The sequence below is a fragment of the Ruegeria sp. CH8 genome (genome assembly GCF_056536985.1).
The window spans coordinates 1-57,671 of sequence record NZ_JBQFQR010000019.1 but is presented as its reverse complement, the minus strand read 5'-3'; the positions used below and the strand labels follow the sequence as shown (position 1 = coordinate 57,671).

General features: G+C 56.7%; 56 protein-coding genes and 1 tRNA gene (1 of these 57 running past the window's edge). 35 read left to right on the top strand and 22 right to left on the bottom strand.

The features are described from left to right. The 4 genes from rplF to rpmD all read left to right on the top strand — a co-directional run. On the top strand, positions 1–171 hold the final stretch of the coding sequence (gene rplF / locus ACR0ER_RS19445) for a 50S ribosomal protein L6 (RefSeq protein WP_170334096.1). It extends 363 nt beyond the left edge of the window; the window shows 171 of its 534 coding nt (coding positions 364–534); the start codon falls outside the window, past its left edge; its stop codon occupies positions 169–171. A gap of 11 nt (positions 172–182) precedes the next feature. Then, positions 183–542, top strand: a complete 360-nt coding sequence (gene rplR, locus ACR0ER_RS19440; RefSeq protein ID WP_170334094.1) for a 50S ribosomal protein L18 — start codon at positions 183–185, stop codon at positions 540–542. A gap of 116 nt (positions 543–658) precedes the next feature. Further along, entirely contained in the window at positions 659–1,228 is a 570-nt protein-coding gene (gene rpsE, locus ACR0ER_RS19435; protein WP_155148691.1) for a 30S ribosomal protein S5, read from the top strand. Positions 1,229–1,240: 12 nt separating this feature from the next. Next, positions 1,241–1,429, top strand: coding sequence for a 50S ribosomal protein L30 (rpmD, locus tag ACR0ER_RS19430; protein WP_170328767.1), 189 nt, complete (start codon positions 1,241–1,243; stop codon positions 1,427–1,429). Positions 1,430–1,579: 150 nt separating this feature from the next. On the opposite strand, the gene ACR0ER_RS19425 is transcribed toward rpmD, so the two are convergent. After that, entirely contained in the window at positions 1,580–2,566 is a 987-nt protein-coding gene (locus tag ACR0ER_RS19425) for a sulfotransferase (protein ID WP_480770360.1), read from the bottom strand. Positions 2,567–2,848: 282 nt separating this feature from the next. Between ACR0ER_RS19425 and ACR0ER_RS19420 the strand changes: the two genes are divergently transcribed. The 19 genes from ACR0ER_RS19420 (at position 2,849) to ACR0ER_RS19330 (ending at position 20,985) form a co-directional block, all read left to right on the top strand. Beyond that, a complete protein-coding gene (locus tag ACR0ER_RS19420) occupies positions 2,849–3,064 on the top strand; it encodes a DUF1127 domain-containing protein (RefSeq protein WP_480770359.1) in 216 nt (71 codons plus the stop codon). Positions 3,065–3,278: 214 nt separating this feature from the next. Beyond that, positions 3,279–3,752, top strand: coding sequence for a 50S ribosomal protein L15 (rplO, locus tag ACR0ER_RS19415; protein ID WP_480770358.1), 474 nt, complete (start codon positions 3,279–3,281; stop codon positions 3,750–3,752). 109 nt (positions 3,753–3,861) lie between these two features. Further along, positions 3,862–5,226, top strand: a complete 1,365-nt coding sequence (gene secY / locus ACR0ER_RS19410) for a preprotein translocase subunit SecY (RefSeq protein WP_170334086.1) — start codon at positions 3,862–3,864, stop codon at positions 5,224–5,226. Beyond that, complete coding sequence (locus ACR0ER_RS19405; protein WP_480770357.1) at positions 5,223–5,798, top strand: adenylate kinase; 576 nt, start codon at positions 5,223–5,225, stop codon at positions 5,796–5,798. Before secY ends, ACR0ER_RS19405 begins: the two co-directional genes overlap by 4 nt. A gap of 201 nt (positions 5,799–5,999) precedes the next feature. Next, positions 6,000–6,368, top strand: coding sequence for a 30S ribosomal protein S13 (gene rpsM, locus ACR0ER_RS19400; RefSeq protein WP_170334082.1), 369 nt, complete (start codon positions 6,000–6,002; stop codon positions 6,366–6,368). Positions 6,369–6,383: 15 nt separating this feature from the next. After that, entirely contained in the window at positions 6,384–6,773 is a 390-nt protein-coding gene (gene rpsK / locus ACR0ER_RS19395) for a 30S ribosomal protein S11 (protein ID WP_008757289.1), read from the top strand. 114 nt (positions 6,774–6,887) lie between these two features. Further along, entirely contained in the window at positions 6,888–7,904 is a 1,017-nt protein-coding gene (locus tag ACR0ER_RS19390) for a DNA-directed RNA polymerase subunit alpha (RefSeq protein ID WP_058276312.1), read from the top strand. Between the two features lie 118 nt (positions 7,905–8,022). Beyond that, on the top strand, positions 8,023–8,442 hold the full coding sequence (gene rplQ / locus ACR0ER_RS19385; protein ID WP_480770356.1) for a 50S ribosomal protein L17: 420 nt from the start codon (positions 8,023–8,025) through the stop codon (positions 8,440–8,442). 134 nt (positions 8,443–8,576) lie between these two features. Then, on the top strand, positions 8,577–9,908 hold the full coding sequence (locus ACR0ER_RS19380) for a DUF3300 domain-containing protein (protein WP_480770355.1): 1,332 nt from the start codon (positions 8,577–8,579) through the stop codon (positions 9,906–9,908). Between the two features lies 1 nt (position 9,909). Then, positions 9,910–10,800: a DUF2950 family protein gene (locus ACR0ER_RS19375; RefSeq protein ID WP_480770354.1), complete on the top strand. Its 891-nt coding sequence runs from the start codon at positions 9,910–9,912 to the stop codon at positions 10,798–10,800. A gap of 169 nt (positions 10,801–10,969) precedes the next feature. Further along, a complete protein-coding gene (locus ACR0ER_RS19370; RefSeq protein WP_480770353.1) occupies positions 10,970–12,355 on the top strand; it encodes a trypsin-like peptidase domain-containing protein in 1,386 nt (461 codons plus the stop codon). 4 nt (positions 12,356–12,359) lie between these two features. Beyond that, on the top strand, positions 12,360–13,673 hold the full coding sequence (locus ACR0ER_RS19365) for a replication-associated recombination protein A (RefSeq protein ID WP_480770352.1): 1,314 nt from the start codon (positions 12,360–12,362) through the stop codon (positions 13,671–13,673). Between the two features lie 106 nt (positions 13,674–13,779). Continuing rightward, positions 13,780–14,823 carry an RluA family pseudouridine synthase gene (locus ACR0ER_RS19360; RefSeq protein ID WP_480770351.1) on the top strand — a complete coding sequence of 348 codons (1,044 nt, stop codon included), beginning with the start codon at positions 13,780–13,782 and terminating at the stop codon, positions 14,821–14,823. Then, positions 14,820–15,491 carry an HAD-IA family hydrolase gene (locus ACR0ER_RS19355; protein WP_480770350.1) on the top strand — a complete coding sequence of 224 codons (672 nt, stop codon included), beginning with the start codon at positions 14,820–14,822 and terminating at the stop codon, positions 15,489–15,491. Before ACR0ER_RS19360 ends, ACR0ER_RS19355 begins: the two co-directional genes overlap by 4 nt. Positions 15,492–15,495: 4 nt before the next feature. Continuing rightward, positions 15,496–16,203 (top strand): ATP12 family chaperone protein, encoded by a 708-nt coding sequence (locus ACR0ER_RS19350; protein ID WP_480770349.1) that lies wholly within the window; start codon positions 15,496–15,498, stop codon positions 16,201–16,203. 207 nt (positions 16,204–16,410) lie between these two features. Beyond that, complete coding sequence (locus ACR0ER_RS19345) at positions 16,411–17,427, top strand: amino acid ABC transporter substrate-binding protein (RefSeq protein WP_170334065.1); 1,017 nt, start codon at positions 16,411–16,413, stop codon at positions 17,425–17,427. Between the two features lie 128 nt (positions 17,428–17,555). Beyond that, positions 17,556–18,824: an amino acid ABC transporter permease gene (locus ACR0ER_RS19340; RefSeq protein WP_480770348.1), complete on the top strand. Its 1,269-nt coding sequence runs from the start codon at positions 17,556–17,558 to the stop codon at positions 18,822–18,824. A gap of 1 nt (position 18,825) precedes the next feature. Then, the gene (locus ACR0ER_RS19335; protein ID WP_480770347.1) at positions 18,826–20,181 is read left to right on the top strand and encodes an amino acid ABC transporter permease; all 1,356 of its coding nucleotides are present in this window, start codon (positions 18,826–18,828) and stop codon (positions 20,179–20,181) included. 12 nt (positions 20,182–20,193) lie between these two features. Next, positions 20,194–20,985, top strand: coding sequence for an amino acid ABC transporter ATP-binding protein (locus tag ACR0ER_RS19330; RefSeq protein ID WP_302477163.1), 792 nt, complete (start codon positions 20,194–20,196; stop codon positions 20,983–20,985). Between the two features lie 45 nt (positions 20,986–21,030). On the opposite strand, the gene ACR0ER_RS19325 is transcribed toward ACR0ER_RS19330, so the two are convergent. The 14 genes from ACR0ER_RS19325 to rpmH all read right to left on the bottom strand — a co-directional run bounded on the left by ACR0ER_RS19325 (position 21,031) and on the right by rpmH (position 33,407). Then, positions 21,031–21,528 (bottom strand): SixA phosphatase family protein, encoded by a 498-nt coding sequence (locus ACR0ER_RS19325; protein WP_480770346.1) that lies wholly within the window; start codon positions 21,526–21,528, stop codon positions 21,031–21,033. Beyond that, the gene (locus ACR0ER_RS19320) at positions 21,525–22,211 is read right to left on the bottom strand and encodes a ferredoxin (RefSeq protein WP_480770345.1); all 687 of its coding nucleotides are present in this window, start codon (positions 22,209–22,211) and stop codon (positions 21,525–21,527) included. The genes ACR0ER_RS19325 and ACR0ER_RS19320 overlap by 4 nt, the downstream gene beginning before the upstream one ends. A gap of 19 nt (positions 22,212–22,230) precedes the next feature. After that, positions 22,231–23,094, bottom strand: coding sequence for an acetylglutamate kinase (gene argB, locus ACR0ER_RS19315; protein WP_480770344.1), 864 nt, complete (start codon positions 23,092–23,094; stop codon positions 22,231–22,233). Between the two features lie 104 nt (positions 23,095–23,198). Then, a complete protein-coding gene (locus ACR0ER_RS19310; RefSeq protein ID WP_480770343.1) occupies positions 23,199–24,602 on the bottom strand; it encodes a PepSY-associated TM helix domain-containing protein in 1,404 nt (467 codons plus the stop codon). A gap of 66 nt (positions 24,603–24,668) precedes the next feature. Beyond that, positions 24,669–25,037 carry a DUF2946 family protein gene (locus ACR0ER_RS19305; RefSeq protein WP_480770342.1) on the bottom strand — a complete coding sequence of 123 codons (369 nt, stop codon included), beginning with the start codon at positions 25,035–25,037 and terminating at the stop codon, positions 24,669–24,671. After that, entirely contained in the window at positions 25,034–25,687 is a 654-nt protein-coding gene (gene yihA, locus ACR0ER_RS19300) for a ribosome biogenesis GTP-binding protein YihA/YsxC (protein ID WP_480770341.1), read from the bottom strand. Before yihA ends, ACR0ER_RS19305 begins: the two co-directional genes overlap by 4 nt. Continuing rightward, positions 25,684–26,421, bottom strand: a complete 738-nt coding sequence (locus tag ACR0ER_RS19295) for an MOSC domain-containing protein (protein ID WP_480770340.1) — start codon at positions 26,419–26,421, stop codon at positions 25,684–25,686. The genes yihA and ACR0ER_RS19295 overlap by 4 nt, the downstream gene beginning before the upstream one ends. Beyond that, complete coding sequence (gene yidC / locus ACR0ER_RS19290; protein ID WP_480770339.1) at positions 26,418–28,220, bottom strand: membrane protein insertase YidC; 1,803 nt, start codon at positions 28,218–28,220, stop codon at positions 26,418–26,420. Before yidC ends, ACR0ER_RS19295 begins: the two co-directional genes overlap by 4 nt. A 123-nt stretch (positions 28,221–28,343) precedes the next feature. Continuing rightward, a complete protein-coding gene (locus ACR0ER_RS19285; RefSeq protein ID WP_480770338.1) occupies positions 28,344–29,888 on the bottom strand; it encodes a putative bifunctional diguanylate cyclase/phosphodiesterase in 1,545 nt (514 codons plus the stop codon). Positions 29,889–29,960: 72 nt separating this feature from the next. Beyond that, the gene (ttcA, locus tag ACR0ER_RS19280) at positions 29,961–30,854 is read right to left on the bottom strand and encodes a tRNA 2-thiocytidine(32) synthetase TtcA (protein ID WP_480770337.1); all 894 of its coding nucleotides are present in this window, start codon (positions 30,852–30,854) and stop codon (positions 29,961–29,963) included. Positions 30,855–30,898: 44 nt separating this feature from the next. Then, positions 30,899–32,515, bottom strand: a complete 1,617-nt coding sequence (locus tag ACR0ER_RS19275; RefSeq protein ID WP_480770336.1) for an acyl-CoA dehydrogenase family protein — start codon at positions 32,513–32,515, stop codon at positions 30,899–30,901. 67 nt (positions 32,516–32,582) lie between these two features. Beyond that, on the bottom strand, positions 32,583–32,825 hold the full coding sequence (gene yidD, locus ACR0ER_RS19270) for a membrane protein insertion efficiency factor YidD (RefSeq protein WP_170334037.1): 243 nt from the start codon (positions 32,823–32,825) through the stop codon (positions 32,583–32,585). Then, complete coding sequence (rnpA, locus tag ACR0ER_RS19265; protein WP_480770335.1) at positions 32,822–33,247, bottom strand: ribonuclease P protein component; 426 nt, start codon at positions 33,245–33,247, stop codon at positions 32,822–32,824. Before rnpA ends, yidD begins: the two co-directional genes overlap by 4 nt. 25 nt (positions 33,248–33,272) lie before the next feature. Then, positions 33,273–33,407 (bottom strand): 50S ribosomal protein L34, encoded by a 135-nt coding sequence (rpmH, locus tag ACR0ER_RS19260; protein ID WP_005980833.1) that lies wholly within the window; start codon positions 33,405–33,407, stop codon positions 33,273–33,275. Between the two features lie 297 nt (positions 33,408–33,704). Between rpmH and ACR0ER_RS19255 the strand changes: the two genes are divergently transcribed. The 4 genes from ACR0ER_RS19255 to ACR0ER_RS19240 all read left to right on the top strand — a co-directional run bounded on the left by ACR0ER_RS19255 (position 33,705) and on the right by ACR0ER_RS19240 (position 37,401). After that, positions 33,705–34,436, top strand: coding sequence for a TVP38/TMEM64 family protein (locus tag ACR0ER_RS19255; RefSeq protein ID WP_480770334.1), 732 nt, complete (start codon positions 33,705–33,707; stop codon positions 34,434–34,436). Positions 34,437–34,440: 4 nt separating this feature from the next. After that, positions 34,441–35,859: a dihydrolipoyl dehydrogenase family protein gene (locus tag ACR0ER_RS19250; protein ID WP_480770333.1), complete on the top strand. Its 1,419-nt coding sequence runs from the start codon at positions 34,441–34,443 to the stop codon at positions 35,857–35,859. 18 nt (positions 35,860–35,877) lie between these two features. Then, positions 35,878–37,260, top strand: a complete 1,383-nt coding sequence (locus ACR0ER_RS19245; RefSeq protein ID WP_480770332.1) for an ATP-binding protein — start codon at positions 35,878–35,880, stop codon at positions 37,258–37,260. Positions 37,261–37,324: 64 nt separating this feature from the next. Beyond that, positions 37,325–37,401 (top strand) — tRNA-Arg (locus ACR0ER_RS19240). A 99-nt stretch (positions 37,402–37,500) separates the two neighbouring features. On the opposite strand, the gene ACR0ER_RS19235 is transcribed toward ACR0ER_RS19240, so the two are convergent. From ACR0ER_RS19235 to gntH, 3 genes are all read right to left on the bottom strand, one after another. After that, positions 37,501–38,400 carry a tyrosine-type recombinase/integrase gene (locus ACR0ER_RS19235; protein ID WP_480770331.1) on the bottom strand — a complete coding sequence of 300 codons (900 nt, stop codon included), beginning with the start codon at positions 38,398–38,400 and terminating at the stop codon, positions 37,501–37,503. Between the two features lie 115 nt (positions 38,401–38,515). Further along, a complete protein-coding gene (locus ACR0ER_RS19230) occupies positions 38,516–39,367 on the bottom strand; it encodes a hypothetical protein (RefSeq protein WP_480770330.1) in 852 nt (283 codons plus the stop codon). Between the two features lie 95 nt (positions 39,368–39,462). Next, positions 39,463–40,794: a guanitoxin biosynthesis MBL fold metallo-hydrolase GntH gene (gene gntH / locus ACR0ER_RS19225; RefSeq protein WP_480770329.1), complete on the bottom strand. Its 1,332-nt coding sequence runs from the start codon at positions 40,792–40,794 to the stop codon at positions 39,463–39,465. A gap of 115 nt (positions 40,795–40,909) precedes the next feature. Here gntH and ACR0ER_RS19220 point away from each other — a divergent pair, with 115 nt between their 5' ends. Continuing rightward, positions 40,910–41,485 carry a TetR/AcrR family transcriptional regulator gene (locus tag ACR0ER_RS19220; protein WP_480770328.1) on the top strand — a complete coding sequence of 192 codons (576 nt, stop codon included), beginning with the start codon at positions 40,910–40,912 and terminating at the stop codon, positions 41,483–41,485. A 451-nt stretch (positions 41,486–41,936) separates the two neighbouring features. Beyond that, entirely contained in the window at positions 41,937–42,554 is a 618-nt protein-coding gene (locus ACR0ER_RS19215) for a GNAT family N-acetyltransferase (protein ID WP_480770327.1), read from the top strand. Positions 42,555–42,894: 340 nt separating this feature from the next. Here the strand turns inward: ACR0ER_RS19215 and ACR0ER_RS19210 are convergent, their stop codons facing one another. Then, a complete protein-coding gene (locus tag ACR0ER_RS19210; RefSeq protein ID WP_480770326.1) occupies positions 42,895–44,694 on the bottom strand; it encodes an amidohydrolase in 1,800 nt (599 codons plus the stop codon). 400 nt (positions 44,695–45,094) lie between these two features. After that, on the bottom strand, positions 45,095–45,970 hold the full coding sequence (locus ACR0ER_RS19205) for a LysR substrate-binding domain-containing protein (protein ID WP_480770325.1): 876 nt from the start codon (positions 45,968–45,970) through the stop codon (positions 45,095–45,097). A gap of 121 nt (positions 45,971–46,091) precedes the next feature. Between ACR0ER_RS19205 and ACR0ER_RS19200 the strand changes: the two genes are divergently transcribed. From ACR0ER_RS19200 to ACR0ER_RS19180, 5 genes are all read left to right on the top strand, one after another. Next, positions 46,092–46,841, top strand: coding sequence for an SDR family oxidoreductase (locus tag ACR0ER_RS19200; protein ID WP_480770324.1), 750 nt, complete (start codon positions 46,092–46,094; stop codon positions 46,839–46,841). Positions 46,842–46,856: 15 nt separating this feature from the next. After that, positions 46,857–47,249, top strand: coding sequence for an ectoine synthase (locus ACR0ER_RS19195; RefSeq protein ID WP_480770323.1), 393 nt, complete (start codon positions 46,857–46,859; stop codon positions 47,247–47,249). Positions 47,250–47,553: 304 nt separating this feature from the next. Then, positions 47,554–51,153, top strand: coding sequence for an adenylate/guanylate cyclase domain-containing protein (locus tag ACR0ER_RS19190; RefSeq protein WP_480770322.1), 3,600 nt, complete (start codon positions 47,554–47,556; stop codon positions 51,151–51,153). Positions 51,154–51,179: 26 nt separating this feature from the next. Then, positions 51,180–51,437: a DUF4242 domain-containing protein gene (locus ACR0ER_RS19185; protein ID WP_058283661.1), complete on the top strand. Its 258-nt coding sequence runs from the start codon at positions 51,180–51,182 to the stop codon at positions 51,435–51,437. A gap of 117 nt (positions 51,438–51,554) precedes the next feature. Then, positions 51,555–52,970: an FAD-binding oxidoreductase gene (locus ACR0ER_RS19180; protein WP_480770321.1), complete on the top strand. Its 1,416-nt coding sequence runs from the start codon at positions 51,555–51,557 to the stop codon at positions 52,968–52,970. A gap of 288 nt (positions 52,971–53,258) precedes the next feature. On the opposite strand, the gene ACR0ER_RS19175 is transcribed toward ACR0ER_RS19180, so the two are convergent. Then, positions 53,259–54,569 (bottom strand): aminotransferase class I/II-fold pyridoxal phosphate-dependent enzyme, encoded by a 1,311-nt coding sequence (locus tag ACR0ER_RS19175; RefSeq protein WP_480770320.1) that lies wholly within the window; start codon positions 54,567–54,569, stop codon positions 53,259–53,261. Between the two features lie 100 nt (positions 54,570–54,669). On the opposite strand from ACR0ER_RS19175, the gene ACR0ER_RS19170 reads away from it, so the two are divergent. Continuing rightward, the gene (locus tag ACR0ER_RS19170; protein ID WP_480770319.1) at positions 54,670–55,539 is read left to right on the top strand and encodes a LysR family transcriptional regulator; all 870 of its coding nucleotides are present in this window, start codon (positions 54,670–54,672) and stop codon (positions 55,537–55,539) included. 222 nt (positions 55,540–55,761) lie between these two features. On the opposite strand, the gene ACR0ER_RS19165 is transcribed toward ACR0ER_RS19170, so the two are convergent. Next, complete coding sequence (locus ACR0ER_RS19165; protein WP_480770318.1) at positions 55,762–57,435, bottom strand: alkaline phosphatase family protein; 1,674 nt, start codon at positions 57,433–57,435, stop codon at positions 55,762–55,764. Positions 57,436–57,671 lie beyond the last annotated feature (236 nt).

Genomic DNA, 57,671 nt, shown 5'->3' with positions numbered 1-57,671 from the left:
ACCATCACCGCGCCGAAGCAGACCGAGATCGTTGTGGAAGGTATCGACCAGCAGCAGGTGGGCGAAGTTGCGGCCAAAATCCGCGAATGGCGCCGTCCCGAGCCGTACAAAGGCAAGGGCATCCGCTATAAGGGCGAGTTCATCTTCCGCAAGGAAGGCAAGAAGAAGTAAGGACGCAAACAATGGCAAACAGCAAAAGAACCCTGTTTCTGAAGCGCCGCCTGCGCGTTCGGAACAAACTTCGCAAAGTCAACGCCGGCCGTGTACGCTTGTCGGTTCACCGTTCGAACAAGAACATCAGCGTTCAGCTGATCGACGACGTTCGTGGCGTGACCCTGGCCTCGGCCTCGACCCTAGAAAAAGATCTGGGTGTTGTTGGCAAGAACAACGTCGAAGCAGCGGCGAAAGTCGGTGCGGCCATCGCCGAGCGTGCCAAGAAGGCAGGCGTCGAAGAGGCCTATTTCGATCGTGGTGGCTTCCTGTTCCACGGCAAAGTGAAGGCTGTCGCCGACGCTGCGCGTGAAGGTGGTCTGAAGATCTAAGACCTGCGGGCGGGTTTCGATCCGCCCCGATGATCCGGGAGCCCTGACGTCAGTTGGGGCTCACTTGGATTGAACTAAACGGCGCGACAAGCGCCACATGAGAAAAGGGATGCCAAATGGCAGAACGTGAAAACCGTCGGGGCCGTGGCCGCGACCGTGAAGAAGCACCGGAATTTGCAGATCGTCTGGTCGCAATCAACCGCGTGTCGAAAACCGTAAAAGGTGGTAAGCGCTTTGGCTTCGCCGCTCTGGTGGTTGTCGGCGATCAGAAAGGCCGCGTCGGCTTTGGCAAAGGTAAAGCGAAAGAAGTACCTGAAGCCATCCGTAAGGCGACTGAACAAGCCAAGCGTCAGATGATCCGTGTGCAACTGCGCGAAGGTCGTACTCTGCACCACGATATCGAAGGCCGTCACGGCGCCGGTAAAGTGGTTATGCGCACCGCACCTGAAGGTACTGGTATCATCGCCGGTGGTCCGATGCGTGCCGTGTTCGAAATGCTGGGCGTAAAGGACGTTGTGTCCAAGTCGCTGGGCTCGCAGAACCCGTACAACATGATCCGCGCCACCATCAACGGCCTGCAGAAAGAGCAGAGCCCGCGTTCGGTTGCCGCACGTCGTGGCAAAAAGGTTGCCGACATCCTGCCCAAGCGGGACGAAGCACCGGCTGCTGCTGAAGCAGAAGCGTAAGGAGAGCGAACCATGGCAAAAACCATCGTCGTCAAGCAGATCGGTTCCCCGATCCGCCGCCCCGCTGAACAGCGCGCAACCCTGATCGGTCTGGGCCTGAACAAGATGCACAGAACCCGTGAGCTGGAGGATACTCCTTCGGTCCGCGGCATGATCAACAAGATCCCGCATCTGGTAGAGATCGTCGAAGAGCGCGGCTAAGCGCACTTCCATCGAACAAGAAACGCCTCCGATGTCTCGGGGGCGTTTTTTTGTGTCAGATGGTTTGTCGTGTCCAGAAGCGTATAGCCGTTATTTTAGCGCAGATAGACGTGAAGATACCTTGTTGAGAAGATTTCCACGTCGACCTTTTTATAACCCATATTTCGCAGCCCAGCCCGTTGCCCGTTCGCCGAACATCGCCGCGGATTTTTGAATTTCGTCTGCATAGGCTTCGATCATCCGTGCTTTGATCTCTCCCTGAAGCAAGACCTGAGCCGTGCCTCCCTTTTCGTTGGGCGAAGGAATAAGGTTTTTGTCCTTGTCCAGACGATGTTCCATCGACCATTTTGAGCCACTGCCTTGTTCGCCCGTTACGGTAGCGTGGATTTCGTCGCTTATCCCTTTGGGGCTGGAAATAATCTCCTCCAGGGAAAACACTCTGATAGCATCTTCGCCGTATACATCGCGCCAAACCCGATAGATCTCGGAAGGTTGGGAATTCAGCGGAGGTGTTATCGTTTCCTGATCGACGATCTTCTGCCCCCTGCTCGATTTCAACAACTTCTCCATGCGAGCCTGTTGCTGAGATCTTATTCTTATCAAGTTTCCTCGTGTCTCTCTACGCAGGCGCATATTAATAGCCGACCACGCGCGTGAAATGGGATCGCGGAGTAAAAGGACAATTTTGGCGTGGGGTAAAAGGGAATGAACGCGTTGCACGCCTGCGCGTTCCAGCCGCGAATAGCCCGGTGTGATATCGCCCGTAATGGTCCCTTTGGGTTTGAGGGAGAACATGTCGATGTAATCCGCGTCGCAGCAGCCGTTTTCAAGATAGCTACGACTTTTTTTCAGAAATTTCAGATCACGGTCATCGACTTTTCGAAGGCCTTCGCGCGTACGTCGAGCGTTCAGCAGTGATAGGCGAAAACCCCTAGATTGCAGCGCGTCATAGAGTTTTTGTTGTCTTTCGTGGCGTTTGGGGATCTCGCTTCCATCGAAATGATGGAATTCTTTGACAAGAGGCATCCAATATCGGTCATCCAGCGACAGGATTTGCTGCAGCGTTCGTGTTCCGGCTTTTTGAAGCCCGATGCATAGGAAATCTGGACCCGCTGCCTCTGGTGGACGAACTGACAAGCTTTGCTCCTTAAAGTAATTCGGGCGACATCGCCCTTGGACGTATCTAACTTTGTGCGAACCTTGTCGACAATCATTGTTGTGAGGTGATCTCAGCAGGATTGCTATGAATAAACGCAATTTTGAGATCACGCGCGTTTCAGTCATTCCATAGCTGCATAGCGGCTAGACTGAATTCTGCGTTGTTAGCGGTATCCAGCGAGCCTATCTGAGGCCTGCCTCCAAAAGGACCAGAACAGAGATCACCGGGGAATACGCCTCGATCAGGAAAGGAATTCAGATATGGCTTACACAGCAACAACCACGCACGGCGGCACCAACCTGATCGCCCGCATCGCGGACTTCGCCGCCAAGGTGAAAGAATCATACGCTCTGCGCGCAGAATACAACCGCACCTATTCAGAGTTGCAAGGACTAACCGACCGCGAATTGAACGATATCGGCGTGCGTCGCTGCGATATCAAGGACATCGCGCGCGATCACGTTTACTGCTCGTAATTCCAAAGATCACACCACTCACCCAAGGGGCGTCGTTTCGGCGCCTCTTTGCGTTTTGTCTGGTGACGCACGCGCAACGAATGACAAAGCTTGCAACACACAGCGCAAAGCTGTAATGCGCAGCGGTGGCGTTTGTCCACGAGAATCAAAACCAAGAAATGCCGTGTTTGGCCCATCACGCTTCGGGGGTCACATCCGGCTTAGGAGAAGCGAAATGAAACTGAACGAATTGCGCGACAATCCCGGCGCCGCACCGAAACGCACCCGCGTTGGCCGTGGTCCCGGTTCCGGCAAAGGTAAAATGGGTGGCCGTGGTATCAAAGGCCAGAAATCCCGTTCGGGTGTGGCCATCAATGGCTACGAAGGCGGCCAGATGCCGCTGTACCAGCGCCTGCCCAAGCGTGGCTTCAACAAGCCGAACCGCAAGGAATTCGCCGTAATCAACCTGGGCCTGATCCAGAAATTCGTCGATGCCGGCAAGCTGGACGCCAAAGCTGCGATCACCGAGGATGCACTGGTTGCATCCGGTCTGGTTCGTCGCAAGCTGGACGGCATCCGCGTTCTGGCCAAAGGCGAAATCAGCGCCAAAGTGAACCTGGAAGTCACTGGTGCTTCGAAATCTGCTGTTGAGGCAGTCGAGAAAGCGGGCGGTTCACTGACGGTCACAAAAGCCGCTGCGGCAGAGTAAGCGCTTGTGAGCGGGCGAAGACCCGCTTACATAGACCTCAGAGTTTTCCAAGACGCCGTCCGAGCCGGAAAACGGTTCCGGGCGGTGTTTTCATAAGAGAGACCGATTTATGGTATCAGCAGCAGAACAAATGGCAGCCAACACAAGCTGGTCTGCCCTTGGCAAAGCCACCGATCTGCGCAACCGCATCCTGTTCACGCTGGGTTTGTTGATCGTCTATCGTCTGGGCACCTTTATTCCGGTGCCGGGGATTGACGGGCAGGCGCTGCGTGAGTTCATGGAGCAAGCGGGGCAGGGCATCGGCGGCATGGTTTCGATGTTCACCGGCGGGGCGTTGGGGCGGATGGGTATCTTTGCCCTCGGCATCATGCCCTATATTTCGGCCTCGATCATCGTGCAGCTGCTGACATCGATGGTTCCCGCGCTCGAACAGCTCAAGAAAGAGGGCGAGCAAGGCCGCAAGAAGATCAACCAGTACACCCGTTTCGGCACCGTGGCGCTGGCCACCGTTCAGGCCTATGGTCTGGCGGTTTCGTTGGAATCGGGCGATCTGGCGACCGATCCGGGCATGTTCTTCCGTATGTCGACCATGATCACGCTTGTGGGCGGTACCATGTTCCTGATGTGGCTGGGTGAGCAGATCACCGCACGCGGCATCGGCAACGGTATCTCTCTGATCATTTTCGTCGGCATCATTGCCGAGGTTCCGGCTGCGCTGGCGCAGTTCTTCGCCTCGGGCCGTTCGGGCGCGATCAGCCCCGCCGTGATTGTTGGTGTGATCGTGATGGTCATCGCCGTGATTACCTTTGTGGTGTTCATGGAACGCGCGCTGCGCAAGATCCATATTCAATACCCGCGCCGTCAGGCCGGTATGAAGATCTATGAGGGCGGCTCCAGCCACCTGCCGGTCAAAGTGAACCCGGCGGGCGTGATCCCGGCGATCTTTGCCAGCTCGCTGCTGCTGCTGCCGGTGACGATCTCGACCTTCTCGTCTGGTGCCACCAGCGGGCCGGTAATGTCGTGGCTGCTGGCCAACTTTGGTCCCGGTCAGCCGCTGTACCTGCTGTTCTTCGCGGCCATGATCGTGTTCTTCGCCTATTTCTACACGTTCAACGTGTCGTTCAAACCGGACGATGTGGCGGACAACCTGAAAAAGCAGAACGGTTTTGTACCGGGTATCCGTCCGGGCAAGAAAACCGCCGAGTATCTGGAATACGTGGTCAACCGCGTGCTGGTTCTGGGTGCGGCCTATCTGGCGGCGGTGTGTCTGCTGCCTGAAATTCTGCGGAACCAGTTTGCCATTCCGTTCTATTTCGGCGGCACCTCGGTTCTGATTATCGTCTCTGTGACCATGGACACGATCCAACAGGTTCAGAGCCACCTGCTGGCGCATCAATACGAAGGGCTTATAGAAAAGTCCCAGCTGCGCGGCAAAGGTAAGAAACGCGGCAGGAAGGGACCCTCTCGTCGATGAACATCATTCTTCTTGGCCCCCCGGGGGCAGGCAAAGGCACTCAGGCGCAGCATCTGGTTGAAACCCGCGGGATGGTTCAGCTGAGCACCGGCGACATGCTGCGCGAGGCCAAGACCTCGGGCACCGAAATGGGCCAGAAGGTTGCCGAGATCATGGACGCAGGCAAGCTGGTCACCGATGAGATCGTGATCGGCCTGATCGAAGAAAAGCTGATGACCGAAAAGGGCGCAGGCTTTATCTTTGATGGTTTCCCGCGCACGCTGGCCCAGGCCGATGCCTTGGCGGCTTTGCTGACCAAGCTGGGCCAGTCGCTGCACACCGTGATCGAAATGCGCGTGGATGACGAAACGCTGGTCAAGCGCATCGTCAACCGGGCCGAAGAGGCGCGCGCTGCTGGCAAGCCCGTGCGGGCGGATGACAACGAAGACAGCGTTCGCATCCGGCTGATGGAATACTACAAAAAGACCGCGCCGCTGATTGGTTATTACCACGCCAAGGGCGACCTGCGACCGGTCAACGGTCTGGCCAGCATCGACGAAGTCACCGCCTCGATTGAGGCGATTCTGAACTGACTTCAGGTTGGGGCTTGACGGCCCCATCAAAAGCCCATATCGACCCCCATCCCCTAAGGGAATCAAGACCGCAGGAGAGATTCGTCCCAACTGCCCCGACCACCTCGAATAATGCTGAACCCTCTGGCGACACTGCCACGGTAAAGCGTTGTGAAAAAAGGTTCTGGAGCTACGGAACCGCAACGAAAAGGAAAGTGACACGTGGCACGTATTGCCGGCGTAAACATCCCGACTGCAAAGCGGGTACCTATCGCCCTCACATATATCACCGGTATCGGCAACACCTCGGCTAAAGCGATCTGCGAAGCCGTGGGCATTGAAGCGACCCGTCGCGTCAACGAACTGTCCGACTCCGAAGTTCTGGCCATCCGTGAACATATCGATGCCAACTACACCGTTGAAGGTGACCTGCGTCGTGAAGTTCAGATGAACGTCAAGCGCCTGATGGACCTGGGCTGCTATCGCGGTCTGCGTCACCGCCGCAACCTGCCGGTTCGCGGTCAGCGCACCCACACCAACGCTCGTACCCGCAAAGGCCCCGCAAAGGCCATCGCTGGTAAGAAGAAATAAGGGAGGGTCTGACTGATGGCACGTGATAAGACTCGCGTTAAGCGCAAAGAGCGTAAGAACATCGCATCGGGCGTTGCCCATGTGAACTCGACCTTCAACAACACCAAGATCCTGATCTCGGACGTACAGGGCAACGCCATCTCGTGGTCGTCTGCCGGTACCATGGGCTTCAAAGGATCGCGGAAATCGACCCCCTACGCCGCTCAGATGGCTGCAGAAGACGCAGGCAAGAAGGCGCAGGAACATGGCGTCAAGACGCTGGAAGTCGAAGTTCAGGGCCCCGGTTCGGGTCGTGAATCGGCTCTGCGCGCGCTGGCCGCAGTGGGCTTCAACATCACGTCGATCCGCGACGTGACTCCGATCGCTCATAACGGCTGCCGCCCGCCGAAGCGCCGCCGCGTCTAAGCGATTTAGAATTGAGCTGGGGCTGTGTTTTTGCACGGCCCCAGCACGTCATTTTGAACCTCGGGCGTCTGCACCTTGTTGGTCATGGGGCGCGGACAGGAATGGAGGGATTACATGATCCATAAGAATTGGGCAGAATTGATCAAGCCGACCCAGCTGGAAGGTAAGCCGGGCAACGATCCTGCGCGTCAGGCAACCCTGGTTGCTGAACCGCTGGAGCGTGGCTTCGGTCTGACCCTGGGCAACGCCCTGCGCCGCGTTCTGATGAGCTCGCTGCAAGGTGCGGCCATCACCAGCGTCCAGATCGACAACGTCCTGCACGAGTTCTCCTCGGTCGCGGGCGTGCGTGAAGACGTCACCGACATCATCCTGAACCTCAAGCAGGTTGCCCTGCGTATGGAAGTCGAAGGCCCCAAGCGCCTGTCGATCAATGCCAAAGGCCCCGCAGTTGTCACCGCGGGTGACATCAGCGAAAGCGCCGGCATCGAGGTTCTGAACCGCGATCATGTCATTTGCCACCTGGACGATGGCGCCGACCTGTTCATGGAACTGACCGTCAACACCGGCAAGGGCTATGTCTCGGCTGAGAAGAACAAGCCGGAAGACGCCCCCATCGGCCTGATCCCGATCGACGCGATCTATTCGCCGGTCAAAAAGGTCGCCTATGACGTTCAGCCGACACGTGAAGGTCAGGTTCTGGACTATGACAAGCTGACCCTGAAGATCGAAACCGACGGTTCGATCACGCCGGAAGACGCGCTGGCCTTTGCTGCTCGTATCCTGCAGGACCAACTGTCGATCTTCGTCAACTTCGACGAGCCGGAATCGGCTGGCCGCCAGGACGAAGACGATGGTCTGGAGTTCAACCCGCTGCTGTTGAAGAAAGTGGACGAGCTGGAACTGTCGGTCCGTTCGGCAAACTGCCTGAAAAACGACAACATCGTTTATATCGGCGATCTGATCCAGAAAACCGAAGCCGAGATGCTGCGCACTCCCAACTTCGGCCGCAAGTCGCTGAACGAGATCAAAGAAGTGCTGTCCGGCATGGGTCTGCACCTCGGCATGGATGTCGAGGACTGGCCGCCCGACAACATCGAAGATCTGGCGAAGAAATTCGAAGACGCGTTCTAAGCGCGTCTTCCCCAATGCCCGGGCTTCCGGGGACTGTATGGGCACTTCCGCCCCAAGGAGAGCCGGTGACACGCATCGCCGGCCAGACAAAGCAAAACGCGAAAGAAGGAACTAGAAAATGCGTCACGCACGTGGTTACCGCCGCCTGAACCGTACACATGAGCACCGCAAGGCGCTGTTTGCGAACATGGCTGGCTCGCTCATCGAGCATGAGCAAATCAAAACAACTCTGCCCAAGGCAAAAGAACTGCGCCCGATCATCGAAAAGCTGGTCACTCTGGGCAAGCGCGGCGACCTGCACGCCCGTCGTCAGGCCGCAGCACAGCTGAAAGAAGACAAAGACGTCTCAAAGCTGTTCGAAGTCCTGGGTCCCCGCTACGCCGAGCGTCAGGGCGGTTATGTCCGCATCCTGAAAGCTGGCTTCCGCTATGGTGACATGGCACCGATGGCGATCATCGAATTCGTTGATCGTGACGTCGACGCCAAAGGCGCGGCCGACAAAGCCCGCGTTGCCGCCGAAGAGGCAGCAGAAGAATAAGAAAGCCCGGCTTTCTGGTTTTCGGCCCCCGCGTCCCAGACGCGGGGGTTTTTTGTGAGAAACTGGCGCTTTTGCTGTTCGGTTGCCAGAATCGGAAACATCGGTGATCCTTTCAGAAATTGAAGGATCGCAATATGTTTAGATATATACTGTTTGCGCTCGGTATTGGCGCATCCACGGCCTTGTTTGCGCAAGATGCATCTGAAGATGCCGCCGCAACAGAAGACGCCTCGGCAACTTCATCCGATCTGTTAACAGACGCAGAACTGCAAACACTGGTCGCGCCGGTGGCTCTTTACCCCGACACGTTGCTTATACAGATCTTTGTCGCGGCCACGCAGCCCTTGGAGATTGTAAAGGCCGAGCGCTATTTGCTGGACAATGCCGATCGCGATCCTGCCGAGCTTGAACCAGAAATTGAGGCAATGGGCTGGGACCCTTCCGTCAGTGTCTTGGCGACGGCATTTCCCGAAGTAGTTGGTCAGATGGCCACCCATATCGATTGGACCGAAACCATGGGCACGGCGATGCTGGCCCAATCCGATGATGTGATGGACGCAGTTCAGGTGATGCGAGATCAGGCCATCGATAGTGGTGCGCTGGTTTCAGGTCCTGAGCAAACCGTCGAAGTGTCTGATGACGAAACGGTTGTTATTACGCCTACGCAGCCTGAAACGGTTTACGTCCCGCAATATAACCCAGAGACTGTCTATACCGGCCCGTCGACCGGAGACGTGGTTGGTGCGGCGCTGCTGACTTTTGGCACCGTGGCATTGATCGACGAAATATTTGATGATGATGACGACTGGTACGACTACTGGGGCTGTCGGAACTGCGGTGGCTGGAACGGTCAACCCATCGTTAGGAACCCCGATATCGACATTGATGTCGACCGCAACATAGACATCGACAGGGACATTGATCTCGGCGACCGGACGGAAATTGGCTGGAAACCCGATCCTGAGCGTCAGCAGGAGGCGCGGGATAAAATTGCGGATCACAAACGACCTGAAGGAGGGCGCGGCGACCTGCCTGTGAACCGTCCCGAAGGTCGCACGGACGAACTGCGGGCCAAATTGAGCCGTGAATCCGGTGCGGCTGACATCAGCCGGGACCGGGCGGAGGCAGTCGCGGCTGGTGCGGGCGCTGGGGCTGTCGCAGGCAGTGCTCTGGCTAACCGTGGTGGCAAGAAGGACCTGCCTCAGGTGAACCGGGGCAACGTGGATCGGGACAAGGCGGCCGCCAAAAAGCAGGCTATTGACCGCACCAAGCAACGGCCCGATGCAGCAAAAAAGCCAGTTAAAAAGAAACCGCAGGCCGCCAAGAAACCTCAGACAAAGAAGGCGGCGGCTCAGCGCAAACCCTCTGCGTCCAAGGGTAAGGCGATGAAGAAAAAAGCGTCAGGCAGCAGAACCCATAAAGCCTCCAAACGTGGACACGCCGCCAAAGGCAAGCGGAGACGGTAAGATGCGTAGATCAGTTATTTCTTTTGCCCTAATCGCCTTGTCAGCGGGTCCGGCGCTGTCCGACGGTGCCAGTTTTGACACTCCGCAAACTGCTCTGGACGCTTTTGTCGAAGCGCTAAAGGCTGATGATCAAAGCAAGTTACTGGAGATTTTCGGGCCGGAAGCCGAAGACCTGATTGGCACAGGCGATCCGGCAGAAGATCAGGAAAGACGGCAGGAAGTTCTTGGCATGTACGCCGAGGGATACCGCTTTCAGCCCGAGGATGACGGGGTCGTTCTTCTGTTGGGTGAGGACGCCTGGCCCTTCCCGATTCCAATTCTACGTGGGGAAGACGGCTGGCAATTCGATCTTGAAGCCGGGATCGAGGAGCTTTCTGCCCGTGAGATCGGTTTGAATGAGTTGGAAGTGATCGAACTGCTTGAGGCCTATGTCGATCTTCAGGCGGCATTCCGACTGGTTGATCACAACGGCGATGGCGTCATGGAATTCGCGCAGACGATTATCGCCGATCCTGAGGAACGAAACGGGTTGTTCTGGCCGGACGAAGACAGCTTTGTCGGCGCAGCGCTGGCCCGCGCCGCGGCTACCGGGTGGAGCGACGGTGAGGCTGATTATGAGGCTGAACCGTTCCTGGGATACTATTACACGATCCTGCAGGCGCAGGGTCCGAACGCTCCGGGTGGTGCCTATTCCTATTTCGTCGGTGACCATTTCGTCGCGGGGCATGCGCTTCTGGCGGTGCCATCGGACTATGGTGAGACAGGCATCCACTCGTTTCTGGTGGGCGAGAACGGAATTGTCTACGAGGCAGATTTTGGCCCCGAGACACTGGAACGTTCGGCTGAAATCACGACATACGACCCCGGTGCGGACTGGTCTCCGGTAGAGTAGTCGGCAGTTAAGGTTGATGTCGGTTAGCCACTAGTGGTGTTCGTCAGGTGCCGTACGCAAGTTACGGGCGAAATGATCGCACTTAGCGGTCCGCTGCAAGGCCACCGGACGCTTGCATTACGTTTCTCGCGGACGCATATCCAACACAACTCTGCACGTTGAGGTCTTTATGTTCCGCGCGACACTAATCGCTCTTTCATTTGCTTGTGCTTCAGTTGCCACGGCTGAAACCCGAGTGCCTCAAACTCAGGCTGAGATCTCTTTGGGATTTGCGCCAGTGGTCAAGCAGGCTTCTCCGGCCGTTGTGAACATCTATGCAAAGATCGTACGGCAGGGGCGGGCGAACCCGTTCTTTTCGGACCCGTTCTTTCAGGATTTCTTTGGCCGTGGGTTCAACGAGCCCCGCGCACGGGTACAGAACTCGCTTGGGTCGGGTGTGATCCTGTCGGAAGATGGCTACATGGTTTCGAATTATCACGTGGTTGGCACGGCCACTGAAATTCGGGTGGTAACCACAGATCGGCGCGAATTCTCGGCGCAGGTGGTTCTGGGGGATAAGGAAAGCGACATCGCCATCCTGCGGCTGGAAGAGGCCAAGGGCCTGCCGTACCTGCAGATGCGTGATTCCGACCATGTCGAGGTGGGAGAACTGGCACTGGCCATCGGTAACCCGTTCGGTGTGGGGCAGACGGTGTCGTCGGGCATCATCTCGGGGCTGGCGCGGACAGGTGCGGCCACGGGGAACGCGCGGGGCTATTTCATTCAGACCGATGCGGCGATCAATCCGGGCAATTCAGGCGGCGCGCTGATTGATGTGAATGGTGACCTGATCGGGATCAATACGGCAATTCTGACCCGCTCGGGCGGGTCCAACGGCATCGGATTTGCCATTCCGGCCAATCTGGTGGCGGAATTCCTGCGTCAGGCGCAAGACGGCAATGAAAGTTTCATCAGCCCGTGGGCCGGAATGGCCGGTCAGCACATGAGCGCGGACATCGCCGAGTCTCTGGGGTTGGTAATCCCACTGGGTGTGGTGATTTCCGACCTGCACCCGCTGAGCCCACTTGCCGAGGCGGGTCTGCGCGTAGGGGATGTGGTCACCCACGTGGATGGGGATGAGGTGAATTCTCCGGCCGAAATGAAGTTCCGCATGTCGGTGGCTGGGGTTGGTGGCACGTCAATGGTGACCCTCCTGCGCGGGAACGAGCAGGCCGAGTTGGAAATTGCGTTGATCAAAGCGCCTGAAACCCCTGCGGCCGAGGAAACAACACTGGACGATCAGACTGTGATGCCGGGGCTGAAAGTTTCACGCATCAACCCAGCGGTAATTGCCAATATGGGTTTGCTGCTGTCTCAGACCGGAGTGGTCGTGGTGGATGCTGGCCCTTACGGTGGTCGGTCCGGGATGCGTAAAGGCGATGTGATCAACAGTATCAATGGCACGCAGATAGAAACTCCCGGCGACGTGGTGGATGCGCTGACTGATCCGGGTCGACGGTTTAATCTGGACCTTCTCAGAGGGGGGCGTTCGGTCTCTCTGCGGTTCCGGTTGTGATCGCGTGAGTGATCTGTTCGATACCGGGGCTGCCCAGCCCGCGCCACCCGCGCATCGCCCGCTGGCCGACCGTCTGCGCCCGCAGAGTTTGGCTGAGGTGATCGGGCAGGAACAGGTACTGGGGCCGGACGCGCCTTTGGGGGTCATGCTCGCCTCGGGCAGCTTGTCCAGTCTGGTGTTCTGGGGGCCTCCGGGCGTTGGCAAGACAACCATCGCGCGGCTTCTGGCGCAGGAAACCGATCTGCACTTCGTTCAGATCAGCGCGATTTTCACCGGTGTGCCGGACCTGAAAAAGGTGTTCGAGGCTGCGAAAATTCGCCGCCAGAACGGGCAGGGCACGCTGTTGTTCGTGGACGAGATTCACCGGTTCAACAAAGCCCAGCAAGACGGGTTCCTTCCGCATATGGAGGACGGGACTATCTTGCTGGTCGGTGCCACGACCGAGAACCCATCTTTTGAACTGAACGCCGCTGTGCTCAGCCGGGCGCAGGTCCTGGTTCTCGAGCGCCTTAGCCTTGTCGATCTGGAACGCCTGACCCAACGGGCCGAGAAGGAGCTGGATCGCGCGTTGCCTCTGACCGGCCCGGCGCGCGAGGCGTTGCAAGAGATGGCCGACGGCGATGGCCGGGCGCTGTTGAACCTGATCGAACAAATCGCAGCTTGGAAGGTCGATTCTCCGCTCGACCCTGATGCGCTGTCGACACGGCTTATGCGCAGGGCGGCTAAATACGACAAGTCGGGCGATGAGCACTACAACCTGATCTCGGCCCTACATAAATCGGTGCGCGGGTCTGATCCGGACGCAGCGCTTTACTGGTTTGCGCGGATGCTGACGGGGGGCGAGGACCCGCGCTATCTGGCGCGGCGGATTACGCGGATGGCGGTCGAAGATATCGGTCTGGCCGACCCGCAGGCGCAGGCGATCTGCCTTCAGTCCTGGCAAACCTATGAACGCCTGGGTTCGCCCGAGGGCGAATTGGCCCTGGCGCAGGCGCTGGTCTATCTGGCGCTGGCTCCAAAATCGAACGGGGCATATGTGGGATACAAAGCGGCGATGCGGTTGGCCAAGCAATCGGGCAGCGAACCGCCGCCCAAACATATCCTGAACGCCCCGACCTCGCTGATGAAGGATCAGGGCTATGGTGCGGGCTATGCCTATGACCATGACGCCGAGGATGGGTTTTCGGGGCAGAACTACTTCCCGGATGGGATGGAACGGCCCGAGCTGTATCAACCGGTTGAACGCGGGTTCGAGCGGGAACTCAAAAAGCGGCTGGATTATTTCGCGAAACTGCGGGCGCAACGGAACAGGCCCTAGCGCTGGCTTGACTCTTGCGGTGCGGCACGCCACAGACGCGCATGTTTTCTAAGGCACCTATGGGCACACAATCCGCGCGGAACCGCCGCGTGAAGGGGATATCGGTATGAGCGGCGTACAAATGATCACCGTGGCAGAGGGTGACGGCGACCAGCGGATCGACCGCTGGCTGCGCCGGCTGTTTCCGCATGTCAGTCAGGGCCGCATCGAAAAGATGTGCCGTAAGGGTGAACTGCGCGTCGAAGGGGGTCGTGTTAAGGCCTCGACCCGGCTTGAAGTCGGGCAGGTCGTGCGCGTGCCGCCTCTGCCGGATGCCGATCACAAGCCTGTTGAGGTCAAGCGGCGCATTTCGGACGCCGATGCCAAGATGATCCAATCCTGCGTGATCTACCGTGACGATCACGTGCTGGCGCTGAACAAGCCGCACGGTTTGCCCGTACAGGGTGGCAGCGGCCAGACCCGCCACGTGGACAGCCTGTCCGAGGTACTGCGCTTTGGCTATGACGAGAACCCCCGTCTTGTGCACCGGCTGGACAAAGACACTTCAGGCGTTTTGCTACTGGCCCGCACGCGCGAGGCTGCGAAGGGATTGACCGCCGCGTTCCGCCACCGAGACACCCGCAAGATCTATTGGGCGCTGGTTGCAGGTGTGCCGACGCCTTATTTGGGCGAGATCAAGACTGGTTTGGTCAAGGCCGCAGGCCACGGTAAGCACGGTGAGGGCGAAAAGATGATCGCTGTCCACCTGAACGAGATCGACGACAATCCGGGCGCGAAACGCGCGCATACTCTTTACGCGACCCTCTACCGTGTGGCCGGGCGCGCCGCGTGGGTGGCGATGGAGCCGATCACCGGGCGTACCCACCAGTTGAGGGCGCATATGGCGGCCATAGGGCATCCGATCATCGGCGACGGCAAGTACGGCGGCTCGGGTCAGGAAAATCTTGGCGATGGTTGGGGTGCACAACTGGGCGGGATCATCAGCAAAAAGCTGCACCTGCACGCTCGGCAAGCGACGTTCCAGCATCCGGTGACGCGCAAGACCATCACCGTCACCGCGCCGCTGCCCGATCACATGAAACACAGCTGGGACACGTTCGGTTGGACCGAGGATCTGGCCGCAGATGACCCATTCGAGGAACTGCAATGAGCGCACCGCTGCGTCTGGTGCTATTCGATGTCGACGGCACGCTGGTCGACAGCCAGAGCAGCATCGTTTCGGCAATGACCGCCTGTTTCGAGGCCCAATCCCTGCCTGTGCCGGAGCGTGAGGCTATCCTGTCGATCGTGGGGCTGTCTCTGCCCAATGCCATGGCGCAGCTGGCACCCGAGCATCCCGACAACCTGCAGCACCGTCTGGTCGAGGGCTACAAGGAAGCCTATCACGCGCAACGTTTGGAGCAGGGGGCGGCAAGCTCTCCGCTGTATCCGGGTGCGCGCGATGCCATCGAAGCCCTGCACGAGGTGCCCGAGGTTCTGCTGGGCGTGGCCACTGGAAAATCTCAGCGCGGTCTGGATGCACTGATCGAGGCGAACGGCCTGGAACGTTACTTCGTCACCCGGCAGGTGGCGGATCACCACCCGTCCAAGCCGCACCCGTCAATGATCGACACGGCGCGCAGCGAAACCGGGGTGGAGGCGGCCAATACGGTCATGATCGGCGATACGAAGTTCGATATGGACATGGCCCGTGCCGCCGGAGTGGCGGGCATTGGCGTGACCTGGGGCTATCATGACCGATCCGTTCTGGACAGCGCGACCTGCATTATTGAAACCTTTGACCAGTTGCCCCGCGCGCTGGACGACATCTGGATCTGACAACATGAGCGACTGGAAACCCAAGCGATTTTGGACCGAGAGCGCGGTGGTGGAAACCGAAGGTGGCTATACCGTCGAACTGGACGGTCGCCGTGTGAAAACCCCGGCCAAAGCGGCTTTGGTCCTGCCGACCCGCGCCATGGCCGACGAGGTCGCCGCAGAATGGGAAGCGCAGGAAAATGTGATCGACCCGACGTTGATGCCCTTCACCCGATCGGCAAATGCCGCCATCGACAAGGTCCATCATCAACACGCCGAGGTTGCAGATATGCTGGCCGATTACGGCGATTCGGACCTGCTGTGCTATCGCGCGGTTCACCCGCAAGAGTTACAGCAGCGCCAGGCCGAACAATGGGACCCGTTGCTGGATTGGGCGGCTGAAATGCTGTCGGCGCGGTTGTTGCCTGTGGCCGGTGTGTTACACCAACCGCAGCCGCAGGCGGCGCTGTCCACCCTCAGGGAACGTGTCCACGGATTAAACGACTTCCAACTGGCCGCCTTCCACGATCTGGTTAGCCTTTCAGGCTCTCTCATCCTAGGATTTGCCGCGGCGCAAAACCGAGCAGGTGCGGAAGAAATCTGGCAGATTTCACGACTGGACGAGATGTGGCAGATCGAACAATGGGGCCATGATGACGAGGCTCACGCGGTTTCTGAAACCAAGAAAGCAGCCTTTTTGCACGCCAAACGGTTCTTTGACCTCTCGGTTTGAGCCCTCAGGGCCTGATTTTCGAACGTTGGGCGAGCCATCTCTGGATTGACCCATCGTTTTCCCTGATCCAACCCTTGACGTTTGTTTATGAATGCGCCCAAACTCATGTTCACTAAAGGGGAGACACCTTTGGGAAACCTTTCTGGTGCCAGAGGTGCCGGACAGAACCGCCCTTTGAACGGGGCGGACAATCAGGAAGAGGTAAAAATGAAAAAATCCGTATTCTTGGGCGTGGCAACAATCGCCGGCCTGGCTGCTGGTGTAGCGGCAGCGGGGACTGCCGATGATGTTAAGGCACGCGGCAAGCTGAACTGCGGCGTGGCGACCGGTGTTCCCGGTTTTGCCAGCCCGGATGCCAACGGTGAGTGGCAGGGCTTCGACGTGGCTGTGTGCCGCGCAGTAGCAGCCGCCGTTCTGGACGATCCGTCCGCCGTCGAATTCATCCCGACCACCGGGAAAACCCGTTTCACCGCGCTGGCTTCGGGCGAGATCGACATGCTGGCCCGTAACACCACCTGGACCTTCAGCCGCGACGTCGATCTGAAGTTCGAATTCGTGGGCATCAACTACTATGACGGCCAAGGCTTCATGGTTCCCAAGGCTCTGGGTGTCAGCTCGGCCAAGGAACTGGACGGCGCAACCGTTTGCATCCAGACCGGCACCACGACCGAGCTTAACCTGGCGGATTTCTTCCGCATCAACAACATGAGCTACGAGCCGGTTCCGATCGAAACCAACGCTGAAGCGCAACAGCAGTATCTGGCTGGTGCCTGTGACGTCTATACCACCGACGCATCGGGCCTGGCTGCAACCCGCGCCACCTTTGAAAACGCGGGTGATCACGTGATCCTGCCTGAAATCATCTCGAAAGAGCCGCTGGGCCCGCTGGTCCGTCATGGCGATCACGAGTGGGGCGATGTGGTCCGTTGGACCCTGAACGCGCTGATCGCAGCAGAAGAGCTGGGCGTGACCTCGGCCAACATCGACGAGATGGCTGCTGGCACCGACAATCCCGAAGTGAACCGTCTGCTGGGCAGCGAAGGCACCTTGGGTGAGATGCTGGGTCTGGACGCGAATTGGGCGCAGCGCGCGATCAAAGTCGGCGGCAACTATGGCGAAGTGTTTGCCAAGAACATCGGTGAGGAAACCCCGATCGGTCTGGCACGCGGCCTGAACGCACAATGGACCGATGGCGGTCTGATGTACGCACCGCCGTTCCGTTAAAATCCACGGAAAAGGGCGCGGGGCAACCTGCGCCCTTTTTCAATCAATAAGAAACACGCCCGGAACGTTCTGAGCAGAGATCAACTCTGCCAATGAAAAACCGGGATGCACGGGGAAATACATAGGTCATGACGACACTCACTGACCCGCCGAAGGAGCACTTCCGGCTGTCCATGCTCCTTTACGATACGCGGTATCGATCTGCGACCATTCAGGTTATTGCATTGATCGGTTTCATGCTTCTGGCAGCCTGGATCATTAACAACACAATTCAGAACCTCGAAACGCTGGGCAGAACTGTCGGGTTCGACTTTTTTGCTGAACCGGCAAGCTATGACATTAACCAACGTCTGCTGGAATACGACTCGCGCGATACCCATCTGCGTGCGGCGTTCATAGGCCTGCTAAACACGCTGGTTGTTGCAGTTCTGGGCTGTATTACGGCAACAATCATCGGTGTCATGGTTGGTGTTCTGCGTCTGTCGAATAACTGGCTGATCGCGCGGATCATGACGGTTTATGTCGAAATGTTCCGCAACGTTCCGGTCCTGCTTTGGATCGTGTTCGCTATGGCGATCCTGATTGAAAGCCTGCCTGCGCCGCGCGCATTCCGGGGTGAAAATCCAGAAGCCACGATGGATCTATTCGGCACTGTTGCTGTGACCAACCGCGGGGTCTACATCCCCGAGTTTCTGTTCTCGCGCAGCCTGGGCGACATCCACCTGTTCGGGACATCAAGCCTGCGTTTTGACGTCTCGTTGGACCTGATCGCGTTCCTGATCGTGCTTGGTGGCAGCATCTTTGCCATGCGCAAAGTGTCGGCCTGGGCCAATGCCACGCAGGAAAAGACCGGTGATCGTCCGAAGATCTGGCACATCCAACTCGGCCTGCTAATCGTCCCTTCCGCCATCCTGCTGACCGCGCTGGGCTTTCACCTGGGCTATCCCGAATTGAAGGGCTTTAACTTCACCGGCGGCACCCATCTGCGGAATTCGCTGATTGCCCTGTGGCTGGCCCTGTCGCTGTACACGGCGGCGTTCATCGCCGAGATCGTACGCGCCGGTATTCTGGCCATCTCGAAGGGCCAGACCGAGGCCGCATCTGCACTGGGTCTGCGCCCGGGCCGGACCATGCGCCTTGTGATCCTGCCGCAGGCGCTGCGTGTGATCATACCGCCGATGATCTCGAACTATCTGAACCTGACCAAGAACTCGTCACTGGCGATTGCGGTTGGGTATATGGATATCACCGGCACCCTTGGCGGCATCACCATGAACCAGACCGGTCGTGAGCTGGAATGCGTTCTGCTACTGATGCTGGTTTATCTTACCATCTCGCTGAGCATTTCGGCGGTGATGAACTGGTATAACAACCGTGTCAAACTGGTGGAGCGGTAATATGAGTGATGTTTCATTTGTCCGCACGGAAATGTTGCCGGAAAAGGCCCCACCCGCATCCGAGGTGGGGGCGCTGGGCTGGATCAGGCATAACCTGTTCTCAAGCTGGCTGAACGCCATCCTGACCATCATCTCGCTGTTCTTCATCTACTATGTGCTCTCCAACATCCTGAGTTGGACGTTCGAATCTGTTTGGAACGCCAATTCCCTGTCGGAATGCCGTGAGATCATGATGGCGACATGGGGCGATACTCATGGTCATGCCTGCTGGGGCGTTATCAAAGACCGGTGGTTGCAATTGCTGTACGGTTTTTATCCGCCTTATCCGGCGCATCCGGACGCAACGTGGTCTAACCCGCCCGAATCCGGCGGCTGGCCTGCCTATTTTCGGCCGAACCTGACCTTCATCCTGTTGATTGTCGCGATTGCACCGGTGTTGTTCACCAACGTACCGCGCAAACTGCTTTTCGTGACTGCGGCTTACCCGTTCCTGCTGCCTTGGCTGATGTGGGGCGGTAGCATCTGGGGACCGTTGATGGTCGCCGCGGGATTTGCAATTGGATATCTCGCCTACAAGGTTGTGCTACCGATGGCAGGGTCTCTGACAGCCCTCATCCTTGCAGCCGTGCTGCCCATTCTCTGGTGGTTGTTTGCAGCTGGCGCCGTTGCCGGAGCAATCAACTCGGTGATTCCAATTGGTATTGCCACGGTTGAAAGCCGCGACTTCGGTGGTTTCATGCTGGCGATCCTGTTGGGGGTTGTGGCCATCGGTGTCTCGCTACCCATCGGTATCTTGCTGGCGCTGGGCCGTCAGTCCGATCTGCTGATCGTCAAATATCTCTGCGTTGGCTTTATCGAGTTCATTCGGGGCGTGCCGCTGATCACTCTGCTGTTCGTGGCCTCGCTGCTGTTGAACCTGTTCCTGCCGCCGGGGACCAATTTTGACATCATCCTTCGAGTGATGATCATGATGACCCTTTTCTCGGCCGCCTATATGGCCGAGGTGATAAGGGGTGGTCTGGCGGCTCTACCGCGCGGTCAGTACGAAGGGGCCGACAGTCTTGGCCTGAACTACTGGCAGGCGCAGCGGCTGATCATCATGCCGCAGGCTCTGAAAATCTCGATCCCGGGCATCGTGAGCACCTTTATCGGCATTTTCAAGGATACCACCTTGGTCTCGATCATCGGTCTGTTCGACGTGATCGGCCTGACCAACGGCATCCGCGCCGATACCGCCTGGAACGGCGTCTACTGGGAACTGTTTGCCTTTATCGGCGTTCTGTTCTTCGTCGTCTGCTTCTCCATGTCCCGTTATTCCATGTATCTGGAGCGCAAGCTTCAGACTGGCCACCGTTAAGGAGTTCAACTCATGTCTGAACTTGCAATTGAACGCGAAATCGACCGCTCGAAGATGCAGGTGAGCGACGAGGTCGCCATCGAAATCACCAACATGAACAAGTGGTACGGGTCCTTCCACGTGTTGCGCGACATCAATCTGACCGTCAATCAAGGCGAGCGGATCGTGATCGCGGGGCCGTCGGGATCGGGCAAGTCCACCCTGATCCGCTGCCTGAACGCGCTGGAGGAACACCAGCAAGGCACGATCATCGTGGACGGGACCGAGCTGTCGAATGACCTGAAAAACATCGACAAGATCCGGTCCGAGGTTGGCATGGTGTTCCAGCACTTCAACCTGTTCCCGCACCTGACCATTCTGGAGAACTGCACGCTGGCCCCGATCTGGGTGCGCAAGACGCCCAAGAAAGAGGCGGAAGAACGCGCGATGCATTTCCTGGAAAAGGTGAAAATCCCCGAGCAGGCCGATAAGTACCCCGGCCAGCTTTCGGGTGGTCAGCAGCAGCGTGTGGCGATTGCCCGCTCGCTCTGCATGATGCCGCGGATCATGTTGTTCGATGAACCGACATCAGCGCTGGACCCCGAGATGATCAAAGAGGTGCTCGACACCATGATCGAACTGGCCGAGGAAGGCATGACCATGTTGTGCGTCACGCACGAGATGGGCTTTGCCCGTCAGGTCGCCAACCGCGTGATCTTTATGGATGCCGGTCAGATCGTGGAACAGAACGAACCGGAAGAGTTCTTCAACAATCCGCAGAGCGAGCGGACCAAGCTGTTCCTCAGCCAGATTCTGGGGCACTAAGCCTCACGAAACGATTGAAAAGGCGGGGTTTTGCCCCGCCTTTTTTCATTCCAGAAGATCGCGCGGAATGGTGAACCCCTGCACGGTGCCGCTATGCCACTGAACATGTGCCCAGTCGTCGATGTCGAAGCGGATCACGGTCGTGGCGCAGGTCGGGTAGTCGTAGAACCGTGCGTGCTCGGGGGCTTGCCGGACAATGCGGGTGGCAAAGGCGGCTATGCCGGGGTTATGGCCCAGCATCAGCACCGTGGGCTCGGTGGCGCCTGACAGCTCGATCAGAATGTCCTCGGGCGCCGCATGATAGAGCGTGCGGTGGAAACAGACCTTGTCGGCCCGTAACCCCATCCGATCCCATGTCTCGCGGGTGCGGGTTGAGGTCGAACTCAGCACCTCATCCGGTAGCCAGCCGTTTTGACATAGCCACCCGGCGATGGCCGGGGCCGATTTGCGCCCGCGCTTGTTCAGCGGGCGGTCGTGATCGCTGAGGCCCAGGTCACTCCAACTGGATTTCGCATGGCGGGTCAGGATCAAGGTACGGGTCATGATGGGTGAAACGCTCTCATGTGGTGGGCGGATTGTTTGGGGTCGCGCCCTGCACCAGCGCTGAGCGGGCAGGATAGTCGCGCAAGGCAGCCGCCGGTCATGCAGGTTTGCCCCTCTGCAGTGGACAGATGACCGTGGCAGGCGTCGACATCATAGAAGCTTTGGCTGTTCAACGCACCCACCGGGCAGGTTACGGTGCAGGGGGCAGGGCAGTCTGTGCAGGGCGACGTATCGCTGCCTTCAGGGATATCGAATTCCCGTCCGAAATGCAGTGCCCCGCGGTATGAGATCATCATACCCACGGTATCATGTACTAAAGCGCCCACCGGGCTGCTGAAGGTGCGACCGGATTTCAGCGCCCAGTCGATGAATGGTGCATAGGGTGGTCCGCCAAACGGAAAATGTGCCTGTGCACCCAGATCTTGTGCCATCTGTCCTATGACGCGGCTGGACCAGCGGTCCACCGGGTCCCGGCCATTCCATTCCGGAGAAGCCTTCAGGACGGGCCAGAAAGCTGAACCTGCGCCCAAAAGCACCAGAGTTCCCCCATCCAGCCCCTTGGCGCCACTGTCTCGTGGATGCGTCGCGCCCATGACGATCAGGCCCGCTTGATACGCAGCGCGCATGACCCAGCCGTAGCTGATTGCTGCCGCGTAAGAGGAGGGTGGGGGATGTCCGGTCATCTCTCCTCCGCGGTTTGCGTCAATCGGGGCGGATCAGTGAGCCTGCACCGTGCTCGGTAAACAGTTCCAGCAAGACGGCATTAGGCGCGCGACCGTCCAGAATGACCACCGCGCGCACGCCGCTGTGCAGCGCGTCCAGCGCGGTTTCGGTCTTGGGGATCATCCCACCTGCAATCGTGCCGTCCATCGTCATTTCGCGGATCTGACCCGCTTTCAATTCGGTCACTACCTCTCCGGCAGCGTTCTTGACGCCCGACACATCGGTCAGCAGCAGCAGCCGATCGGCCTTGAGCGCGGATGCGATGGCCCCGGCGGCCGTATCGCCATTGATGTTGAAGGTTTCACCGTTCTTGCCCGCACCCAAAGGCGCGATCACGGGGATCACATCATGCGAGAACAAGTCATGCAGAATCTTCGGGTTCATCTTGGACGGAGAGCCAACAAACCCCAGCGCAGGATCGGCCTGATCGCAGACCATCAGGTTCGCATCCTTACCCGACAGGCCCACGGCTGATCCGCCCTGTCCGTTGATTGCCTGCACGATACGCTTGTTCACGAGGCCGGACAGAACCATCTCGACCACTTCGACGGTGGCTTTGTCGGTTACGCGCTTGCCGTTCACAAACTCGGACTGGATATCCAGTTGATCCAGCATCGCGTTGATCATCGGACCGCCGCCATGCACGATCACCGGATTCACGCCGACCTGTCGCATCAGCACGACGTCGCGGGCAAAGCTTTCCATCGCTTCGTCGCTGCCCATGGCATGGCCACCCAGCTTGATGACGACAATCGCCCCGTCATAACGCTGTAGGTACGGTAAAGCGCTGTTCAAAGTGGCGGCGGTGGCGATCCAGTCCCGGTTCATATCTCGTGTCTTCATGGCTGATTGTCCCTCTGGCCTTCCGTGTTAGGGCCTTTCAGGGGTGGTGCCAAGGCCGGAATGGTCGGATTGGGCCGCACCAGCGCGGTGCGGCCCCGGCTTAATCAACTCATGGCGCGTTTCATCGCCGGGATGTTGCTTACCAGCAGCAGGTCAATCGACAGCACCGCCAGCAGGGTCAGACCGACCAGAGGGAAGGCCATCGCGGTGAACAGACCGATCAGCACAGCCCCTTTCCACAGCGGCAGTTCCGCAGGCATCGGCGGTGCGGCCAGACGCCCTGCGCGCTGCGGCCGCCGCTTGACCCACATCACTACGCCGGAGACGCAGACGAAGATGACCGACAGGCAGAACACCAGGTTCAGGATAAAGTTCCACGTGCCCATCAGGCCCATGTGAAAAGGAATGCCGACGGCCATGGATTTACCCATCAGCGAGTAATCCTGATACCGCACATCCGCCAGAATCCTGCCGGTGTACTGGTCCACATGAACGGTCCGGTCATTCACCGGATCGGTCGAGTCGCTGCTCATGCTGTCCCGGTTCAGAGTCCAGACACCATCCTCACCGTCGGGATAGGCCACGCGGAAGCGCCCGGTCATGTCCAGCGTGGTTCCCAACGCCACCAGCGCGTCGATGTCCACCGGTGTCCCCTGCGGAACGGCGTCGATCCCGGCTTCGGACCCCGAGGCGGGCATCGGCGTTTGCTCCAGCGCCCACGGCACGTCATTCTGGTGGCCTTGGTTCATGCTGGCATGAGTGTCGTCTGACAGGGGCACGTTGTCCCATTTCTCGGCGGGGAAACTGCTCCACGGCTGGACGAACATGCCGCCCCAGACGCCGGCCCAGGACAGGCCCGAGATCAGGAAGACCACCAGCAGCCCTGACATCCAGAACCCGACCACCGCGTGCAGAGATTTCCACAGCGCCCGGCCCCGTGCCCGCAGGTTCGGCACAATAGCCGAGAGGATATTGCCGCGCGGCCACCACATATAGAGGCCGGTAAAAACCAGCAGCAGGCTCAGCCCGGCGGCGATCTCAAGGATGCGGTCTCCGGTCGTGCCGATCAGCAGGGTCGAGTGGATGTTGTCGGCCAGATCGTACCAACCCGCGCGGCGATCCCAGACCTGAAGAACCTCTCCGGCATAGGGATCGACGGCCACAAGGCGCTGGCCCTCTTCGGTCTTGATGCGGAAGACGGTGGCCAGATCGGCGGCTTTCGGGCCGATCCATTCGACGACGGTGCCGGGGATTTCGGAAAGCGCGACCTCGGCCTGTTGTGACACGGGCAGGGCGGAGCCTTGAACCTCAACGGCGATTTTCTCGCCGTCCCGACCGTCGAACTGAGTGATGAACATCATCATCAGGCCGGTGATGGCCAGAATGATCAGGAAGGGGATCACGAAAATCCCCGCATAGAAATGCCATCGCCAGGCGGCGAAATAAAACTTTTGCGCAGCGGTATTTTGCGCCGGGGTGTCCCCCAGGGTTTGGCTGTCCAATGCCATAGTTTTCTCCGGATTCGAAAATTGAGCTGCGCTGTAACTGCGCAGGTTTACAAGTTTTGTGGTGAATCAGGAGAAGACAGGCGGTGCCCTTGCGTCGTACCGTGAATGGAACCCGGCACTTCGGTGGGTGAAATCTCGGTGTGACCAACGGGGCTGGATCGAGGCACCAAAGGGCAAGATGGCTCCGACTGCAGGCAGGTCAACATTGGCGGTCAGACCTGCAAAAGGGCACATGATGCGCTGGTCGCCTTCGTCATGGATGGGGTCTTCCGCATCCAGATCAACCCATTGTTCAACCGTGCCCTCGCCGGTGCACAGCACCAACAGCACCTTGCCATCGGTGTCCTTCGCTGGCATCCAGCCCTGCGGAATCGTTCCGGTCAGCACTACCGCCAATGTGGTCAACACGGCGAAGAGGCGGACCGGCAGGCTCATTCCAGATGTGCGATAATTGAGCGTAGCGTGGGGATACCGTCGCCTTTTTCAGACGAGGTTAGCACGATTTCGGGGAAGGCCGCCGGGTGTTTGGACAACGCGCCCCGCACCTGTTCCAGTACCTTTTCCCGATCCTTCGCCTTGACCTTGTCAGCCTTAGTCATCACGCACTGAAAGGTCACGGCGCTGGTATCCAGTAGCTTCATGATCTCAGAATCGACAGACTTTACCCCATGGCGCGAGTCGATCAGGACAAAGGCCCGGCGCAGAGTTTGACGGCCGCTCAGGTATTGTTTGAGCAGACGTTGCCACTTTTCCACAACCTTCACCGGCGCGTTGGCATAGCCATAGCCGGGCAGGTCGACCAGGTACAGTTCCGGGCCTTGTGTGAAAAAGTTGATTTCCTGCGTGCGGCCCGGCGTGTTCGACGCACGCGCCAGCCCCTTGGTGCCGGTCAGCGCGTTAATCAGGCTGGATTTGCCCACATTCGAGCGACCGGCGAAACAGACCTCCAAACGATCAGGTGCGGGCAGGCCGTTCATGGCGACCACACCTTTGACGAATTCGGATTCGCCAGCGAACAGCTTGCGACCGCGTTCCGACGCGAATTCGTCCGGGTCTTCAGCCAGAGGGAATGGGAGGGTGCTCATAGCAGATCTACCTTGTCGCCAACCGAGATTGCGCCGCCTTTTAGAACCTCGGCATAGACACCAAAATCCTGATGGCCCCAGGTATCCAGCGCGCCCAAAGTATCGGCATCACGCACACCGGTTTCAGGGTTGGCCGTTGTCGCCAGACAGCGGGTGATGCGTTCACGGACGCGGAACACCGCCTCGCCGATCTGAACCTCGCGGCCTAGCCACTCGAATTCTTCCCACAGCGGCATTCCATCGAACCAGATATTGCCGCGCCAGCGGTGGATCGACAGGTCCTGGCCCAGCTTTTGCCCAACCGCGCGGTGAGACGCCATGTTGCACAGGCTGATCGAGGGAAAATCGCTGTCGGTCATGCCGCGCCCCGGAACCCGGATGATCCGCGCCGATGCGGCCCGGTTCGCGGGCATCAGTGGTTTGACCCAGTCCAGAAACGCCTGCTGTTCGTTATCCGGTGCAAAGGTCAAATCAGGACGATCCGGATGGGATAAGGTCAGGATTTCACCATTGGACAGGGCTGAGATTGCCATCAACTGCGGCGCTTTCGCCCCGCGGCTGAAATTGGCGCAAGAGACCCATTCCGAGCCGTCCGCCTTGGAAGCCTCATGCGCGACCGCCCAAATGCGATCCCCGGGCAGGGTCTGCCCGGGGTTCACGGTTACGGTTTCGACGGCTTCACGACCATGGCTTTTGATCGGGTGCCGCCAAAGCTGGGTGACTTCAGCCGTCATTTATCATCCGTTTTCGGCGTACGCTTGAAGCCGGACTTGATATTGCCGAACACATCCGGCGTGTAGCCCTGGCTGCGCATGATTAGGTACTGCTGGGTGAACGTGATCGTGTTGTTCGCGATCCAGTAGACCACCAGCCCGCTGGCAAAACCACCCAGCATGAACATGAAGACCCATGGCATCCAGGCAAAGATCATCTGTTGCGTCGGATCGGTTGGTGCCGGGTTCAGTTTCTGTTGCAGCCACATCGAGATACCCAGCAGCAGCGGCAGGATACCGATGAAGATCAGCGCCATGAAGCTTTCGGGGGCCGGGGCCGCCCAAGGCAGCAAGCCAAAGAAGTTGAAGATCGAAGTCGGATCCGGCGCGCTCAGATCCTGGAACGGGCCAAACCACGGGGCCTGGCGCAGTTCGATCGTGACGAAGATCACCTTATACAGCGAGAAGAAGATCGGAATCTGCATCAGGATCGGCAAACAACCCGCGGCGGGGTTCACCTTTTCCTTCTTGTACAGTTCCATCATGCCTTGCTGCATCTTTTGACGGTCGTCGCCAGCGGCCTCTTTCAGGGCCTCCATCTGCGGCTGCAGTTCCTTCATCTTCGCCATCGAGACGTAGGATTTGAACGCCAGCGGGAACAGGATCGCCTTGATGATCAGCGTCAGGCCGATGATGGACCAGCCCATATTGCCAATCAGCGCGTTGATGTTGTGCAGCAGCCAGAAGATCGGCTTGGTCAGGAAGAAGAACCAGCCCCAATCGATGCTGTCGATGAATTTCTGCACACCTTCTGCCTGATACTCGCGGATGGCTTCCCATTCCTTGGCCCCCGCAAACAGTCGTGTCGTCACTTGCGCGGTTTCGCCGGCAGCGACGGTGAGAGTCGGTGTCTTGATGTCAGCCTGATATACTTTGTTCCGGGCGTTGAACCCAGCCGAAGAGGTGAACTGAGAACCCTGTTCAGGGATGAGCGTTGTCATCCAGTAGTGATCCGTGAAGCCGATCCATCCATCATTCATGTTTTCGAATGTTTCGGTCTCATCCTGGAGATCGCCATAGTCGACTTCCGTAAGGGTGCCGTCAGCCATGCTGATCAGGCCTTCATGCAGGATGAAGAAGTTCTTCAGGTCGGGAATATCGCCGTCTTCACCGATACCGTGGCGGGCCAGAATACCGTAGGGCGCCATGGCCACACTGCCGTCGGACGCGTTCTCAACCGATTGGGTGACGGTGAACATATAGTTTTCGTCCACCGAGATCATACGGCGGAAGGTCAGCCCCTTGCCGTTGTCCCATTTCAGGGTGATCGGCGTATCAACGCCTAGCGTTTCGCCCTCTTCAACGGTCCAAGGCGTATTTGGTCCTGGAACGTCGTCGCCTCCAACGCCAGCACCTGGTGCCCAGCCATACAGGGCGTAATAGGCAGATTCAGATCCCACCGGCGACAGCAGATCAACGATCGGTGCGCCTTCGTCGATCGAAACTTTGTAGTCCTTCAGGAGCAATTCATCAATTCGGCCACCCGACAGCGACAGGCTACCCTTCAGACGCGGTGTGTCGATCTCGACCCGCGGAGCCTCGTCCTCGGGCAGAGCTTCTTCGGCGACAGCCGCTGCGTCCCCTGTGGACCCGGTGCCGGTGGCGCTGGGTGTCTGAACCTCATTGCCCTCGACGGCGGTGATCTCGGCTTGATCTGGCGTTGGCGCCTGCTCCGGCGGGGGGAACAGCACGAACCAAACAAGGATCACGACAAAGCTGAGCGCGGTTGCAAGGATGAGATTCTTGTTCTGATCGTCCATCGGGGACAGCCACCTTAAGCAGTGAAACACACCCGGTGGGTTCAACAGAGTGCGGGCCCAAAGGTCAAGCGGAATCGCCTGTCAATTTGTCATGGATCGCGTTTCTTTGGCGTAAATTTGCGATTACGGGCCGGTCTTGCGCCTGATCTTTGGCATTCCGTTGACCTTGTTCTGATGCGCGGAAATCCAGTCCAGCGTGTTTTCAAAGGGCATGGGCTTGGCAATGCCAAAGCCCTGAACATGGTCACATCCCAATTGCGCCATCAGGGCGTGTTCGCCCTTGGTCTCGACTCCTTCGGCCAGCGTTTCCACATTCAGCCTTTCGGCCATAGTCAGGATGGCGCTGACCAGTTGCTGCTGGCTGGCGTCACGGTCCGCCTTGGCGACAAAAGACCGGTCGATTTTGATCCGCGAGACATTGAAGCGTTTGATCGAGGCAATTGAGGCATGTCCAGTGCCAAAATCATCGAGATCAATGCAACACCCGAGTTCAGCCATGCTGGTCACGTTACGGGTGATTACATCATCGGGCCGACGCGAAAACACGGTTTCCAGAATCTCGACCGCAAGTCGGTCGGGCGTCAGGTCATTCTGGTCCAACTCCCACTTCAATCGATCGATCAACGCCGGATCGCGCAACTCATCGGACGAGAAGTTCACACCGACCCGTGGCACCACTACTCCGGCAAGATCCCAATTGCGCATGGCCGCAAATGCGTGGTGCCGCATTGCCTGACCGAGTTTCTCCATCAGTTCGGCCTGCTCGGCGAAGGGCAGGAATACCTGTGGGCTTAGCACGCCTTTCTTGGGGTGCTCCCAGCGAGCAAGGGCCTCGAACCCGGTCACCTGCCCTGTATCGGTAGAAATCTGAGGCTGATACCACGGACGGATTTCGCCGGTGTCCAACGCGGCTTCGAAATCTTTGCGCAGATTGGCCCGAATGTGCGAACGGCGTCGCGTTTCGCTGGAAAAAGCGCGTATCGTCGACGGCCCGTTCCGTTGCGCTTCGCCCAAGGCAGCTGAGGCCGTGTCGATCCAATCCTCAAACTGGCAATCCGGCGTGCTGGACAGCAGGCTAAACCCGATTGAGCAGGACACGTACACCCCCGTACCATTGAGAGTGAAAGGCTCCTCTACGACCGCCTGAATGCGCCCGGCCATTTGAATACAGGCCTCAAGGTCCAATTGGTGCGATGGTTGTAGGCCAATGGCGATCTTGTTCTGGTCCAGCCGGGTCACGACGCCCTGTGAGCGGATTACCGAAAAAACGCGACGGCTGAATTGTTTCGCAAGATGGTCGGCTGCGGCGTTTCCGTGCAGGTCCAGAAAACCCGAATAGTCATCCAGCGCGACGAGGATGCAGGCCGAATCTGTACCACCTGCACTGACAGTTTTGCAAATTCCCGCCAGTTCGGCGGCGAAGGCATCGATGGTCAGCATGCCGCCGGGCGGGTTGCGCCGTTTGCGCTGCCGGTCCGTCCGGGCACCAAATGCGGCGATGCCCAGAACAACAAGTGGCAGGCAAAGGGCCACGACCACCAGCGCGCGCTCCCCGCCAATCCAGAACGCTGCCAGACTGATTGCCGGAACAAACGCCAAAGCAGCAGGACCGCTTAGAATGGAAGCCAGGTCATTGAGAGTGCGTTCGAGGGTGATATGTTTCCACATCGGTTTTCCGGGCCTCTACGTTTGGGCATTTCACGTATTGGGCCACCCTAAAAAAACAACCTGAGTCAGACGTTAACGTAACTGTGGAATATCGCTCGAATTTTCACCTTTTTTGCCGGGGCTCAGCGCGAGACCCTGGAAATCGAACAGTTTCGGGTCCAGCAGATGCGACGGTCGCGCGTTGGTCAGGGCCCGGAACATCACTTGACGCCGACCGGGGCTGTTCTTTTCCCATTGGTCCAGAATCTGTTTCACCTGCTGGCGTTGCAACCCGTCCTGACTGCCGCACAGGTCGCAGGGGATGATGGGATAGTTCATCGCGTTGGCGAATTTCTCGCAATCGGCCTCGGCCACATGGGTCAGCGGGCGGAAGACGAACAGGTCGCCTTCCTCATTCACCAGTTTTGGCGGCATCGTCGCCAGACGCCCGCCATGAAACAGGTTCATGAAAAAGGTCTCGAGGATATCGTCCCGGTGATGGCCCAGCACTACTGCGGAACAACCTTCCTCGCGTGCGATGCGGTACAGATTGCCCCGGCGCAGGCGGGAACACAGGGCGCAATAGGTACGGCCCTGCGGAACCTTGTCCATCACGACGGAATAGGTGTCCTGATACTCGATCCGGTGGGGCACGCCCATGCGTTCTAGGAATTCGGGCAGGACGGTGGCAGGAAAGCCCGGTTGCCCCTGATCCAGATTGCAGGCCAGCAGGTCGACCGGCAGCAGTCCGCGCCATTTCAGTTCATAGAGAACGGCCAGTAGGGTATAGCTGTCCTTGCCGCCGGACAGGCAGACCAGCCAGCGGGGCGGTTTACCGTCCTTGTCATGCGCCGACGGGTCCACCATCCCGTATTGCTCGATGGCTTCGCGGGTCTGGCGCACAATGCGTTTGCGCAGCTTCTTGAACTCGGTGGCCGAGGGCGCGCCGGCAAAGAGCGGGTGGATATCGTCAGCTTCGTCAAACATGCGCAGCCCCTACAGCAGTTGACGCAACCGGGCAAGAGGACGGGTCAGCCAAGGCGGGCCAGCAGCACATCTGCGTCCAGCCCGGCCACCGATCCGGGGATGCGTCCGCTGTCGCCTGAGAGGCGTGTGGCGATGAAACCATCCGCAACCGCAGCGGGCGCGTGACGCAGCAGTAGTGAGGCGGTGAGCAGCAGTGCCGTGCGTTCGGAGAACCAGCGTGCTTCGGCCTCGGTGGGCACGTCCGGCCAGCGGTCGCGATGCGCCCTCAACGCCGCATCATAGGCGCGATCTGCGCCGGTTGCGGCGTCCAGCTCGGCTTGCAGCACGTCTGCGGCCAGCGGTTCTCGGGTAAGGGTGCGCAGGATATCGAGGCAGATTACGTTGCCCGACCCCTCCCAGATGCCGTTCAGAGGGGCTTCGCGGTAAAGCAGAGGCAGGGGGGTGTCCTCGGCATAGCCTATGCCGCCCAGTACCTCCATCGCATCGGCCACGACTACGGGACAGCGCTTGTTGTTCAGGAATTTGGCCAGGGCAACGCTGACCCGGGCAAAGGCATTGTCCTCGGCGGTCTGGCCGTCGAACGCCTGTGCCACGCGCATCCCCAGCGTCAGGGCACCTTCCCAGTCCAGCACCAGATCAGCCAGAACCGTTCGCATCAGCGGCTGGTTGATCAACCGGCGCTGAAAGGCGCTGCGATGGGTGACCCAGTGATTGGCCTCAGACAAAGCGGCGCGCATCAGGCCCGCCGGGGCCATGGCCGTGTCCAGCCGCGTGTGGTGCACCATTTCGATGATCGTAGGTACGCCTTCGCCCTCGTCGCCCAGTTGAAAGGCTAGCGCATCGTGGTATTCGATCTCGGCCGTGGCATTGGACCGATTGCCCAGTTTGTCCTTCAGCCGCAATAGGTGGATGGCGTTGCGTTCACCCTGCAGCCAACGGGGGACAAGGAAACAGGTCAGCCCGCCCGGAGCCTGCGCCAGCGTCAGGAACCCATCCGACATCGGGGCCGAGCAGAACCACTTATGCCCGCGCAACCGCCAGTGATCGCCGTCTTGGGTGGCTGTGGTGGTGTTGGTGCGCAGGTCCGAGCCGCCCTGCTTCTCGGTCATTGCCATGCCGAGTGTGGCGCTGGTTTTCTCGGCGACCGGCCGTGTCGTCGGATCGTATACCCGTGCCGTCAGTTTTGGTTGCCAGATGGCGGCGATGTCCGCATTGACGGCCAGTACCGGATAGGCCGCGTAGGTCATGGTCAGCGGGCAGCAATGGCCCGGCTCTATCTGGCTGGCCATATAGATCATTGCGACATGGGTCGTGTGGCCACCCGGCTGCCCGTCCCAAGGCAGCGCTGCGTACCCGGCGGATTGGCTGATCTGCATCGTTTGGTGGTAAGCGGGGTGAAAACGCACCTCGTCCAGACGCCTGCCACCCGAGTCGAACAGCCTCAATTCAGGCGGGTGTCGGTTCGCGTCGCGCCCCAATTCGCGGGTTTCAGCGCGTCCTAGATGCGCGCCATATGCCTCCAGAGGCGCGGAGCGCCCTGTGGCGAAACCAACCGCACTGCGCAGCACCGGGTCCGATGTCCAAAGGTTGCAATCCCCGCGCGCGGGCGGTTGATTCAGGACCTCATGCGTTGGCAGCGTTTGGCGCGCATCTGATGTCATCTGGACCTCGGGCTTTGCGTGCCCAAGTGTTCAGCGCAGAATGTGATGGGTCAAGTCTGACCGGGGGTCACAAAGAATCGTCGCACTTGCACTTGGGCACCGGATCGTAACCGTCGCCGCCCCACGGGTGACAGCGCCCGATCCGCCGGGCTGCCAGCCATGCCCCTTTGACGGCGCCGTGTTTTTCCAACGCTTCCAGCGCATAGGCCGAGCACGTGGGCTGATAGCGGCAGTTGAACCCGACCCAGGGGCTGAAGATCAGCCGATAGGCCCGGACGGGAAGGGCAAGGATATGCGCCAGCAGGGTCATTTCCGTGGCCCGTGCACTTTGCGCAAGGCATAGCGCAAATCGTCCAGCAGGGCGTCAAAGGGGCGAGACGCGGTGACGTCAGCGCGGCCGATCAGAACATAGTCCCAACCAACTTGTCCGCTGACTGGCAAAACGGCACGCGCGGCCTCGCGCAACCGGCGTTTGGCACGGTTGCGGGCCACGGCGTTGCCGACTTTCTTGGAACAGGTAAAGCCAACGCGAATCCCGAGAGCTTCGTCTGGTGCGCGTTTGCGGGCCTGCACCATCATTGACGCGGTGCCCTGCCGGCGTGCGCGCGCGGCTTTCAGGAAATCGGACCGTTTCTTGAGCACGATCAGATTTTCAGGCGCGCAAACGGACGCCGCCGGGGGCTTGACCCTCGGCTGGTTGCTACCATCCTCAGGGGCCTCCGGCGGCGTCATGTTCATAACCTGATCGGTGAGCGGTTTACGCGCTCAGCGACTTGCGGCCACGTGCGCGGCGCGCGTTCAGGATTTTGCGGCCGGCCTTGGTGGCCATGCGCGCGCGGAAACCGTGGCGGCGTTTGCGAACCAGGTTCGAAGGCTGATAGGTGCGTTTCATCGCTCCGTCTCCAATCAATAGCGGTGGGGTGCGGCGCGGATTCGCCTGGCCCTAGTGTTCGAAGCCCGTCCTCTACTGGGAAGCGGGGGGTAAGTCAAACCCCTAGGTGGGGGTTTTATACCCTTTTGCAACAATTCTGTAACCGCAGCCGGCAAAAGGTTTCAAAATCGCGGTTTTGACGCCCCAAACCCTTACATTCCCTGCCGTAAACATCAAGGCCGCGTGAAGTCCCTGTTGCTCGGGCCAAAGGCGGCGCATGTTGGGTACAGAATGAAACGAACGAAACCGGACAGCCTTATGAGCGATACAACTCAGGCGCCGCGCAATGGGCTTGCGCGCCATATTCCTTTGCTGGTGATTCTCGCCGTGGCGGCGGTGGGCTTCTTTACGCTTGGCGATTACCTGACCTTCGAGACGCTGCGCGACAACCGCGAGGCGCTTCTGGCGTGGCGGGATGCCAATTACTGGTCCATGGCGGCGGCTTTTGTGGCGATATATATCGTCATCGTCGCCTTTTCGCTGCCGGGTGCCGCCGTGGCCTCGATGACCGGAGGGTTTTTGTTCGGCCTCTTTGCGGGCACCGTCTTTAACGTCGTTGCCGCAACTATCGGCGCTTCGGCCATCTTTCTGGCTGCGCGCTGGGGGTTGGGCGAATCCCTGACGGTGCGATTGGAATCCTCGGAGGGCACGATCAAAAAGCTCAAGGATGGGTTGCGCGAGAATGAAATCTCGGTGCTGTTCCTGCTGCGCCTTGTGCCGGTCGTGCCGTTCTTTGTGGCCAATTTGGTGCCTGCGCTTGTCGGCGTGAAGTTCCGCAACTTTCTGATCACCACGGCGCTGGGCATCATTCCGGGCGGCATCGTCTATACGTGGATCGGCGTCGGGCTGGGCGGCGTGTTCGACCGGGGCGAGACGCCTGACGTGTCGTTGCTGTGGGAACCGTTTGTCATCGGTCCGATCATCGGCTTGTGCGTGCTGGCGGCTCTGCCAATAGTGATCAAAGCCCTGCGTGGCCGAAAGGACGCCTGATCTCATGCAAGAGTTGAAAACCGATATCCTGGTGATCGGGGCCGGGTCGGGCGGTTTGTCCGTGGCCGCCGGGGCCAGCCAGATGGGCGCCGATGTGATCCTGCTGGAAGGCCACAAGATGGGCGGTGATTGCCTGAACTTTGGCTGTGTGCCCTCCAAAGCGCTGATCGCAAGCGGCAAGGCTGCTTATGGGCAGGCGCATTCCGCCGCGCTGGGCGTGGCCGATGTGGTGCCGCAAGTGGATTATGCCGCCGCCAAGGATCATGTGCATGACGTGATCGCCCAGATCGAGCCGATGGACAGTCAGGACCGGTTCGAGGGCTTCGGCGTTGAGGTGATCCGCGAATATGGTCACTTTGTCTCTCCGACCCAGGTGCAGGCAGGCGACCATCTGATCACAGCGCGGCGGGTGGTGATTGCAACAGGATCGTCGCCCTTGGTGCCGCCGATTCCGGGGCTGGATGAAGTGCCCTACTATACGAACGAGACGATCTTTGATTTGCGCGACAAGCCCGAACATCTGCTGATCATCGGCGGTGGTCCCATCGGCATGGAAATGGCGCAGGCCCATATCCGGTTGGGTTGCGAGGTGACGGTGATCGAAGGCCTGCAGGCGCTGGGCAAAGATGATCCCGAAGCGGCTGAGATTGTGCTGGATACGCTGCGCACCGAGGGAGTGGCGATCCACGAACAGGCCATGGTTGCCCAAGTTCGCAACAACAAAGGCCTCGTCGAGGTCGTGACCGAGGATGGCGACATCTATACCGGTTCGCACCTGTTGCTGGCGGCTGGGCGCAAGGCCAAAACCGACCGCCTGAACCTAAAGGACGCCGGTATCGAACCAACCCGCACCGGGATCAAAGTGGACGAGTCGCTGCGCACCACGAACCGCAGGGTCTATGCTATCGGCGACGTTGCGGGCGGGATGCAGTTTACCCATGTGGCCGGATATCACGCCGGGATCATCATCCGGTCCGCTCTGTTCGGCCTGCCGTCCAAGGCGAAAACGGCGCATATCCCCTGGGCCACCTATACCGACCCTGAACTGGCGCAGGTCGGCCTGACCGAAGCGCAGGCGCGCGACCAGCACGGCGACAAGCTCGATATCGCGCGCTTTGACTACCACCACAACGACCGCGCCATATCGGAACGCAAGACGAAAGGCTTCATTAAGGTCATGGTCGTAAAAGGCCGACCTGTGGGCGCTACAATCGTGGGTCATCAGGCGGGCGAATTGATCAACTTGTGGTCGCTGGCCTTGGCCAATAACCTGAAGATGGGGCAGATTGCTGCGATGGTTTCGCCCTATCCGACGATCGGAGAGCTTAACAAACGGGTGGCGGGTGCCTATTTCTCGCCAAGGCTGTTTGAGAATCAAATGGTTAAACGCGTGGTCCGGCTCGTCCAGCGCTGGATGCCCTAACCGGGAAGGGAGAGCAGATTGAACTCGCTGTCGGGCCGATTTCTGATCCTGACGACGGTCTTCGTGATGTTGGCCGAGGTTCTGATCTTTGTTCCCTCGATTGCGCGGTTTCGCGAAGATTTCCTGCTGAACCGGCTGGAACGCGCCCAGATCGCGTCGCTGGCTTTGCTGGCCGATGATATGCTGGCCGAAGACCTTGAGGCCGAACTGCTGGCCAATGCTGGCGTCTATAACGTGGTGCTGCGGCGGGATGAGGTGCGGCAGTTGATGCTGTCCTCTCCGATTCCCGAGCCGATCACCAAAACGTACGATTTGCGCGATGCGGGGCCATGGATATTGATCCGAGATGCCGTGGCGCGCCTGTTTACGCCGGAAAACGAGGTCATTCGCGTGATCGGTGAACCGGTCAAGGGCGCGGGGCTGCTGATTGAGGTCACTACAGACAGCGAACCCTTGCGCATGGCGATGACCGACTATGGCCTGCGCATTCTGGGCCTGTCTTTTGTCATCTCGATCATCACCGCTTTTTTCCTGTTTCTTGCCGTGCGGGTAGTTCTGGTGAAGCCCATCAAGGGCGTCGTAGGCTATATGCAGCGCTATGCAGGCGCCCCCGAGGACGCGCGGGGAATCATCTCTCCCAATTCAAAGGTGACCGAACTGCGCGAGGCGGAAGAAGCTCTACAGCAGCTGCAGACCGAATTGACGCAGGCCCTGAAACAACGCGAACGTCTGGCGCAGCTGGGCGGAGCGGTCGCCAAGGTCAGCCACGATCTGCGCAACATCCTGACCTCGGCGCAGCTGTTCACCGACCGGATCGAGGCCAGCGACGACCCGCTGGTGCGACGCATGGCGCCAAAGCTGGTGAACTCGATCACCCGGGCCGTGTCCCTGTGCGAAAGCACGCTGGCCTTCGGTCGTGCTGAAGAACCTGCTCCGACTCTGACCATGGTGTCCCTGCGCGACGTGGCCGAAGACGTGGTGGCCAGCGAAAGGCTGGCCGTTGCTGACGCCTGCGTCGAGATCGTCAACGAAGTTCCCAAGGATTTGATCGCCCGCGCGGACCCCGAGCAGATGTTCCGCGTCATGATGAACCTTGTCCGCAACGCGCGTCAGGCGCTGGTGGCTTCGGGTAAACCGGGTAGAATCACGATCTCTGGCTGTGAACACGAAGACGACTGGTGCGTTGAAATCAGGGATAACGGCCCCGGCCTGCCTCCCAAAGCACGTGAAAACCTGTTTACGCCATTTCAGGGCGGGGTACGCAAAGGAGGCTCTGGCCTCGGGCTTGCGATCTCGCAAGAACTGGCGCGCGGACATGGTGGAGACCTTGTTCTTGCCGAGACCGGGCCGCAGGGAACAACCTTTGAAATCCGCCTGCCGCGGGGTGGCCTGACTTTTTGAATTTTTTTTGAAGAATCGACTTGCACGTCTCCAGAGGTAGGTCTACATAGCGCCTCACCAACGCGGACCGATAGCTCAGCTGGATAGAGTACTTGACTACGAATCAAGGGGTCGGGGGTTCGAATCCTCCTCGGTCCGCCATTGGTATCCAATAAAATCAGAGACTTATGTGGTGCTTTGGGTGCCATTGGTTGTATAGTAACTCCATACTGTTCCCGATAGTGTGCCATGTCTTTTTGATCAGGCGACTTTACGTGCGTTGAGCATTTGCCGTGCTTTATCAGCTACTTCCTTCTTGGCGAACTTGGCGTACTTCTGAGTCTGGACAATGGTTGCATGACCCAGAAGGTGAGAGACTTCTTCCAGCCTCATGCCGTTGTTCAGCATCCGCGTAGCATAGGTGTCCCGGCAGGAGTGGATCGTTGCCTTGCCTTGGGTGGCCAAAACTCGGGGGCTTGAAGGACAGCATTCAGTGATAGCTCGCCTTAGGTTCTTGATGGCCCTGTCCATACTGACGAAAGGCTGGGGTTGGTTTTGCAGCGAGGACAACACCTCAAACAGGCGGTCAGAAATGGGAACAAAGACCTCCTTCTTGGTTTTGAAGTTGTAGTTGTCGATATAGCGCTCCCGCATGTCGATGGCCCCCCAATCGACCAGTGTCGCCTCTCGAAGGCGAACCCCTGTGTCAATCAGGTAAATGAATAGGTCGTGGGCCTTCGACCATGCTGAGGCGTCGGGATATTCGGCCTGTTTGGCAATGCAGTAGTCAATGACCGTTCGTCCTTCTGCTTCTGACAGGGAGCGACATTTGACGAAGCCTTTAGACAACACGAAGGTTATGTCGTGGTTGACCTTGTGCTTCTTCCGGCAGAGGTTCCATGCTCTCTTCATAAACCGAACTTCGATGTTGATGCTGTTCTGGCTAAATCCTTCGTCCAATCGGGCTTGAAGGTGATCTTCCAGATCGTCATCAGAAAGGTCGGACATGAACCTGCCTTGATCCAAAGTCCACAAGCCTTGGAAGCGCTCTCGCAGCCCCAGCAACTTGTTCATGCTGTTCTGATAACTGTCATGGGTTGCCTTGGCCTTGTCTTTTACGCTGTCCACACAATGTTGAAACGCGTCACGAAGCGTGACCACGGGTTACAACACATCGGATGGAAAGCTGACGGCAACGGTCGGATGACCGTATTGAGCCCACAGCGGTCACAAACAGGCAGGTCTCTTTGCTACAATGCGAGATAGGTCATTCGGTTCAATATCGGAAGCGAAGGCCTACACCAAATCCTTCGTCAAAAGACCGGTTGCCACCAATTCCCAGAAGCGCTTCGCCGTAGACTGCAATGCCTTCGTTGATGTTGTATCCAACTTGAACTTCTGCAGAGCTTGACCATGCTTCTTCTTCCCAATCATATGGGACTTTCAAATCTAACTTTGCCCAGTAGTCGGTTGCGAAGGGTTGTAGCGCAATTAACCTAAGCGCCGTCTGGCTGATGTCGGTATCGCCATTGTAGTCAAAAAAATGCTGCACCAAGGGGATAAGTGAAAGACCAGTATCTTGGCTTCCAAAGGCGACTCCGGCGAACGGTCCGAGTTGATCTGAACCTGTCCCAATACCTTGGTCTTCGTTGCCAAACTCGACTATCCAGTCGAGGCCCACCGCTGCGCGATACCCCCAAGTCTCGTTCAGCAAGCCCTCTGTTGGAAAATATATTAGTTTAACGAGCGCCTTTTCCCAGTCGCTGGAAGACACGCCATTTGCTGATACATTGTTGTAGTGAAGCTCGTATTTGATCTTCAAATTGTCGAGCGCCATGAATGCGCCATCAATGAAATAGTCTGTTTTTTCACCGCTATTTCCGTCAGTATGTTGAATTCTGAGATCTGTGTTCCGACCTTTTGAAAGTGGGTTAGAGGCGTTTTCGGCAGCTGCCCCGCCTTGAGAAAGGGCGAAGGCAAAAATGCTGGCGGCACTGGTTTTCCGAAATATAGAACTGTTCTCTTTTCGTCGCTTTGGAACTTCCTTGAGAAATAAGGTCGTTGTAGCCCGAAGAACAGTCGCCCAAATGTTTTTAGTTAGAGTTCGGGTCGAGCCCAAAGCAGTCATTTTCTTAAACCTCTAGCAATGGCGTTCGGGACTTCAAAATGGCAATAGGCGACCCTCAGCGCGCCGCCTATCCAAGAGATGTTTAGTGCAGAGGATTAATTGTCGCTGGGGTATGAGAACTCTTTTCCCAACGCCTCGGACGCTTCCTCGTAAATTGGGCGTAGCACGTCATCCACGTCCCAAGTTCCTTCTGCAATAAATTCAGAATAGTTCATTGCTTCGACCGGAACACCGCTGAGTTCAGACCATGCTGCACGATCTTCGTCCAATTTTGGAGGGATCGCGGGCGATGCCAGTGGAGGTGACCAAGTATGGTGATCAACTATGGCGAGCCGCTCTTTGATGTCGTCTTTCGTGACGTTCCAAACCATGTAGTCTTCTGCAAGGCTCAGTGGTCCTTCGTAGGTGGATCGAATGCGATCATAGACCTCGGCAGTTGTGTCGTGGTCCTTGAAGAAATGATAGGCGACCGCATGGCGGGGCTGGATCGAGCTCATGATCTTGCCAAAAGCCTCTGGCGCAGTGTGAATTTGCGTCCCAACTTGCAACGCGGCTTCAGGAGTAAACCCCAGTTTTTCAACCAAACTTGGCACCGCGATAAAGCACTCATGGATTACCAGGTCGGCATCTCTGGCATACTCGTCAAACCACTTGTTTGGGTAGGTGTCTGAACTGAACACAAACTTTAGGTCATTCCATTCGAGTGCATAGCTCACCGGGCCGTCTATCGAATGAATTGCGGGGAATGAGCGAATGACGACTCCGTTTTCCTCGTAAACAACTTGGTTTTCGACTTTGTAGTCGAACTCGTTGACCTCAAGCTCAATACCTCTGGTGTCAGTTTGGCCGACACGACCTGCAATGTCCCACAAAAGCATACTTTGCATTGATTGCATCGCCGCAGCAGTGCCGAGTTCAGGCGTAGGCCCGCTCGGGCCCCAAATGCGCAACGGTACGTTTCGTCCCATGATCATGCCGCCCACATACAGGTCAATCAGGTCACCGAAATGGTCTGTGTGGAGATGCCCAATGAAAACCTTGTCGAGATAGTTGTATGGAATCTGCATTGATGAGATCCGCTCTGCCGAACCAGAGCCAATATCGAATAGAAACTTATCGCCATTGCCAAGCTCGACCAAGAAACATGCGGCCGCCTGAGCTGCTCGAGTTGTTGGCATACCTGTACCACAAGCCACGACGCGCATTTCATCCGGCGCGAGATCCTCAGTGTTGGGGTAGTAAACGTCGCGGTGTCTATCGCGAACCATAGTAGGCGAGACTTCCGACTCGTCCTTTGTAGCTTCCTGCGCTTGCGCGGTGCCAAATACTCGGGCCTCGTGTGAGCTTTCATAACGGAGGGCGTTCAACACACCAACACCCAACCCGCCAACCAGAACACCAAGCATAATCGCGTATCGCGTTTTCATTTTTCACGTCCTCCCCTACTTCGACACCAGTTTTAGGAGTATCAAGTGCCGCAGAAAAAAAGTAGCATAACTGTACTGTATCGTCTAGATGAGGCCGTACAGCTGAGGCGGAACGATGTCGGAAGAAAAAAGAGTTTCACGTGGTTACTCAAAGAAAGACTGGCTTGAAGCCGCTCTTGAGATGATGGGAGAGGGCAGCCTCGCGGACTTGACAATCGAGAGGTTAGCGAAGCGCTTAAAGGTCGCAAAAAGCGGTTTTTATTGGCACTTTCGCAATCGCCGGGCGCTATTAGACGCGCTGCTTGAGTACTGGGCAGAAGATCTGACCCGTAGCGTAACCGAAAGCGGTGAACTACTGTCGCTGGAACCAAAACAACGATTGATAGAAACGTCTAAGGCAATTGTTAGTTCCGATTTAGCACGGCATGATCTGGCTGTTCGACATGCCGCCGAAAAAGATGAGAAGATCGCGGAAATTGCCCAACGAGTGACTGAGCTGCGTCTCGATTTTGTACGACACATGCTTTCTGAACTTGGGTTCATAGGCGACGATTTGGAGATGCGGGCTATGCTCTTCGTAGGATATCACACTTGGGAATACACAACTTTCCAGTCGATTCCTAAGGAACGTCGAATGGAATTGATCGAAGAGCGGATTGATCTTCTAACGGCCCCAGCGCAAATCAAGTGAGAAGCTAGTAAAATAGTTTCGCCCACTTTATGCCGATTTCATCAACAGTCATTAGCGAGAACGTCCGCTCCGTCCGCATTGCAGTCATTCCGATGGCCGCACGACTCAGACACGCTCAGGCAACCCGAAGTTCTTAGTGACAGCATTTCCACTGCGTCCGCCATATGGGCATAGTCTATTGGCGGAGGCCGGGAAACCTTATTGTGCTGGGCAGTTGGCCAGAGAGAATTCATTTCAGAATGAAGAGGGGGCGGGGGTCTCGGAAAGCTACTTCAAAAAGCGGGGGTTATAAGTGTTGTTGTTGTTGTTTGGAAGTCGGCCACCTCACAACATATCGGATGGAAAGCCGACAGCATTGGTCGGATGACCGCTCTGAGCCCAACACAGTCCTTCATCGTTGCTCGAGCAGGACAATAAATTGCGCATTTGACAACAAGTATTTGCGGCCCACATGCTAAAACCTGAAAATCGAGGTGGAACGACCAAAGGTAATTTCATGTTTAGATCATCAACCCGACGTGAAGCAGAAAGTTTATTAAGCGGACTTGCTCTTGGATTTTCTGCGGACCCGTTCATGCGTTGGCTGTATCCTGAACCTGCCGATTTCCTTACCCACTTCCCGCGAGTAATGGACTTCTTTGGCGGGCGTGCATTTGAACAGGGTAGCGCGTTTCGAAACGATGATTTCACTGCTGGCGCACTTTGGCTTCCGCCAAGCATTCACCCTGACGAAGAACGGCTTGTCGCCTGTTTTGAGCAGACGGTCTCACCAGAAAAGCATGATGCGTTGTTCGAAACCTTCGGGCAGATGGACAATTATCATCCCGATGAGGACTGTTGGCATTTAGCATTTATTGCGGTCGATCCAATTCGCCAAGGAAAAGGATTGGGGTCCGCGTTGCTGGAATGTTGCCTCAAACGTTGTGACGAAGATGGAAGACCCGCTTACTTAGAGTCGACCAACCCTACAAATCTATCGCTGTATAAGCGCTATGGTTTCCAAGAGATGGGCCTAATCAAAGCCGACCAAGCCCCACCCCTGTTTCCGATGTTTCGCGCCGCCCAATAGCGATAGATCAAACGGCTGCATTGTCCGCATAGCTGCCATCAACGACAACTAGTGCTGCAACCGCAGCGAATGACGGCTGTGTGGCCTTTCCGGTCAATCCGAAAGTCGCCGGATGCAACTGTGAGCGGATGGTTAAAAATTCCTAGTAGAGACTTCGTTGCCCTGCTTACGCTTCCTAGTAATGCCTACCGACGCTGCGCAATGCACAAGTGGCGGCAATGCGCAGAAAGCAGGCTTTGCATAGTTGAAGGCCTGCCCTGTAGCACCAATTTGTGCAGGCGCACGTTGTCGCCGAGTTGAGCCTTGGGGCTAGCGAGTTGTATTTCACAGCTCAAAAACGTTATTTGGCCTCAAAAACCATTTCGCCTTCGACAAACGTCTTTAATATTTGCGCCTCACTCACTTCCGCGATCGGTATTTCAAAGAGGTTGCGGTCAAGCACAATGAAATCGGCAAGCTTGCCGGTTTCGATTGAGCCAAGCTCCTCGTCCGCAAAATCCAGGTATGCGGAGTTGATTGTTCGGGCATCAATTGCCTGCTTTAACGTGATCGCTTGGCCCGCCGCGGGATCGGGTGGACTCGTGTCGGCCACAGGATCGATACGAGTCACAGCCGCCTCTATCGATGCCAATGGGGTTTGCATGAACAGCGGACCATCAGAAGCGATAACGACCCGTCCTCCGACATCAGCCACAGAGCGCATTGGGAAAACCCTCTGCGCGCGTTCCGGGCCAACCACGCGGTTGACGACGTCGTTGTGAGAGTTCGAAAACCATAGTACGGGCGAGAAATCCGGCGTCAGATCGAGCTCCACCAGTCTAGGCATGTCTTCTTCGGATATGAAAAACGAGTGGGCAAGCTGGTAGCGGCCTTTCAACTCACCCATTTGATCACGTGCGATTTCTATTGCGTCCAAAACAAGTCGAGCACCGCGGTCACCCACAGTGTGGAAGACCATGCCTTTCATGTCTTGTTCTTCAAACCGAATTATGTCGGCCACAAGTTCCTCTTGGGTGAAGAAGATCAGCCCATAGTCGCCCTGACCAGAAGTAAGAGGATCATACTGTGAACCCGCGTCAGATTGTGACTGATCCACTTCCGAGTCGTTCGTCAGGAAAGGTTCCAGCATGGCACCGGTCTCAGTCGGGATGCCATCTATATTGACCTTAACAAAGGTTGGGTCGAGCCGTGGCGCGATAAAGTCTTGAAACCTATCAATTGCAGCGCGTTGATCTTCCACGGATTGATATGCTCGCGTCGGAGAACCGTAGGTCCACGCGACACTAACCCTGATCGGAAGACCTTCGGATGTGGCAAGCTGATGTAGTGCCTGCACATTAATCAATTCGCTATGCATGTTTCTGGCAGATGTCACCCCCATTGAGGCAAGCAAGTGTAACACGGCCCTTGCGCCGTCCACGTGAGTTTCGAGTTCCAGCCCCCGTAGAAATGGCATCGCGTAAAGACCCATCGCGGCCTCTTTCATGTAGCCTGTTGCTTCTCCGGTTTCAGGGTCCCGCACAATGATCCCGTTCCGTGGGTCCGGCGTATCGGCATCAATGCCGCTATTGATCATCGCCGGTGTATTCAGCACAGCCTCATGCCCTGTTGCGGTGATAATGTAGACGGGAATGTCAGAGACTGCCTCATCAAGCCAGGCAGTGGTCGGTTCTCCATCAAACAGCTCGTTGGCCAATCCAGCTCCAAAAAGATATTCGAGATTTGGTCGCGCAGCTACAAAATCGCGAATTAGCTCCGCTGCTGCGTCCGGGCCGGCATCGCCGGGGAGTTGGATCGTCTCGTCAGACAATGCCGCGGCGACATACCAATTGCGGAGATGAACATGGATGTCATACAGGCCGGGCAACACCATCGCACCCGAAAGGTCGATCGTTTCAGTCTCGTTCCTGGCCAGTGCAGCAACTTCTTCTGCTGAACCGACAGCAATGAAACGTCCGTCCTCAATGGCAAACGCCTCAGCCCATTCTTGATCAGGATTTACCGTATAGACCTGCGCATTGGTGTATACGGTGTCGGCGGTTTGCGCCTGTACTGCCATCGCTGCAAGAGCGATTGATGCAACGGACGCTGTAAGGAAGCCAACAGAAAAGGTCATGGGTTCGATCCATTCATTGTACAAGCCCAGTTCCTCGCCACCTCAAGGATTGGCTGAACGGGTCCTTCTAGCAAGCTTCCAAGCAATATACGTGCGCCCATCTGATGCACAACGTTGAGTATCTTGATACCACTAGCAATTTAAGAAACTTCAATTCATCTCTGGAATTTAAACTTGCTTTGTCTGCAAGTAGGTCCTTCGGTTCTGGGTCGTCGAAGGTCAGCTTTCCTCAATCTGACCGCGTTATTCTGCTTCTGCTTCGAACTGAGAGCAGAACTTAAACAGATAGTGTTTAATGGCAGCAAGGTCCTCATAGCCGTCTTTAATGCACTTCACAGCGAACGACCGCTTTGCGGACAAAGCCGACTTCTGAATAACGTGGTCTAATGACCGCTCTCTCGAACCTTCGATTAAGGCACACAGCTTAAATCGACATGAGCCATTTTTTAAATATCCTTACTGTGACCCGCTCTTGATCACCCGGACGACAGACGAAGTAGAGTCCGCGATCCAATGGAGCACGGGTTTCATCCAGACGGATCAACCGGCCAAGTTCCAAGTCCCTAGCTGCCAAAAGATGTCTCGCCAATGCCACGCCTTGCCCGTCAATCGCGGCCTCCAACAGAACAGCACTGTCGACGTACTTGATGTTCTGCGCGTTGATCCGATCAGAGCTCAAACCAACTTGCGCGGCCCAAATTTCCCAGCCGACGTTAAAGGTGTCGTGCAAAAGTGGAAGACTAGCCACGTCCTCGGCCCGCATTGGCAGCCGGGTTTGATCAACAAGAGACGGCGCAGCTACGACAACCAGTTCCTCTTGCCTTATTTGCTCATGATACAGCCCGTCCCAGCCGGGCTCGCCAAAGCGCAGGGCGACATCAACTTCGGATGCATCGAAATCTACAAAGGCATCATTCGTGTCCAGCAACAATGTGATACCCGGATGTTCTTGCTGAAACGAGCTGAGTAACGGCACAAACCATTTGAGCGCAAGCGATGTTGACAAAGACACCGTAATCGACTGGCGGTGATGTAGTCGCTTCACCTCCATCACGCCCAGCTGCAATGCCGAAAATGCCCCGCGAGTTGATTGATGCAGGCGTTCCCCGGCCTTGGTCAGTTCAACGCCATTTGGTCGGCGGTGAAAGAGCGTCACACCAAGATGCAGTTCCAGCAACTTGATTTGTCGACTGATCGCCCCGTGGGTGACGTTCAGAACATCCGCTGCCCTGCTCAGGCTGGAGTGGGTAGCGGTCGCGTCAAAAGCCTGAAGGGCGCGAAGGTGTCTGAGGTTCTCCATAATGTGAGGAAATCTATCAGCATTGTTCAATAAACTCGATAGGAATACCTAATTCCAACAAGATACACTGCTATCGACGCAAAAATTCTCACATACTATGCATCTGAAGAAAGGGGATTCCATGCCCGATACCAAAGTTGCGCTGATGACAGGTACAGGACAAGGCATTGGCCGAGGTTGCGCCATTGAAATGGCAAAGGCGGGTTACAAAGTTTCGCTGATGTCCCCGTCAAACCGGTCTATTGAACTGGCCGAGGAGCTTGGGGGCATTGGACGTCGTGGCTCTGTTTTAGATGTCGACGATCTCCAAAAGATGATCGACGACACCATGAGCAAATATGGGCGGATTGATGCAATCGTCAGCAATATGGGCCACGGAGGCACGGTACCAGAAGCCATCAAAACGGTAGGGTTTGATCCCGACTTTGATGGGCCGCTTTTGGAACTCAGCGACGCGTTGTGGCACGAAAGTCTGGATATGTACGTGCTGAACGTTGTCAAGATCGCCCGCATTGTCACGCACATATTGATCGAACAGGGCGGGGGTGCTTTCGTAAACATTTCGTCCATGAACACAATCGAGCCGCGTGCGCCCTATCCCATGAGCATGCTGCGTGGCGCGCTGCACAGTTTCTCAAAGCTTTATGGGGATCGCTATGCACGGCACAATATACGCATGAACAACCTGCTGCCCGGGTTCTGCGAAAACGTAAACCTATCCGAACAGGCCCGCCGGGAAATCCCAGCTCAGCGGCCTGCAACGTTCGAAGAAATCGGGCAAGCCTGCGTATTTCTCGCCAGCGATGGAGCCCGGTACATTAACGGTCAGAGCATCCTGGCCGATGGCGGGATGAACCGCGCGGTACGATAGCAAAGAGGCGCTAAAATGATTGTTGCGGAACTCAAAGATATCCTTGGCACAGATCGGGACGTTTCCGGGCCGGGTTGGAACAGCAGAAGACTGCTGCTCGCGTCGGATGGGATGGGATTCTCGCTGACGGATACGATCATCAAAAAAGGCGCAGTGCTGGAGCTGAAATATTCCCATCATTTGGAGGCGTGTTACTGCATCGAGGGCAAGGGGCAGATCAGAGCGTTTGAAGATGAAACCTGGCATTCCCTTGAACCATTCTCCCTCTATGCCTTAGACCAAAATGACCGGCACTTGGTGCGTGCAACAGAGGCTGACCTTCGGCTTGTCTGCGTATTCAATCCACCGCTCAGCGGGCGCGAAGTACACCGCGAAGACGGAAGTTATGCACCAGTTACATCCGTTTGAGCACGGTGATGTGTCGCGCAAACCGGCCGTTCATGAAGAGCGCAGCATCTGGAAAATTGGGCTCAAAGCTGTCGTTAGCTACAGCATGCATCAAAGTCCGCAACGCGGACAAAGTCGCCTTTAAGGCAAAACATCAAACGCGTGCAGCTAATTAGCCAGTCGTGTAAATCTAGAACGCGGTGGCAAGAGCCGGAGTTGTAGAGTGACCTGAAGAAAAATGAAAGCAGACGCCATTCATTGAATAGTCAGTTCATTTTGAAAGCGTTTTCTTGATTAGTGTCGCGTATCTCAGCATGATCCAAAGATGTCGGCTGGAATAGACAATTGGTTAAACGATCTCGACCTGGGTCAGTACGCAGATGTTTTTGCAGAAAACGATATCGATGCGCGTGTTCTGCCACTACTATCTGGCGACGACTTAAAAGAGCTCGGAGTAAGCCTTGGTCATCGCAAAATCATTCTTGCCGCAATTCACGAGCTAGTCGACCAACAGAACGCAACCTCCCCGTCACAAGCGGCTCGTGAACAAACGCCCGAAGGCGAACAAGCGCCCACCTCAGACAATTCACAAAGTGATGATCTGCGCAAACAAAAGCATGTTGAACCGCCTATTGCAGAGAGGCGTCATGTAACTGTTGTGTTTGCCGATCTTGTAGGTTCGACTGAACTTACCAATCGCTTTGATCCCGAAGACATGCGGGACTTGCTACAGAACTACCAAGATGCCGTTGCAGGAGCCGTAAGCCGATATGGTGGCTACGTTGCAAAGTACTTGGGCGATGGTCTTCTCGTGTTTTTCGGATGGCCGCGGGCTTATGAAGATCACGCAATTCGGGCGGTAAAAGCCAGTCTTGAGTCTGCTCAACGTGTTAAAGAAATCAAAACGCCTGACGGAGAGCCTTTGTCAGTTAGACTGGGAGTTGCGAGCGGTGATGTTGTGGTCGGCGATACCATTGGCGAAAACACTTATGAAGAGGGGGCTATGACTGGTCCGGTCGTCAACCTTGCAGCGCGAATTCAAGAACATGCAGAGCCAAACTCAGTCGTTTTGTCAGTTGAGGAAACCGAGACAGCTTTGCATCGGATATTCGAGTTTAAATCTCTTGGGCAGGCTGAGTTAAAGGGGTTTGCTAAACCACGTATTCTGCAGAAAGTGGTGTCGGAACGCAGCGCGGAAAGCCGGTTTCGCGCCTCACATCGAGACGATGTAGACAGCGTCATGATTGGCCGGGACTACGAAAAGGGTATCCTACTGCAATCATGGCAACGTGCTCAAAATGGTCACGGAGATGTTGTGCTGCTCTCCGGTGAAGCCGGGATTGGAAAATCCCGGCTTACAGAGGAAATCCTTGCAGAAATCACCGAGAACGACCAAGTCGATGTCATAAGGCTGAACTGTTCCCCCTATCTCAGCAGCAGCCCATTTCATCCGGTGGCCCAACGAATATCCCAGGATGCGGGTGTTGAACCGGACTTTGATGACAATATGATCCTTGAGCATGTCAGAAAGATGCTTGAAGGACGGCCAGGGTTGGACTGGGAACAAGTTCTGCCTGTCTTTGCAGCGTTGGTCGCACCTCGTAGTGCCCTCGCCCAAAAGGTGCTCGAGATGTCACCGCAGGAGCAGCGCGACATAACAATCCAAACATTGATCCACACGGTGCAGGTGCGGTCAAGCGTTCGTCCGGTTATGCTGTGCGTAGAAGATGCTCATTGGATCGATCCTTCCACACAAGCATTGTTGGAGCGGTTTAAGTCGATATGCACCGATCTTCCTCTGATGATCTTGATAACCCACAGACCCGGGTGGGAATTGGCCCGTGATGATGGGGACACACACGTTCAGTCTCTGGTTTTGCGCCGTTTCGATTCTGCGCATGTCTCAAACCTTGTCGAAAATATTACAGGCAAGAGACCGGACGAAGCTCTGATCTCTACAATAGTTGAAAAAACCGATGGGGTTCCTTTGTTCGTGGAAGAAGTGACCCGAGCCATTGTCGAATCCGGCGAGCAGGGGCAAGGCTACATACCATCGTCATTGAAAGGCGCGTTGATGGCGCGGCTCGACGCAGTTTCGCCAGAGGCAAAACAGGTCGCCCTTACTGGTTCGGTTATTGGCCGGGAGTTTGAGCCGGTCATACTATGTGCCGCGAAAGGCCTTGAAGAATCTGATATCAACAAATGCCTCGAAGAGCTTTCGCGAACAGGTTTGATCTTTGAAAGCGGGCACAATCGCGGGCACTTCGTTTTCCGCCATGCCCTTATTCGCGATACCGCCTATCAATCCATGTTGAGTTCAACTCGGAGACAACAGCACGCAGACGTGGCGCGTGCTTTGATGCGGATAAGGTCATCTGAGATTGAGCGCCGCCCTGAACTGATCGCGCGCCACCTTTCTGAGGCTGAGGACTGGAGTGCCGCGTTTGAAAAATGGCAGGTTGCGACAGAAATGGCGTTGGTGCGATCCGCGAGCCAAGAAGCGATGACGAATGCCAAGGAAACTTTAAGAGCTGCCGAAAAACTTGGCTCAGACACCAATACAGAATTGATCAAAGGCAAGATTCTGGTCGGCCGGAGCCATGACAGTCTGGGCCAATTGCCAGAAGGGATAACAGTTCTGAAGGACGCTTCCAACGCGGCCCGGGCTGTGCGCAACGTGGAGCTAGCGGCTGACGCGGCCAATCACTTCGCTGACTCTTGCATGATGTCCAGCGAAAGGCACAGCGAGGCGATCGAACTCTGTGATAAAGCGCTGAAAGATTTGCCCGATGATGATGAAATCCGTCGGTGCAGATTGATGAGCCAACTTGCGCGCGCCCATATGTTTGTAGGTCAGTTTTCTGAAGGTGCCCGCTTCGGCCAGCAATCCATGGAACTGGCCGCAAAATTGGGCGACTATAAATCCCAGTTCTCAGTAATGATGATGCATTTTGGGGCACCCTTTGTTGCGCGTAAGGGAAGAGAAACCCGCCATTGGCGCGAAAATCTGGAGGCTATGCGTGGTGTGGCCGAGCATCTTGGCAGTATCGATCAGGGACGAGACCGGACTCTCAGCTTGTTTGTAGGTGCAGAGATGGCAGACCGTGAGTTGATGGACCATTCTCTGGGCTTGCTCACCGAGATTTCGGAAAAGGACAATCATTTGCAACTCTACTGGGTTCAGAAACACGCAGAGGCCATGGTTGCAATTATGGACGGCGATTTTGGCCAAGCGGAAAAACACGCCACCGAGGCCGTGAAGATCGGTCGAAAGACCCATGGGGAGCATGTTGAGGGCGTCTACGGGGTTCAGATGTTCACTATCCGCCGCGAGCAAAACCGGCTGCACGAGGTCGCGCCTGTGATCAAGAAATTGATGACGGACAGTCCCGAAGACATTTCGTGGAGACCAGGATTTGGCCTTATCGCGGCCGAGCTCGGATATAAGGAACCCGCTGAACGAATACTGAATGAAATGGCCGACAATGGCTTCGATCTTCCACTCGACGCTATGTATTCAACGACCTTATCTTATCTGACTGACATATGTGTCGCCATTGAACATCAGGAACATGCCAAGACGCTCTATGATTTACTGGCTCCGTACGAAGAACTGACGATTACTGCAGGGGCAACGACGGTGTGCGCAGGTGCGGCGGCGCGACGCCTCGGCAGTTTGGGCACGGTTTTGAAAGACTGGGATGCTGCTGAGATGATGTTCCAGAAGGCTATAGAAATTGACACTCGCATGAAATGCCCACCCTGGATCGCTCACAGCAAGGCAGCTTATGCATCCGCATTGAGGCGAAGGGGACGCCCGAAGGATGTGGAACAGGCGTTTCAACTGGAAGGGGAAGCGTTGGCAATTTCGCAAGATTTGGGTATGGTTTCCCTGAAGTCAAAGCTCGAAGGAGTAGCGAGTTAAGGCACTTGAATTATTTGGGGGACTTTATGCCTAGGTACATAATTGAACGAAACTTTGCCGAGCAACTAAACGTCAGCGATGACGACAAAATTCACATCAAAGAAATCAATGACGAAGTCGGCGTTGAATGGATATTTTCATTTCTTAGTGCAGATAAGCGCAAAACATACTGCTTGTACGAAGCCCCTGATGAGGAGAGCCTCAGGAAGGCGGCTGAGCGCCTGAATATTCCTGCCGATGTCATAACACCCGTGGATCGGATTGATCCGGCAATATTCGCCTGACCAGCAGCCATTTTTTCCCAACTCAATGAAACGACTTCGCGAGACAACGCGACGGAAATAGCAATTAGCTGAGGCAGCCCTGCAAGAAGCCTGACCTGATTATTGGGAGGCTTACGCATGTTTGACCTGAAAACACTCGACGGAAGTACAGCTATTGTGCATCAAGACACCTTGGACGCTCTTGATGCATCACTTCGCGGCGGGGTCTACCAGAAAGGCACCCCGGAATACGAAGACGCAAGAACAACGTGGAACAGCATGTTCGAACGTTACCCAGGTTTCGTGATCCGCGCTCTGGGGGCAAGCGATGTGCAGACGGCAGTGAATTTCGTACGAGACACCGACCTCGTTATGTCAGTTCGGTCAGGTGGGCATCAGATTGCTGGGCACGCTGTCGCAGATGAAACTGTGATGCTCGATCTGTCCCAGATGCGATCTGTTCACGTCGACCCTGTCAACAAGACCGCTCGGGTTGCGCCGGGAGCACTGCTCGGAGACGTAGATCGCGAAACTCAAGCACATGGACTTGTTGTTCCCGTTGGCATCAATTCGACCACGGGCATCGCAGGTCTTACCCTTGGCGGCGGCTTTGGATGGACCACCCGGAAATTTGGCATGACGATCGACAACCTGCTCTCAGCCGAAGTCGTGACTGCGGACGGAGCCATTGTAACCGCATCCCCTACAAGCCACCCGGAACTTTTCTGGGCTATCCGCGGTGGGGGAGGGAACTTCGGTGTCGTGACCTCATTTGAATTCCAACTGCATGGGCTAGGACCCGATGTCCTGTCTGGCCTCATTGTTCATCCGATAGAAAATGCGCCAGAGCTCCTCGCTGAATTTGCTAAGATTGCTGACAATTCCCCGGACGAGCTGACCGTCTGGAGCGTGATGCGAAAAGCGCCCCCTCTACCGTTCCTGCCAGCTGAGTGGCATGGGCGAGAGGTGCTGATCTTTGCAGCCTGCTATAGCGGGCCGATGGAAGAAGGTGAAAAAGCTATGGCGGCACTACGCGCGCTAGGTGAACCAATCGCCGATGTGATATCTCCCCACAATTTCGTTGACTGGCAGGCCGCCTTTGATCCTTTGTTGACGCCAGGCGCCAGGAATTACTGGAAGAGCCATGATTTCGATGCGCTTTCTTCGGATGCAATCTCAGGACTCTTGGAAGCGATTTCCAGCCTTCCTGACCCGGCGTGTGAAGTTTTTATTGCCCATGTGGGCGGAGCAATGGCGCGCGTCGAGGCAAGTTCAACCGCTTATCCCCAAAGATCTGCTCACTTCATCATGAATGTTCACACGCGTTGGGAGGATCCCAGCAAGGATGCCGATTGTATTGCTTGGGCGCGAGATCTTTACGACCAGATGCAACCGCACGCGACCGGAAGTGCGTATGTCAACTTTATGCCCGAAGACGAAGCGGACCACATGGCAGGTGCATATGGTGACAACGGTGAGAAGCTTTCTAGGATCAAGGGCACATACGACCCCACCAACTTGTTCAGGGTAAACCACAATATCTTGCCTGCGTGATGAAATCCTGAACTGCATAAATTGATCCAGATTGATCTTGATTGTTTTGCTTTGGCGTCACGCCGCATTTCTCGTTGGCTAGTTTTCAGGCCAAGTGGAGAATCCAAGCGACGATCGCGCTGGTGATCATGCACCCAATGGGTTGTGGTTTCCGTAGATACGGCCAAGAAATTCAATAGGCGTATGTGTCCGCTTTGGGCTCAAAGCTGTCGTTAGCTGCAGCATGCATCAAAGTCCGCAATGCGGGACGAAGCGGTCATCCATTCTCCTGCGGCGACTATAACATTTCTACCCGTGAACGAAGTGCACGATCGCAAAGTGACGGCGCCAGTCCGCCACTTCGGCGGCGATATCGTCGCCCTTAAGACCGCGCGCAATCAGGGAAGCCAGTCTATCGGCGTGATCAGACGTCATGCCCCATCTCACTAACTCAGGCGTACCGATGCGCAGACCATTCATGTCACCTTCGATTTCAGGTACTGGCAGGCCAATACCGCAAGCTAAGAACCCTGCTTTGCGCAGGGTCCTGGATGCAGCCTGTCCACCGCCAAACCCTTCTGCCAGAACGGCGAATTGATGAGAGGCAGTAAAGCCCTCGCGCCCGGCAAAGACTGGAACACCTTGCGCATCGAGGCCCTGGGCCATTGCGCGGGACATTGCGATCATCTCGGCAGCGTAGTCCTGTCCATATTCGCGCCAATCAAGCATCGTCACAGCAAGAGCAGCTGACTTTGCGGCGTCGAAGTTTGCCGTCATGCCTGGGAATGCAATGGCATCCAAAGCCTTTGCGATCTCCGCATCGTTTGTGACAATCAGCCCTCCAGCAGGACCGCCGAGGCTTTTGTACGTACTCATTGTCATGAAGTGTGCGCCCTCGACCAAGGGGTTACGCCAAGCTCTTCCCGCGATAATCCCGCATTGGTGCGCGGCGTCGAACATCACTTTGGCACCGACTTCATCTGCAATGGCCCGTACTTCTTGGACCGGGTGCTCAAAAAGGTTGAGACTGCCGCCTATCGTGATCAATTTGGGGCGCTCCCTTCGCACAAGTGCGCGTAATTGGTCGAGATCGACGGTGTAGCCATCGGCATCGGTTGGTGCATCTATTGTACGCAGACCAAACAAACCGGCGCATCCTGCGATGTGATGAGTTACGTGCCCACCGATCGATGCCGGCGGTGCAATGATTGTATCACCGGCTTGGCAGGTGGCCATGAAGCCATATAGGTTTGCAATCGCGCCAGAAGGCACGCGGATTTCTGCGAACTTTGCGTCGAAAACTCCCGCGCAAAGCTCTGCGGAGATGACCTCGATCTCTTCGATGGCTTCAAGTCCCATCTCATATTTTTCGCCCGGATATCCAAGCGACGGGCGCGAGCCAATTCCTGAAGACAGCAATGCTTCAGCTCTCGGGTTCATTACATTGGTTGCAGGATTTAGGTTGAAGCATTCTTGCTCGTGGATTTCCCGGTTTCGGCTGGCTAAATGCTCAACCCGATCCAGCAGCGCCTTGGATGAGGTGCGTGAAGTTTCGGTCGCGATCTTCTGGACTAGTGCTTCGCTGTCGGCCGGTACCCAGCTTCTCATTTCTGTGGTCATCGCATTTCCCTCCTTGGCTGCACACAGATTGGACAGATTGGAATGACAAGGCAAACCAGTTTTGCTATTTCTGGGCATAGAAAAACTAAGGCAATAATCTATGGTTGTCGCACCACGTCGCCCCAAAGGGCCACCCCTCAATGCTCTGCGTGCCTTCGAGGCTGCGGCGAGGCTAGAAAGTTTCGTTTCCGCGGCCGAGGAGTTGGGCGTCACAGCCGGCGCGGTATCGCAACATATAAAGGCCTTAGAAGGCTGGGCCGGAACTACCTTGTTTGAAAGAGGTGCTCACGGTGTTTCGTTATCCTCCTCAGGTCGCAAGCTAGCAGAAGAGTTCACACAAGCCTTTGATCTTCTTGCGGCGGCGACGCAAAGTTTACGAAACCTAGCACCCAACCCCGAAATCCACATTGCCGCTTTGCCATCTATTGCGCAGCTATGGTTACCAGCGCGATTGGGCAAGCTGCGCGAAAAGCGTCCCGACTTGAATGTCTCGGTGACAGCGATGGAGAGGCCTCCCAGCCTGTCGAGAGAACTATTTGATCTGTCGGTTTTCTTTTCTGTCTCGGCTGAAACACCGGATCAGATCGTGCTTGCGGAAGACGAAATCCTCCCCGTTTGTTCACCAAAGATGGCAGATGGTCTCGATCTGGAGGCCGTACAGTTGCTGCACGATCAGACATGGCAAGAAGACTGGTCCATGTGGTCAGAGGCGGCAGGTGTTTCAGTTGGTGATCCCCTAAGGGGTCCACGATATTCGCTCTACGCCCTTGCCGTTGAAGAAGCGAAGTCGGGCGCGGGGGTGCTTATGGGGCACAGTTGCTTGGTTGAGCAGGCGCTTCAGTCTGGGCAACTCAAGAAAGTTTCATCGGAAAGCATCGGAACTGGTCGCGTGTTGGCCCTCGAGCTTCCACATAGATCGAGACGCCATCCTGCGATCGATGAAGTCATTAGTCTACTTCGAGAAGAATGACGGCAGTCTGACGGATGAGACTTGCCGAGATAGGGAGTGCGCCCGCTTTGGGCTCGAAGTAGACATCGGCTGCACGCGGCGTGAACGACTGCTGCGCGGACAAAGTTGCCGTTCGTTTAAGCCACTTTTAATTTAGCCAAACTCGGGAGATTGGGTCAAAGATCACTGTTTTCTTCAGTAAAGTGTTTAACCGTTGGTCAGTCGACTGAAAGATCAGACCGCTTATGGATCTACAACGCCAATCTCGCTCAATGCTTCACCCGCAGCACTGCTAGGTTGGCTGATACCTAAAATAGTGCTCAGAGTTACGGCCACGTCCACCGTGGAAACAGGGCGGCTCACACGAGTTGGCTTGATATCTGGACCAGCAAAAATGATTGGAGCATGTGTGTCATAGCGCCAAGGCGATCCGTGCATTACCGCAATTGGACCATCCTCAAAGAGAAATGAATAGGGCGTCTGGACAACATAAATGTCGCCTGAGCGTGTTGGGTGATAGTTCCGCCGGATCTGCTCCTCAAGAGTATGTCCTCGCTGTTCAACAAGCGGTTCGGTCGGCATCGCAAGCTCAATGCCCGGTGCCGCCATCAGGTTTTCGGCGATGCGTCGCGCGATTGCGCGCCGGTCGGCTCCTAACGCTTCAATCGCGGCATTGTCCAGATAAACGTAAGGACGAAAAAAGAACTGTATTGCGGATTCCACTCCAAACTCATCGGCGATGACCGAATTCACATCCATCATCAATGCTTCGGTGGAGTTGCGGAATGTCGAAAGCCCGGCTTCGGCCATCTCTTCTGGCGCTTCCGGCATGCCATGATCGGCAGAAAGCACGTAAAGCACATTCTCACGTCCAACCTCTCGATCTATGAACTCAAAGAAATCTGCCAGTGTCTCATCCAAACAGCGCACCATTTCTTCATTTTCTAGGCTGGATGGTCCGAAGAAATGGTTGGTTGCGTCTACACCAGAAAAACTGACGCTTAGGTAGTCGGGCCATTCGTCATCACCAAGCTCTTCCTGTTTGACTATAGTTTTTGCGAAGTCGGCCGTGATCCGGTCCCCATGCGGCGACAATAAGACCTGTGTGTAGTAGAGACCGTCGTCCGGCTTCCCATAGAAATGCGGAAACGTGCGACCGAACGTGCCAAGGTTCGTTACGAAGGCGCGTTCTTTTCTTTCCATTAGGTATGGTGCGTCTGAACACTCCGGCCACCATTCACTTTCGATCTTCGCATCTGCGAGGCGTCTAGAATTCCAATCGAGAACCCAATAAGGATACGCATCGTAGTAAAATGTACTTGTTTCAAATGCTCCTGTAGCCGCCGACAGCCAAAAGGCCTTTCCAGAATGTCCCGCCATTGCAACTGCTGAACGGTCTTTACCAGATACGGAAAAAACTTTTGATCGACCAACATTGGCTTTCACCAGTTCGTCTCCGAACGTCGTTGCCAGCAGGTTGACTGGAGAGCGTCCCGAGGTAGCAGCAGCGGCTTGCGTCGGATCAACTTGGTCGACGTTTCCTTCGAAGCCTGGAGCAGGCAGTAACGGATAGTCCTGGTCTTCAATGTTATATCCCAATCGCTCTTCTGTCCTGTTGAACCAGGCATTGCCGATCATTCCGTGTTCAGAGGGATGGGCTCCTGTAGCGAGGGTCGCGTGACCAACAATGGTTTCCGTGTTGGCGTGACGATGATGAGCGTTGGAATACCAGACGCCGTTTTCTATCAGCCTATTGAAGCCTGAGCCCCCGAAGGCGGCCTGATAGCGAGAGATCAAGTCTCCGCGTAGCCCATCAACTGTGATTTGCACAACAAGTCTGATGTCTTCCGTTGCACTGGCTGCTGTGGCGGAAAGTGACAGAAGGATGGCTGAGGCTAACGCCAGTGATCGCTTCATATTTGACCTCATAGGACTACCCAATGCTCTGAATACCAGCATCTGCGTTCACCGGCTACCGAGGGTCTGTAAATGTGCTATTTAGAGCTTCCGCTTTGGGCTCGGAGCAGTCGTTCGTTGCGCAGTGCATCAGTGGCGGCAGTGCGGACGAAGCAGCCGCTCGGTATCTCGACAGTAATGCCCGGTTCTCGAACTGATATCTATTGGCGCAAGGCTGGGAGGCCAATTCCAGTGCT

Coding starts and splice junctions, on each gene's coding strand:
- ACR0ER_RS19390 (WP_058276312.1), top strand. CDS start 6,888: ATGATCCATAAGAATTGGGCAGAATTGATCAAGCCGACCCAGCTGGAA.
- ACR0ER_RS19185 (WP_058283661.1), top strand. CDS start 51,180: ATGCCTAGGTACATAATTGAACGAAACTTTGCCGAGCAACTAAACGTC.
- ACR0ER_RS19195 (WP_480770323.1), top strand. CDS start 46,857: ATGATTGTTGCGGAACTCAAAGATATCCTTGGCACAGATCGGGACGTT.
- ACR0ER_RS19275 (WP_480770336.1), bottom strand. CDS start 32,515: ATGACATCAGATGCGCGCCAAACGCTGCCAACGCATGAGGTCCTGAAT.
- ACR0ER_RS19320 (WP_480770345.1), bottom strand. CDS start 22,211: ATGACCGGACATCCCCCACCCTCCTCTTACGCGGCAGCAATCAGCTAC.
- ACR0ER_RS19215 (WP_480770327.1), top strand. CDS start 41,937: ATGCTAAAACCTGAAAATCGAGGTGGAACGACCAAAGGTAATTTCATG.
- rplQ (WP_480770356.1), top strand. CDS start 8,023: ATGCGTCACGCACGTGGTTACCGCCGCCTGAACCGTACACATGAGCAC.
- ACR0ER_RS19360 (WP_480770351.1), top strand. CDS start 13,780: ATGAGCGGCGTACAAATGATCACCGTGGCAGAGGGTGACGGCGACCAG.
- yidD (WP_170334037.1), bottom strand. CDS start 32,825: ATGACCCTGCTGGCGCATATCCTTGCCCTTCCCGTCCGGGCCTATCGG.
- yidC (WP_480770339.1), bottom strand. CDS start 28,220: ATGGACGATCAGAACAAGAATCTCATCCTTGCAACCGCGCTCAGCTTT.
- ACR0ER_RS19295 (WP_480770340.1), bottom strand. CDS start 26,421: ATGACGGCTGAAGTCACCCAGCTTTGGCGGCACCCGATCAAAAGCCAT.
- ACR0ER_RS19310 (WP_480770343.1), bottom strand. CDS start 24,602: ATGGCATTGGACAGCCAAACCCTGGGGGACACCCCGGCGCAAAATACC.
- ACR0ER_RS19305 (WP_480770342.1), bottom strand. CDS start 25,037: ATGAGCCTGCCGGTCCGCCTCTTCGCCGTGTTGACCACATTGGCGGTA.
- ACR0ER_RS19180 (WP_480770321.1), top strand. CDS start 51,555: ATGTTTGACCTGAAAACACTCGACGGAAGTACAGCTATTGTGCATCAA.
- rplO (WP_480770358.1), top strand. CDS start 3,279: ATGAAACTGAACGAATTGCGCGACAATCCCGGCGCCGCACCGAAACGC.
- ACR0ER_RS19355 (WP_480770350.1), top strand. CDS start 14,820: ATGAGCGCACCGCTGCGTCTGGTGCTATTCGATGTCGACGGCACGCTG.
- ACR0ER_RS19200 (WP_480770324.1), top strand. CDS start 46,092: ATGCCCGATACCAAAGTTGCGCTGATGACAGGTACAGGACAAGGCATT.
- ACR0ER_RS19420 (WP_480770359.1), top strand. CDS start 2,849: ATGGCTTACACAGCAACAACCACGCACGGCGGCACCAACCTGATCGCC.
- ACR0ER_RS19405 (WP_480770357.1), top strand. CDS start 5,223: ATGAACATCATTCTTCTTGGCCCCCCGGGGGCAGGCAAAGGCACTCAG.
- ACR0ER_RS19335 (WP_480770347.1), top strand. CDS start 18,826: ATGAGTGATGTTTCATTTGTCCGCACGGAAATGTTGCCGGAAAAGGCC.
- argB (WP_480770344.1), bottom strand. CDS start 23,094: ATGAAGACACGAGATATGAACCGGGACTGGATCGCCACCGCCGCCACT.
- ACR0ER_RS19175 (WP_480770320.1), bottom strand. CDS start 54,569: ATGACCACAGAAATGAGAAGCTGGGTACCGGCCGACAGCGAAGCACTA.
- ACR0ER_RS19375 (WP_480770354.1), top strand. CDS start 9,910: ATGCGTAGATCAGTTATTTCTTTTGCCCTAATCGCCTTGTCAGCGGGT.
- ACR0ER_RS19380 (WP_480770355.1), top strand. CDS start 8,577: ATGTTTAGATATATACTGTTTGCGCTCGGTATTGGCGCATCCACGGCC.
- rpmH (WP_005980833.1), bottom strand. CDS start 33,407: ATGAAACGCACCTATCAGCCTTCGAACCTGGTTCGCAAACGCCGCCAC.
- ACR0ER_RS19330 (WP_302477163.1), top strand. CDS start 20,194: ATGTCTGAACTTGCAATTGAACGCGAAATCGACCGCTCGAAGATGCAG.
- ACR0ER_RS19205 (WP_480770325.1), bottom strand. CDS start 45,970: ATGGAGAACCTCAGACACCTTCGCGCCCTTCAGGCTTTTGACGCGACC.
- ACR0ER_RS19350 (WP_480770349.1), top strand. CDS start 15,496: ATGAGCGACTGGAAACCCAAGCGATTTTGGACCGAGAGCGCGGTGGTG.
- rpsE (WP_155148691.1), top strand. CDS start 659: ATGGCAGAACGTGAAAACCGTCGGGGCCGTGGCCGCGACCGTGAAGAA.
- ttcA (WP_480770337.1), bottom strand. CDS start 30,854: ATGTTTGACGAAGCTGACGATATCCACCCGCTCTTTGCCGGCGCGCCC.
- rnpA (WP_480770335.1), bottom strand. CDS start 33,247: ATGACGCCGCCGGAGGCCCCTGAGGATGGTAGCAACCAGCCGAGGGTC.
- ACR0ER_RS19190 (WP_480770322.1), top strand. CDS start 47,554: ATGTCGGCTGGAATAGACAATTGGTTAAACGATCTCGACCTGGGTCAG.
- ACR0ER_RS19170 (WP_480770319.1), top strand. CDS start 54,670: ATGGTTGTCGCACCACGTCGCCCCAAAGGGCCACCCCTCAATGCTCTG.
- rpmD (WP_170328767.1), top strand. CDS start 1,241: ATGGCAAAAACCATCGTCGTCAAGCAGATCGGTTCCCCGATCCGCCGC.
- gntH (WP_480770329.1), bottom strand. CDS start 40,794: ATGAAAACGCGATACGCGATTATGCTTGGTGTTCTGGTTGGCGGGTTG.
- ACR0ER_RS19340 (WP_480770348.1), top strand. CDS start 17,556: ATGACGACACTCACTGACCCGCCGAAGGAGCACTTCCGGCTGTCCATG.
- yihA (WP_480770341.1), bottom strand. CDS start 25,687: ATGAGCACCCTCCCATTCCCTCTGGCTGAAGACCCGGACGAATTCGCG.
- ACR0ER_RS19230 (WP_480770330.1), bottom strand. CDS start 39,367: ATGACTGCTTTGGGCTCGACCCGAACTCTAACTAAAAACATTTGGGCG.
- rpsK (WP_008757289.1), top strand. CDS start 6,384: ATGGCACGTGATAAGACTCGCGTTAAGCGCAAAGAGCGTAAGAACATC.
- ACR0ER_RS19345 (WP_170334065.1), top strand. CDS start 16,411: ATGAAAAAATCCGTATTCTTGGGCGTGGCAACAATCGCCGGCCTGGCT.
- ACR0ER_RS19220 (WP_480770328.1), top strand. CDS start 40,910: ATGTCGGAAGAAAAAAGAGTTTCACGTGGTTACTCAAAGAAAGACTGG.
- ACR0ER_RS19370 (WP_480770353.1), top strand. CDS start 10,970: ATGTTCCGCGCGACACTAATCGCTCTTTCATTTGCTTGTGCTTCAGTT.
- ACR0ER_RS19255 (WP_480770334.1), top strand. CDS start 33,705: ATGAGCGATACAACTCAGGCGCCGCGCAATGGGCTTGCGCGCCATATT.
- ACR0ER_RS19325 (WP_480770346.1), bottom strand. CDS start 21,528: ATGACCCGTACCTTGATCCTGACCCGCCATGCGAAATCCAGTTGGAGT.
- ACR0ER_RS19165 (WP_480770318.1), bottom strand. CDS start 57,435: ATGAAGCGATCACTGGCGTTAGCCTCAGCCATCCTTCTGTCACTTTCC.
- secY (WP_170334086.1), top strand. CDS start 3,862: ATGGTATCAGCAGCAGAACAAATGGCAGCCAACACAAGCTGGTCTGCC.
- rplR (WP_170334094.1), top strand. CDS start 183: ATGGCAAACAGCAAAAGAACCCTGTTTCTGAAGCGCCGCCTGCGCGTT.
- ACR0ER_RS19250 (WP_480770333.1), top strand. CDS start 34,441: ATGCAAGAGTTGAAAACCGATATCCTGGTGATCGGGGCCGGGTCGGGC.
- ACR0ER_RS19285 (WP_480770338.1), bottom strand. CDS start 29,888: ATGTGGAAACATATCACCCTCGAACGCACTCTCAATGACCTGGCTTCC.